The sequence below is a fragment of the Enterobacter sp. WP_7_1 genome, from assembly GCF_003688535.1.
GTDB lineage: Bacteria > Pseudomonadota > Gammaproteobacteria > Enterobacterales > Enterobacteriaceae > Enterobacter > Enterobacter asburiae.
The window spans coordinates 113,668-170,912 of sequence record NZ_REFK01000002.1 but is presented as its reverse complement, the minus strand read 5'-3'; the positions used below and the strand labels follow the sequence as shown (position 1 = coordinate 170,912).

Here is a 57,245-nt window from a genome sequence, read left to right as displayed (position 1 = left end):
AGCGTGCTGTTTAGCTCATCCAGCAATCGTTCAAGACGCAGGGCCAGCTGCTGACCTGCTTCGGTCAACACCACTTCGCGCGTGGTGCGGTCAAGCAACTTCACCCCGGTCTGATTCTCCAGCTCTTTTACGCTGTGGCTGACCGCCGACTGGCTCAGGCCGATCGTCTCCCCTGCCCGGCTAAAGCTGCGGGCGTGAGCGACGGTAACGAAAATACGAAGCTGGCGTAAGGAATAATTCATCTGTTTCATTCATGAATGGATGCAATAAATCAATTTTATTTCTCAAATAGAAAAAAGCACAATAGCGACATCTGATTTCAGGAGTCATTATGAAACTATTTCGTATTCTTGATCCGTTCACGCTTACCCTGGTGGTTACCGTTTTACTGGCCTCGTTTTTCCCAGCTCGTGGCGCTTTCGTCCCGTTCTTTGAAGGGCTGACGACGGCCGCCATCGCATTGCTGTTCTTTATGCACGGTGCAAAACTCTCCCGCGAAGCCATTATTGCCGGCGGTAGCCACTGGCGGCTGCATCTCTGGGTGATGTGCAGCACGTTCATTCTGTTCCCAATCCTCGGGGTGCTGTTTGCATGGTGGGCGCCGGTTAACGTCGACCCGGCGCTCTACACCGGTTTCCTGTATCTCTGTATTCTGCCGGCTACCGTGCAGTCCGCCATTGCCTTTACCTCTCTCGCGGGAGGAAACGTTGCGGCCGCGGTTTGCTCGGCATCGGCATCCAGCCTGTTAGGGATTTTCGTTTCCCCACTGCTGGTGGGCCTGCTGATGAACATGCACGGTGCGGAAGGTAACCTTGAGCAGGTTGGAAAAATCTGCCTGCAGCTGCTGCTCCCGTTTGTCCTGGGGCATTTATCCCGTCCATGGACCGGGGCGTTCGTGGCAAAGCACAAGAAATGGATCTCAAAAACCGACCAGTCGTCGATTCTGCTGGTGGTCTATTCCGCCTTCAGCGAAGCGGTCGTGAACGGGATCTGGCATAAGGTAGGCGCAGGCTCGCTGCTGTTTATCGTGGTGGTCAGCATCGTCCTGCTGGCGATTGTGATTGCGGTAAACGTCTTTGTGGCACGCAGGTGCGGCTTCAGCAAAGCGGATGAAATCACCATTGTATTCTGCGGTTCGAAGAAGAGCCTGGCGAACGGTATCCCGATGGCCAACATTCTGTTCCCGACCTCGGTGATTGGGATGATGGTGCTTCCGCTGATGATTTTCCACCAGATCCAGCTGATGGTCTGCGCGGTGCTGGCGCGTCGCTACAAGCGCCAGGCCGAAAAGCTGGCGCAGGAAGAGACCCGCGCCGCGAAGGCTTAAGGACGTTTAAGGGGGTGAACCAGCTGGGTCAGCCCCTCGGTTTTGATCAGTAACGTGATAGCCATCAGCTCGCCCAGCCGCCCTGCCGGGAATTCATCCTTGCGGGCAAACCACAGCAGATACTCCTCCGGCAAATCAATCAGCCTGCGGCCCTTGTATTTACCGAACGGCATCTCCGTATTGGCTATTTCAACGAGCTGTTCTTTCTCCACGTTACTCTCCTAACAGACGCATCATTTCCGCTTCGTCGATAACCTCAATGCCGAGCTCCTGTGCTTTCGCCAGCTTCGAGCCCGCCGCTTCCCCGGCGATCACCAGGTCGGTTTTCTTCGACACGCTGCCCGCCACTTTGGCCCCCAGCGCCACCAGGCGCGCTTTCGCATCGTCGCGTGAAAGCTGGCTCAGGCTGCCGGTCAGGACTACCGTTTTACCGGCGAACGGGCTGTCGATCTCTTCGGCGTTAACCACCACCGGCGCGGGCCACCTGATACCCTCCTCCAGCAGCTTGCCGATGACTTCACGGTTGCTCTCTTCGGCAAAGAAGTTAAAGACATGCGTGGCGACCACAATGCCAACGTCAGGGACTTTCTGCAGCTCGTCGATGCTAGCCTTTTCCAGCGCCTCCAGCGTACCAAAGTACGCCGCCAGGCCCGCCGCCGTCGCCTCACCCACTTCACGGATGCCCAGCGCGTACAGGAAGCGGGCAAAGGTCGTCTCTTTTGCGGCTTCCAGCGCGTTAACCACATTCTGGGCTGACTTTGGCCCCATGCGATCCAGACCGGTCAGTTTACCTGCCGTCAGCCTGAAGAGATCCGCTGGCGTATGGACATACTCTTTCTCAACCAGCTGATCGATAATCTTGTCGCCCATGCCGTCGACGTCCATCGCCCGACGGGAGACGAAGTGCTTCAGCGACTCTTTACGCTGCGCGCCACAGATTAAGCCACCCGTACAGCGCGCCACCGCTTCACCTTCCACACGCTCAACGTCGGAGCCGCACACCGGGCAATGGGTCGGGAAGATGATCTCGCGCGTATCGGCAGGTCGCTCTGACTCCACGACGTTAACCACCTGCGGAATAACGTCGCCCGCGCGGCGAATCACCACTTTGTCACCAATACGCAGGCCCAGACGTTCGATTTCATCGGCGTTATGCAGCGTGGCATTACTTACCAGCACGCCCGCCACCTGCACGGGCTCGAGACGGGCAACCGGGGTAATCGCCCCCGTACGACCGACCTGGAACTCCACGTCGCGAACGAAGGTCATCTGCTCCTGAGCAGGGAATTTAAACGCCACCGCCCAGCGCGGCGCGCGCGCCACAAAGCCCAGCTGCTCCTGGAGCGCCAGTGAATTCACCTTGATGACGACGCCATCAATATCAAACCCGAGCGTCGGACGGTCCTCTTCCACCTTGTGATAGAACGCCAGCACCGCTTCCGGCGAGTCGCAGAGCTGAACGCGGTTGCTCACCGGCAGGCCCCACGCTTTAAACTGCAGCAGACGCCCGAGGTGCGTGTCCGGCAGCTCGCCGCCCTCAAGAATACCGACGCCGTAGCAGAAGAAAGTAAGCGGTCGCTTCGCGGTAATACGCGGGTCAAGCTGGCGCAGAGAGCCCGCCGCCGCGTTACGCGGGTTAGCAAACACCTTCCCGCCGGTGCGACGCGCCTCTTCGTTAATTTTCTCGAAGCCCGCCTGGGGCAGGAACACCTCGCCGCGCACTTCCAGACGCGCGGGAATGTTGTCACCCTGCAGCTTCAGCGGGATCGCGCGGATGGTACGCACGTTGGTGGTGATGTCTTCGCCCGTCGTGCCGTCGCCACGCGTCGCGGCGCGCACCAGCACGCCGTTTTCGTAGAGAAGACTGACCGCCAGGCCATCCAGCTTGAGCTCGCAGCACCAGGTGAGGGAGTCGCTGCTTTTCAGGCGATCCTGCACGCGCTTGTTAAACGCCAGAAAGCTCTCTTCATCGAAGACGTTATCCAGCGACAGCATCGGCACCTCATGGCGCACCTGGCTGAAAGCGCCCAGCGGCTCAGCGCCGACGCGCTGGGTGGGGGAATCCGGCGTGATAAGCTCCGGATGCTGCGCCTCTAATTCGCGCAGCTCGCGCATCAGGCGGTCATATTCGGCATCCGGTACTTCCGGCGCGTCCATAACATGATAGAGGTATTCATGATGGCGAAGCGTGGTTCGCAGTTCAGTGAGTTGTTGTTCGATTGAGTCCATATCGCACCATCAATGAGAAAAAACCCCCGACAGGCGGGGGTTGAGGAGGAGTCGAAGTAAACGCGACGATTACGCGTTAGCTTCCTTAACTTCGCGGATGCGGTCCTGATACTCGCGCAGCTTCTGCGGGGTCATCATTCGACGCTGATCGTCGAGCACCACGCCGCCGACTTCGTCAGCGATGTGCTGAGCGGACTGCAGCATCAGCTTAAAGTTTTGCAGTTCGTCGCCGTAAGAAGGCACCTGCATAAAGATAGTGACGCCCGGGGTCACGAAATCACCGGTCATTTCCGGATCAAAGGTGCCAGGGTTAACCATGTTGGCCAGGCTGAACAGCGCCGGACCGCTACCGTCAGGGCTCAGATGACGATGGAAAATGTTCATATCGCCAAACTTGAATCCTGCCTGTTGAATACTGTTGAGCAGCACGTCACCGTTGAGATGGCTGCCGTGATGCGCGGCCACGTTCATGATGATCACCGCTTCTTTACGCTGCGGTTTTTCAACAACCGGCTCTGGCTCTACAACGGGCTCAGGCTCAACGTGCGGGGCCGGAGCAGGCTGAGGCGCAGGCTGTACGTGAACAGGCTGCTGCGGTTGCTGTACCGGCTGAGCAGGCTGTTGCTGTACGGGCTGCTGCACCGGCTGCTGTTGAACCGGCTGTGGCGCAGCAGGCTGCTGATAGACAGGCTGTTGCGGCGGCTGGCGCACCGGCTCTTCCACAGGCTGCGGCGCTGGCTGGCGCGGCTGTGCAGAAGCATACGGCGGTTGATACTGGTGCTGCGAAGGACGAGGCGCTTCATGCTCCCCATGGCCTGCGCCGGGCGCAGTATTGACCCGATGAACACGAACTTCACCCACGCCGTCGTCATCGCTGCCGTCGATGTCATCTTCACTGTCATCGTCGTCACGACTGGACTTCATGCGCTTCAGTGGGCGATCGCGAAACATCGAGGAACGCTCTTTACGGCTGGTCCAGAAACCATGTACCAGTAAAGCGATTATGGCGATCGCGCCAACAATGATTAATATCAGACGCAAATCCTGCATCATTATATTCTCTGTTGTTCTAACACCTTGCCACCACGGCAAACATTTACTCACTAAGAGTATTTGCCGTTTACGTCAAGTGCAAGTGTGTGCGGAGCATTCACAGCATAAAGATGAAGGAAATCGTGCTTTTTGCTGGTTTTTCGAACATTTCCGAACTGGTCATTGCTCCGTAAGTGGATAATATAGGCGGGCAATTCCACTGGTTGTGTAAAAAGGAGTACAGCCTGGCTATGGTTTCAACATCTTCTTCTCCCCCGCGCAGCGGCGTCTGGTATTTTTCTCAGGGCTGGAAACTGGTCTCCCTGCCGGGGATTCGACGCTTCGTGATCCTGCCGCTATTGATCAACATTATTCTGATGGGCGGCGCGTTCTGGTGGCTATTCACAAAGCTGGAGAGCTGGATCCCGTCGCTGATGAGCCATGTGCCGAACTGGCTACAGTGGCTTAACTACCTGCTCTGGCCGGTAGCGGTGATCTCCGTGCTGCTGGTGTTTGGGTATTTTTTCTCGACGATTGCGAACTGGATCGCCGCACCGTTTAACGGTCTGCTGGCGGAACAGCTTGAAGCGCGGCTTACCGGCGCGACGCCGCCGGACACGGGCGTGCTGGGGATCATGAAAGACCTGCCACGCATCATGAAGCGCGAGTGGCAGAAGTTTGCCTGGTACCTGCCCCGCGCGATTGTGCTGCTTATCCTCTACTTTGTGCCAGGCATTGGCCAGACGGTGGCACCGGTGCTGTGGTTCCTGTTCAGCGCCTGGATGCTGGCCATCCAGTACTGCGACTATCCGTTCGATAACCACAAGGTGCCGTTTAAAGCGATGCGCACTGCCCTGCGCAGCCAGAAGGTCGCCAATATGCAGTTTGGCGCGCTGACCAGCCTGTTCACCATGATTCCCTTCCTGAATCTGTTCATCATGCCCGTCGCCGTCTGCGGCGCGACGGCGATGTGGGTCGACTGCTACCGTGCTAAGCACGCGTTATGGAAATAATGCAAAAATGTGTAAAGCAGGGGTGGCTTATGCCGCCCCTTATTCCATACTGATCCCCATTATTTCCTTGCAGTATATAGATATGCGAATTCCTTACTTCCCCCTACCTGCTCAACAGGTATGCTGGGTCGGTATCCCAATTTCATACAGTTAAGGACAGGCCATGAGTAAGATTTATGAAGACAACTCGCTGACTATCGGTCATACGCCCCTGGTTCGACTGAACCGTATCGGTAATGGACGCATTCTGGCGAAGGTCGAATCACGTAACCCGAGCTTCAGCGTAAAATGCCGTATCGGTGCAAACATGATTTGGGATGCTGAAAAACGTGGCGTGCTGAAGCCTGGCGTTGAGCTGGTGGAACCGACCAGCGGGAACACCGGTATCGCTCTGGCCTATGTGGCTGCCGCGCGTGGCTACAAGCTGACGCTGACCATGCCAGAAACCATGAGCATCGAGCGTCGTAAGCTGCTCAAAGCGCTGGGCGCGAACCTGGTGCTGACCGAAGGCGCGAAGGGCATGAAGGGCGCCATTCAGAAAGCTGAAGAGATTGTGGCCAGCGATCCGGCGAAATATCTGCTGCTGCAGCAGTTCAGCAACCCGGCTAACCCGGAAATTCACGAGAAGACCACCGGTCCGGAAATCTGGGAAGATACAGACGGCCAGGTTGACGTCTTTATCTCCGGGGTCGGTACCGGCGGTACGCTGACCGGTGTGTCACGCTATATTAAAGGCACAAAGGGTAAAAAAGACCTGATCACCGTTGCCGTTGAGCCAACTGACTCACCGGTTATCACCCAGGCACTGGCGGGCGAAGAGCTTAAACCAGGCCCGCATAAAATTCAGGGTATTGGCGCAGGCTTCATTCCGGGCAACCTGGATCTGAAGCTGATCGATAAAGTGGTGACCATCACTAACGAAGAAGCCATTTCTACCGCGCGTCGCCTGATGGATGAAGAAGGCATTCTGGCGGGTATCTCTTCCGGAGCAGCCGTTGCGGCAGCACTCAAGCTTCAGGAAGATGAAGCCTTTACCAACAAGAATATTGTGGTTATCCTTCCTTCTTCGGGCGAGCGTTACTTGAGCACCGCACTGTTTGCCGATCTGTTTACCGAAAAAGAACTGCAACAGTAGTGCCAGCATGTTAATAACGCGTAAAAAAGCACCTTTTCAGGTGCTTTTTTGTGGCCTGCTTCAAACTTTTGCCCCTCCTGGCATTGCTTCACCCCGTTGGGTCTGGTATTTAAACCAGCAATTATTTTGATGCGTGAAATTAATCGGTGAATGAAATAGCCTTGCTGAATCGATTTTATGATTTGGTTCAAGTCTTGCTTTCGCTGCATAATGTTTAATGACGATCGAAACGTCAGCGCTAACAATACAGGCTAAAGTTCAGTCGCCAGGCTAGACTTTAGTTCCACAACACTAAACCTATAAGTTGGGGAAATACAATGTTCCAGCAAGAAGTTACCATTACCGCTCCGAACGGTCTGCACACCCGCCCTGCTGCTCAGTTTGTTAAAGAAGCAAAAGGCTTCACTTCTGAAATCACTGTGACTTCCAACGGCAAAAGCGCGAGCGCAAAAAGCCTGTTCAAACTGCAGACTCTGGGCCTGACTCAGGGCACCGTTGTCACCATCTCTGCAGAAGGTGAAGACGAGCAGAAAGCAGTTGAGCATCTGGTAAAACTGATGGCTGAGCTCGAGTAAGTTTCCGGGTTCTTTTAAATATCAGTCACAAGTAAGGTAGGGTTATGATTTCAGGCATTTTAGCATCCCCGGGTATCGCTTTCGGCAAAGCACTGCTGCTGAAAGAAGACGAGATCGTCATCGACCGGAAAAAAATTTCTGCCGACAAGGTTGATCAGGAAGTTGAACGTTTTCTGAGCGGTCGTGCCAAGGCATCTGCGCAACTGGAAGCAATCAAAACTAAAGCTGGCGAAACTTTCGGTGAAGAAAAAGAAGCCATCTTCGAAGGGCACATCATGCTGCTCGAAGATGAGGAGCTGGAGCAGGAAATCATAGCCCTGATTAAAGATAAAGGCATGACGGCCGACGCGGCTGCGCATGAAGTTATCGAAGGTCAGGCAACTGCCCTGGAAGAACTGGATGATGAATACCTGAAAGAGCGTGCGGCTGACGTACGTGACATCGGTAAGCGCCTGCTGCGCAACATCCTGGGTCTGGCCATCATCGACCTGAGCGCGATTCAGGATGAAGTTATCCTGGTTGCCGCTGACCTCACCCCGTCTGAAACCGCACAGCTGAACCTGAAAAAGGTCCTCGGTTTCATCACCGACGCGGGTGGCCGTACTTCCCACACCTCTATCATGGCACGCTCTCTGGAACTCCCTGCCATCGTGGGTACCGGTAGCGTCACCTCTCAGGTGAAAAACGGCGACTATCTGATTCTGGATGCCGTAAACAATCTGGTTTACGTCAACCCAACCAATGAAGAGATCGATAAACTGCGCGCGGTTCAGGAGCAGGTTGCGACTGAAAAAGCGGAACTCGCTAAGCTGAAAGACCTGCCAGCCATCACCCTGGACGGTCATCAGGTAGAAGTGTGCGCAAACATCGGTACCGTCCGCGACGTTGATGGCGCAGAGCGCAACGGTGCGGAAGGCGTCGGTCTCTATCGTACAGAATTCCTGTTCATGGACCGCGACGCGCTGCCAACGGAAGAAGAGCAGTTTGCTGCTTATAAAGCCGTGGCTGAAGCGTGTGGCTCTCAGGCGGTTATCGTCCGTACCATGGATATCGGCGGCGACAAAGAGCTGCCGTACATGAACTTCCCGAAAGAAGAGAACCCGTTCCTGGGCTGGCGTGCAATCCGTATCGCGATGGATCGTAAAGAGATCCTGCGTGACCAGGTTCGCGCGATCCTGCGTGCCTCTGCTTTCGGTAAACTGCGCATCATGTTCCCGATGATCATCTCTGTTGAAGAAGTGCGTGCACTGAAGAAAGAGATCGAAATCTACAAACAGGAACTGCGCGACGAAGGTAAAGCGTTTGACGAGTCAATCGAGATCGGCGTGATGGTGGAAACACCTGCGGCGGCGACCATTGCGCGTCATTTAGCCAAAGAAGTTGATTTCTTTAGTATCGGCACCAATGATTTAACGCAGTACACCCTGGCAGTTGACCGTGGTAATGATATGATTTCACATCTCTACCAGCCAATGTCACCGTCCGTACTGAACTTGATCAAGCAAGTTATTGATGCTTCTCATGCAGAAGGTAAATGGACTGGCATGTGTGGTGAGCTTGCAGGCGACGAACGTGCTACACTTCTGTTGCTGGGTATGGGTCTGGACGAATTCTCTATGAGCGCCATTTCCATCCCGCGCATTAAGAAGATTATCCGTAACACGAACTTCGAAGATGCGAAGGTATTAGCAGAGCAGGCTCTTGCTCAACCGACAACGGACGAGTTAATGACGCTGGTTAACAAGTTCATTGAAGAAAAAACAATCTGCTAATCCACGAGATGCGGCCCAATTTACTGCTTAGGAGAAGATCATGGGTTTGTTCGATAAACTGAAATCTCTGGTTTCTGATGATAAAAAAGACTCCGGAACTATTGAGATTGTTGCTCCGCTCTCCGGCGAGATCGTCAACATCGAAGACGTGCCGGATGTAGTGTTTGCTGAGAAAATCGTTGGTGATGGCATTGCTATCAAACCAACTGGCAACAAAATGGTTGCTCCAGTTGACGGCACCATCGGTAAAATTTTTGAAACCAACCATGCGTTCTCTATCGAATCTGATAGCGGTATCGAACTGTTCGTTCACTTCGGTATCGACACCGTTGAACTGAAAGGCGAAGGCTTCAAACGTATCGCGGAAGAAGGCCAGCGTGTTAAAGTTGGCGACCCGGTAATTGAATTCGATCTGCCACTGCTGGAAGAAAAAGCCAAGTCTACCCTGACGCCGGTTGTTATCTCCAACATGGACGAAATCAAAGAACTGATCAAACTGTCTGGCAGCGTCACCGTGGGTGAAACCCCGGTTATCCGCATCAAGAAGTAATTCTTGCCGCACAGAAAAATGGCGCCTTCGGGCGCCATTTTTGTTTATGCGGGGAGGATAAGTTCGTCGTAGCCTTTCGACTGGGTATAAAGCATCACATCAGTCACCCGATCGCCGGCCATGCGAATAGCATCGGCAACGGTTTTCCCCTCAACAATTCCGCTCACCAGCTCTGAACAGAACAGGTCGCCCGTCCCTTTCAGATCGGTTTCTACGCGCGGATGCGCGCTGACGGTCACGCCCTCATTCGTCACCAGCACCACGTGGATGTTTTCCGGGTCATCGGCCACCGGCGCGCTGGTGATCGCCACCCATTTCAGGCTGTCGGAGAGCAGTCCCTGCGCCGCCGCGATGGCGCTTTCCGGCGTACGGCACGGTTTGCCGCTTAACACTTCCAGCTCATAGACGTTCGGCGTAATCCCCTGCGCCAGCGGCAGCAGGTGTTCCCGATACGCCTGCGGGATCTCAGGCTTAACGTACATACCGCTGTCGATATCGCCGATAACCGGGTCGACCAACACCAGCAGGTCAGGATGCTGCGCTTTGACCGCCTTCAGCCATTGAGCCAGCAGGACGATCTGGCTGGCGCTGCCCATATAGCCGGTGGTGACCGCTTTAAGCTCGCGCAGGATCTCGCGCTCTTCCAGCGCCTTAAGATAGCCGCTGAACCACTCGTCGGGGATCACTCCACCATAAAACGTGTCGTAGTGCGGCGTGTTGCTAAACAGTACCGTCGGCACGGCGGTAACGTTCAACCTGTGGGTACGAATATTCGGTACCGCAATGCTGTTCCCCACGCTGCCGTAAACTACCTGCGACTGCACGGCGACAATATCGGTTTGCTGCGCCCGGGTGTTATCCCGGAATAGAATCATCTCCATGACGCTTAAATCCCCGCCCCCTGCGAATAACTCTCTTCACCAAAGACGCCGGTAGACAGATAGCGATCGCCGCGATCGCAAATAATCGCCACCACTACGGCACCCGGGTTTGCCTGCGCTACCCGAATCGCACCCGCTACCGCGCCGCCCGAGCTGACGCCGCAGAAGATACCTTCGCGCACGGCCAGCTCACGCATGGTATTTTCCGCCTCGCGCTGGTGAAGATCCAGCACCTGGTCCACCAGCTGCGCATTAAAGATGCCGGGCATATACTCCGCCGGCCAGCGGCGAATGCCCGGAATGCTGCTCCCCTCTTCCGGCTGGAGGCCAACGATGGTGACGGCTTTTTCCTGCTCGCGCAGAAAACGCGATACCCCGGTAATGGTGCCGGTGGTGCCCATGCTGGAGACAAAATGGGTGATACGCCCGTCGGTTTGCTGCCAGATTTCCGGGCCGGTGGTGGTGTAGTGCGCGTACGGGTTGTCCGGGTTGTTGAACTGATCCAGCAGTTTACCCTCACCGCGCTCGGCCATTTCTAACGCCAGGTCGCGCGCGCCTTCCATTCCCTGCTCTTTGGTCACCAGAATCAGCTCGGCCCCGTAGGCACGCATCGCGGCGCGGCGCTCCTGGCTCATGTTGTCCGGCATCAGCAGCTTCATGCGGTAGCCTTTCAGCGCGGCGATCATCGCCAGGGCGATACCGGTATTGCCGCTGGTGGCCTCAATCAGCACGTCGCCAGGCTTAATTTCTCCGCGTTTTTCGGCCTGGACAATCATCGACAGCGCCGCGCGGTCTTTCACCGACCCCGCCGGGTTATTGCCTTCGAGTTTGACCCAGATTTCGCTGCCGTTGTTCGGCCCCATGCGCTGAAGCTTGACCAGAGGAGTGTTGCCGATGGTGTGTTCGAGTGTATTCACGATTTTTACTCAATAAAAAAGCCGGGGCGCGCGCAGCGATCCCGGCCTACAAGACGCAGTGATAACTGTAGGCCCGGTCAGCGCAGCGCCACCGGGCGATAAACATCCTAATAACCTATCAGGCTGACTCCGCCAGAGCAATATCCTCGCGCGTCTCGATGCGCTCCTTCCCGTGATAAATACGGGCGTGCTGCAGCCCAACAAACAGGCGCTCGCCCCGGTGCGGCGGCACGTCGTCGCGCATGACAACGGTCAGCGGCTCGGTATACCAGCCCAGCGGCTGTACCACCAATTGGGTGTAGTGACCTTTAGGGCTAGCTTCCAGCACCTGTACCGGCAGCGGTGAATCCAGGCTGGTTCGGCGGCTCACGTCCACTTCCCACGGACGCAGGAACAGATCGACCGGCCCCTGATGCGCGGAGGTATAGCCCAGCGGCCAGCGGTGCGCGCCGACGTGGAACTGACCGCCGCGAATGGTACCCTGCAGACGGTTTACCTCGCCCATAAACTCCAGCACGAAGCGGGTCGCGGGTTCACGCCAGAGCTGCTCCGGCTCGTCAACCTGCTCAATGTTGCCCTGGCTCATGACCACCACGCGATCCGCAACTTCCATCGCCTCTTCCTGATCGTGGGTCACGAAGACGCTGGTGAATTTCAGCTCTTCATGCAGCTGGCGCAGCCAGCGGCGCAGCTCTTTACGCACCTGCGCGTCCAGCGCGCCGAAGGGTTCATCCAGCAGCAGAATTTGCGGCTCAACGGCCAGCGCGCGCGCCAGCGCCACGCGCTGCTTCTGACCGCCGGAAAGCTGGGCCGGGAAACGGTCCGCCAGATGCGCAAGCTGCACCATCTCCAGCAGTTTGGTCACTTTGGCTTTGATAGCCGCTGCATTTGGACGCTCGCGACGCGGCAGCACGGTCAGGCCAAACGCAATGTTGTCGAACACGGTCATGTGGCGGAACAGCGCGTAATGCTGGAATACAAATCCTACTTTACGATCGCGGGCATGCAGGCGGCTCACGTCGGTGCCGTGAAAGCGGATATGTCCGCTGGTCTGATGCTCAAGCCCGGCGATGATACGCAGCAGCGTGGTTTTACCCGAGCCAGACGGCCCCAGCAGCGCCACCATTTGTCCGGAAGGGATATCCAGCGAGATATCATTCAGCACCTGGGTGCGACCAAAAGACTTCTTAATATTGGCAATCTCAATGCTCATGATTTCCCTCCTGATGCTGACGTTTTTCCTGATTTTCTAAACGCCACTGCACCACACTCTTCAAAAACAGGGTCAAAATGGCCATCAGCGTCAGCAACGCTGCGGCAGTAAACGAGCCGATGGTGTTGTAGTCCTGCTGCAGCAGTTCAATCTGTAGCGGCAGCGACAGGGTTTCACCCCGGATGGAGCCGGAGACGACGGAAACGGCACCGAACTCACCGATCGCGCGGGCGTTGGTCAGTACCACGCCGTAAAGCAGCGCCCAGCGGATATTCGGCAGCGTCACGCGACGGAACATCTGCCAGCCTGACGCGCCCAGCAGCACCGCCGCTTCGTCTTCGTTGCTCCCCTGGCTTAACATCACCGGCACCAGCTCACGCACCACAAACGGACAGGTCACGAAGATGGTGACCAGCACCATGCCCGGCCAGGCGAACATGATCTGCAGGTTATGCTCGTCCAGCCAGCCGCCCAACGGACCGTTCGAGCCGTAAAATAGAAGGTACACCAGACCCGCCACCACCGGCGATACGGCGAAAGGAATGTCCAGAAGGGTCAGCAGCAGCTGACGTCCCGGGAAGTTAAAGCGCGTCACCAGCCAGGCCAACAGGGTCCCGAACACGAGGTTCACCGGCACGGTGATCAACGCAATCAGCACGGTCAGCCAGATGGCATGCAGCATATCCGGGTTCGCCAGGTTTTCCAGCGCGGGCATCAGGCCCTTGCTGAACGCCTGAACGAAGATATAAACCGTCGGCACGACGAGAATGAGGGCGGAAACCAGCACGCCCGCCCCAATCAGAAACCATTTACCCCAGTTGATGCGGGGTGCATCGTATCGCTTCAATTGCGTAACTTCCGCCATCAGTGACCTACCACACGTCGACCAAAGCGACTTTGCAGAGTGTTAATCGAGTACAGCAGCAGCAGCGAGGCCGCCAGGATCACCGAGGCAATTGCGCTCGCCGCCGGATAATCAAACTCCTGCAAACGGATGAAAATCATCAGCGAGGTGACTTCTGTTTTCCAGGCGATGTTCCCGGCGATAAAAATCACCGCGCCGAACTCACCGAGGCTGCGGGTAAACGACAGCGCAACACCCGCCATCAGCGCCGGAGACAGCTCCGGCAGAACCACCTTGCGGAAGCTCTGCCAGCGAGTGGCGCCCAGCGTTTCCGCCGCTTCTTCGTATTCCGGGCCCAACTCTTCCAGCACCGGCTGCACGGTACGGACCACAAACGGGATACTGGTAAAGGCCATCGCCACCGCGATACCGAGCCAGGTGTAGGTCACTTTAATGTCAAATTTCGCCAGCCACTCGCCGTACAGCCCGTTCACGGAGAAGAGCGACGCGAGGGTTAAGCCCGCCACCGCCGTCGGCAGCGCAAACGGCAGATCCATCAGGGCGTCAAGCAGCGTGCGGCCCGGGAAGCGATAGCGGGTTAAGATCCACGCCATCAGCAGGCCAAACACGCCGTTAAAAATGGAGGCGACAAACGCCGACAGCAGCGTCACCTTATAGGCCGCCACCACCTGCGGGTTGGTGACCACGTCCCAGTACTGCGCCCAGCTCATCTGAGCAAGCTGCATCACCAGCGCGCTGAGCGGCAACAGCAGGATCAGGCAGACGAACAGCAGGCTGGTCCCGAGGCTTAAGGTAAAGCCCGGCAGCACGCGTTTTGTCGAAACTGCAAACATTACTTATGCCCCGCCGCCAGCAGTTTGTCTAACTCACCGCCGCTGGCAAAATGCGTTTTCATCACATCAGGCCAGGAGCCGAAATGATCTTCCACGCGGAACAAATCGGTCTGCGGGAACTTATCTTTCAGCTTGTTCATTACGTCCGGGTTGTTCACGCGGTAGTAGTAATCGGTAATGATGGTCTGCGCCTGCGGGCTGTACAGGTAGTTGAGATAGGCTTTTGCCGCTTTCTCGGTACCGTTTGCCTGCACGTTTTTATCCACCCACGCCACCGGGAATTCGGCCAGGATGTTGGTTTTCGGGATAACGACCTCGAAGCCCTGCGCTTCGTACTGTTTACGGATGTTATTCACTTCCGATTCGAAGCTGATGAGCACATCGCCGAGACCGCGTTCTGCGAAGGTCGTGGTCGCCCCGCGGCCGCCGGTATCAAACACTTCGACGTTTTTCAGGAACTGGGTCATGAACTGCTCGGTTTTGGCTTTATCGTTACCGTCAGCCTTGTCCGCCGCGCCCCACGCCGCTAAATAGGTATAACGCGCGTTACCGGAAGTTTTTGGGTTCGGGAAAATCAGCTTCACGTCGGAACGCACCAGGTCGCTCCAGTCATGGATATTCTTCGGGTTGCCCTTACGCACCAGGAAGCCCATGGTGGAATAGAACGGCGAGCTGTTGTTCGGCAGTCGGCTCTGCCAGTCCGCCGGGATCAGCTTGCCTTTGTCGTGCAGGATCTGGACGTCAGTCACCTGGTTGTAGGTCACCACATCCGCCTTCAGGCCCTGCAAAATCGCCAGCGCCTGCTTGGACGACCCGGCGTGGGACTGCTTGATGGTCAGCTTGTCGCCGTTATTGTCTTTTGCCCACTGCTGTTCGAACGGTGGATTAAGGGCGGCAAACAGCTCGCGGGAGACGTCATACGAACTGTTTAACAGTTCAGTCGCCTGCGCCTGTGCCACCAGCAGTAAACCTGCCAGCGCCAGAGTTCCTTTTTTCAGTACAGTAACGGCCATTGCGCACCCTTATAAATGTGATGACTATCTTATAGTCATAATATTTATAACGGGGATGAAAGGAGTAACGGTTTTATATACCGTTTGGTGATTTAGAAGCAGAAAAGGGAATAAGGATGAGGCCTGATGCCCTCACCCCAGCCCTCTCCCGCAGGGAGAGGGAGAAAGGACATTACAGCGCCAGCAGACGCTCAACGGACGGCGCAAAGTAGTAGCCGCCGGTCACCGGTTTGGTGAAGCGCAGCATGGCGTCGCGCTTGCCGTCGGTATCGCCGAACATGCTCAGCAGCTGCTGCTCAATGTTATGCAGGCGCGCGCAGTAGGCGCAGAAGTAAAGGCCGTGCGTGCCGCTTGCCGTGCCGTACGGCAGGCTCTGGCGAACAATCTTCAGCCCTTTACCGTCTTCCTTCAGGTCAACGCGGGTCAGGTGAGAGGTAACGGGACGGTCGTCGCCGTCGATCTCTTCGTTGGCTTCTTTAGTACGACCAATCATCATCTCCTGGTCGTGCACGCTCATGCGGTTAAGCTGCTTGAGGTTGTGCTCCCAGCGCTGCACGAACACGTAGCTGCCGCCCGCGTCCACGCCGTCTTTGATCACCGCCACGTCGCGACGCGTCTCTTCACCCGCCGGGTTTTCGGTGCCGTCGACGAAGCCGCTCAGATCGCGCTCTTCCACCCAGCGGAAGCCGTGAACCTCTTCCTGTACCTCAATGCTGTCGCCAAAGGCCGCTACTGCCGCCTGGGCAACGGAGAAATTTACGTCGTGACGCAGGGAGAGAATGTGGACCAGCACGTCGTACTGGGTTGCCGGAGCCAGACCTTTGCCGTAAGGGATGAAGTCTTTCAGCTCTTCCGCCCCTTCGCCACCGCTCAGATGACGCCAGACGTTATTGCCAAAGGCAACAACGGCGCCGAGGTGGGCTTCCGGGAATTTGGCCTGGAAGGTCGCCAGCTTATCAACAAACGCTTTACTGGCCGCACGCAGGGCATCCACGTCCCCTTTAACATTGGCTTCAATCCAAATCGCCGCGCGGCAATGTTCTGGCAAAATGCCACTCTGAACCTGAGACATCGCTCCTCCTGAAATAAAGATGCCACGTCAGCGTGGCATTGATGGCGGCTATTATACCCGGATTTCAGCGAGGCGGTTTGTTCAGGCGCAAATTACTGCTTCCAGAGTATTTTGCTCACTTTCCAGCTCTTAAGCGTATCGTCGGACGGCATCAGTCCTTCCGGGCCGCTCCAGGTTCCGGTGAAGACATAGCTGATGTGCTGGCTGCCTTCAGCCTTACATTCCACCGCGACCTTGTCGTCAGACGGCACGCTGGTGCAGTTGCCAAAGGCCTGCTTATAAAGCTCGCTAAACGGCGTTCCCACCTTTACACCGCTCGCCGTCGGGATATCTTCATCCATCACGGCAATTCGGTTTACCGTGCCTTTGTCACCGTTGATCACCAGCGCCAGCTTGTCGCCCTTCAGCGCTTCGTAATAGCGAACAATATTGCCATTCTCCGTTTTCATGCCGCTGCGCAGGCGGTAATCGCCGCTGAGCGCATCCTGAATAGCATTCTGATCCAGCGCCGTCGCGGCGGTAATTTTCCCCACGCCCTGCTCGGTCACTTCCGTTGATGAGCCAAACCAGTTCCACGGATACGCGGCGGACCAGTTAATGGAGGAGAGCGTCGAACAGCCGGTCAACGCCAGCGGGAGAGCGCATAAAAGTAAACGCAGCGATTTCATTGAAACGTCCTTTCTTGTTAAATCAACGCTTGTTGGAGTGCGACATCGGCAAAAAGTGCCGGATTAATCATCCTGATGCGCAAAACAGGCGCGAAGACGCGGGTTGGTCAGCAGCCACAGCAGGGCCACAATATCGGCAACCACCAGCGCAACGCCGGTGCCCGTCAGCGGTTCACCGTACCACCAGAGTACCGGCTGCCAGAAGAGCAGCGCAACCTGGGCGAGGATCAGCAGCCAGCGAAGCGCGCGCCAAAAGCGTGGTATCAAATGCCGCCGTCCGCTGACCAAAAAAGCCAGTACGGCCGGAATGCCCGGCAGTAATCCGATCCAGAATGCATCGTGATCGGGATAGAAGAGATTCAGCAGCGTATCGCCCTGCCCGCGCGACGCTCCGGCCATTACAAAAAGCACCCAGGTGCGGGCCTGGAGCAGCAGAACGCACCAGAATAAAAAGGGCAGCCTGACGCGGCCCTGCGCGTCATAGTCTGCCGGGTGGATCTCAGTACTCTTCATCTTCGATCAGACGCTTTCCTAAACTCAGCACGTCGGAATGCTCGTAGCCCAGACGCTCATACATGCCCAGCACCACGTCGTTATCTTCCCGCACCATGATCTGGATTTTCGGGCAGCCGCGGGCGATCAGCTTCTTCTCGAGCCGGTTCAGCAGCGCATTGGCGATGCCGCGGCCACGGTATTCCGGGTGGACGCCCAGATAATAGGCCGAGCCGCGGTGGCCGTCGTAACCGCCCATTACCGTCCCCACAACCTCACCGTTGACTTCCGCGACCAGAAACAGACTGACGTCGTGATTCACCTTACGTTCGATATCCATTTCCGGATCGTTCCACGGACGCAGCAGATCGCAGCGCTCCCAAAGGGTGATCACCTCTTCGAAATCTTCCTGGCGAAAAACGCGTATCTCCATGGTATTAACCGCCTTTTCGGGTTTAAAAACAGTGATTATGGCGCGAAGCTCGCCTTTCGCCAATAACCGGGGAAAATCTCGCCAAAATTTGGCATAATGTCACTTTGTCACGTATTGAAATGAAAAGTAAAACAATTCTCAATATGGACTGTCGTAACGGGAAACACGATACGATATAACACCAAGACCCCATTTTTTAGTATTCAGGCCGCATGAGCACATTCAAACCATTAAAAGCACTCACATCGCGTCGTCAGGTTCTCAAAGCGGGGCTGGCGGCCTTAACGTTAACGGGCATCGCAAAGCAGGCTCAGGCGAAAGACGAGAGCACGCTCAAAACCAGTAACGGACACAGCAAACCGAAAACCAAAAAGCCGGGCGCGAAGCGTCTGGTGATGCTCGATCCGGGCCACGGCGGTATTGATACCGGCGCTATCGGCAAAAACGGGTCGAAAGAAAAACACGTCGTGCTGGCAATTGCAAAAAACGTGCGCGCAATTTTACGCAGCAACGGCATTGACGCCCGTCTGACGCGCTCTGGCGACACCTTTATTCCGCTGTATGACCGCGTTGAGATCGCCCACCAGCACGGTGCGGATCTGTTTATGTCGATTCACGCCGACGGCTTTACCAACCCTTCTGCGGCCGGCGCCTCGGTGTTTGCGCTTTCCAACCGTGGCGCCAGTAGCGCCATGGCAAAATACCTCTCCGACCGCGAAAACCGGGCGGATGAAGTCGCCGGGAAGAAAGCCACTGACAAAGACCACCTGTTACAGCAGGTGCTGTTCGACCTCGTGCAGACGGATACGATCAAAAACAGCCTGACGCTCGGCTCGCATATTCTGAAGAAGATTAAGCCGGTGCATCGTCTGCACAGCAAAGGCACCGAGCAGGCGGCGTTCGTGGTGCTGAAGTCACCGTCCATCCCGTCCGTGCTGGTGGAAACGTCCTTCATTACCAACCCGGAAGAAGAGCGGCTCCTCGGCACCACGGCGTTTCGCCAGAAGATCGCCAACGCCATCGCCTCCGGCATTATCAGTTACTTCAACTGGTTCGATAACCAAAAAGCGCACTCCAGGAAACGTTGATGAAACCCGATGCTCAACTGGTCAAAACCTTCCTGCTGCAGCTGCAGGATGAAATCTGCCAGAAACTGGCTGCCGCAGACGGCGGTGAATTTCAGGAAGATAACTGGCAGCGCGAGGCCGGGGGCGGCGGGCGCAGCCGGGTGCTGCGAAACGGCGGCATCTTCGAACAGGCGGGCGTGAATTTTTCCCACGTTCACGGCGACGCCATGCCCGCGTCTGCGACGGCACATCGTCCTGAACTCGCGGGCCGCAGCTTCGAGGCGATGGGCGTTTCGCTGGTAGTGCACCCGCATAACCCGTTTGTGCCCACCAGCCACGCCAACGTGCGCTTTTTCATTGCGGAAAAACCGGGCGCCGACCCGGTCTGGTGGTTCGGCGGCGGTTTCGATTTAACGCCCTACTACGGCTTCGAAGAGGATGCCGTGCACTGGCACACCACCGCACGGGACCTTTGTCTGCCGTTTGGCGAAGACGTCTACCCGAAATTCAAAAAGTGGTGCGATGACTACTTTTACCTGAAGCACCGCGACGAGCAGCGCGGCATCGGCGGACTGTTCTTTGACGATCTCAACACGCCTGATTTTGATACCGCGTTCAGCTTTATGCGCGCGGTAGGCGAAGGCTATACCGACGCCTATGTGCCGATTGTCGAGCGTCGTAAAAATACCTACTACGGCGTGCGCGAGCGTGAGTTCCAGCTCTACCGCCGCGGGCGCTACGTGGAGTTCAACCTGGTGTGGGATCGCGGGACGCTGTTCGGCCTGCAGACCGGCGGGCGCACGGAGTCGATTCTGATGTCGATGCCGCCGCTGGTGCGCTGGGAGTACTGCTACGAGCCAAAAGAAGGCAGCCCGGAGGCTGCCTTGCGTGAGTTTATTCAGGTTCGGGACTGGGTGTAGCCCTCCCCTCACCCCGGCCCTCTCCCTTTGGGAGAGGGTTAGGGTGAGGGTAAAAATTACAGCGGCTGCGTCTGCGCCTCAACCACCGCCAGCGCCACCATGTTCACGATACGACGCACGGAGGCAATCGGCGTTAACACATGCACCGGTTTCGCCACGCCCATCAGTACCGGTCCTACGGTCACCCCTTCAGAGCTGGAGACGCGCAGCAGGTTATAGCTGATACGCGCCGCTTCCACGTTCGGCATAATCAGTATATTCGCCGATCCCTTCAGCGGGCTGTCCGGCATACGTTCGTTACGAATGCTCTCCACCAGCGCGGCATCGCCGTGCATTTCCCCGTCAATCATCAGCTCCGGCGCACGCTCGCGCACCAGCTCCAGCGTCTGGCGCATTTTGCAGGCCGCCGCGGATTTAGACGAACCAAAGTTAGAGTGCGACAGCAGCGCCACCTTCGGCTCAATACCAAAGCGACGCACGGTCTCGGCGGCCATCACGGTGATCTCCGCCAGCTCGTCCGGGGTCGGATCGTCGTTAACGTAGGTATCCGCAATAAAGGTGTTGCCGCTTGGCAGCAGCAGCGCGTTCATCGCCCCGGCGGTATGGACGCCGTCGCGATAGCCGAAGATCTCCTGCACCACGCTAAAGTGCTCGTGGTAATCGCCGATGGTGCCGCAGATCAGCGCATCCGCCTCGCCGCGATGAACCATGATCGCGCCGATCACCGTCGTGTTGCTGATGACGGCTTTCTGCGCCTGCTCCTGGGTGATCCCCCGGCGCTTCATGATCGCGTAGTATTCGCTCCAGTACTCTTTGAAGCGCGGATCGGATTCGTTGTTAACGATCTCGAAGTCGACGCCCGGCTTAATCTGCAGGCCCAGCTTCTGGATACGCATTTCAATCACGCTCGGACGACCAATCAGGATCGGTTTCGCCAGGCCTAAGGTGATCAGCTCCTGGGTGGCGTGCAGCACGCGCGCCTCTTCCCCTTCCGCCAGCACCACGCGCTTCGCATCGGCGCGCGCCTGGGAGAAGATCGGCTTCATGAACAGGTTCGTTTTGTAGACGAACTCGGTGAGCTTATCGACGTACGCGTCGAAATCATGAATCGGACGCGTCGCCACGCCGGAGTCCATCGCCGCTTTGGCAACGGCTGGCGCAATTTTGACAATCAGGCGCGGGTCGAACGGTTTGGGAATGATGTAGTCCGGTCCGAAGCTCAGATCCTGATCGCCGTACGCAGACGCGACCACTTCACTCTGCTCGGCGTGCGCCAGCTCCGCGATAGCGTGAACGGCGGCAAGCTTCATCTCTTCGTTGATCGCCGTTGCGCCGACGTCCAGCGCGCCGCGGAAGATGAACGGGAAGCAGAGCACGTTGTTGACCTGGTTCGGGTAGTCCGAACGGCCGGTACAGATGATGGCGTCTTCACGCACCGCTTTCGCCAGCGGCGGCAGGATTTCGGGCTCAGGGTTCGCCAGGGCCAGGATCATTGGCGCACGCGCCATCTTCTTCACCATCTCCTGGGTCAGCACTTTCGGACCCGAGCAGCCGAGGAAGATATCCGCGCCGTCAATCACGTCGTCCAGGGTGCGTTTACCGTCGTCGTCGACCGCGTACGCCGCTTTGGTTTCCGCCATGTTCGGCTCGCGGTCTTTATAGATAACGCCTTTGGAGTCGCAGACCACAATGTTGTGTTTCTGCATACCCAGCGCCACCAGCAGGTTCATACAGGCGATGGCCGCGGCGCCTGCGCCAGAGACCACCATGCGCACGTCGGAGAGATTTTTCTCGACCACGCGCAGGCCGTTGAGAATCGCGGCGGTGCTGATAATCGCGGTGCCGTGCTGGTCATCGTGGAACACGGGAATGTTCATACGCTCGCGCAGCTTCTGCTCGATATAGAAACATTCCGGCGCTTTGATGTCTTCCAGGTTGATCCCGCCGAAGGTCGGCTCCAGCGCGGCCACCACGTTGATGAATTTGTCAGGATCGAGTTCATCCACCTCGATGTCGAACACGTCGATACCGGCGAATTTCTTGAACAGTACCCCCTTCCCTTCCATCACCGGCTTACCGGCCAGCGCGCCGATGTTGCCCAGCCCCAGCACCGCCGTGCCGTTAGAGATCACGGCGACAAGGTTGCCGCGCGCGGTGTATTTGTAGGCCGCCAGCGGGTCTTTTTCGATTTCCAGACACGGTGCAGCCACGCCCGGCGAATAGGCCAGCGCCAGATCGCGCTGGGTTGCCAGCGGCTTGGTTGGGGAGACCTGGATTTTCCCCGGGACAGGAAACTCGTGAAAATCGAGGGCACTCTGTTTCAACTGCTCATCCATCTTATTTTTCCTTTCACGTATCGGTCAAAAGGGTGACGTAAGCGATCCTGATGCACACCCTGGTGTGCCGCCTAGTATCGCCTCAGGCCGCCTCCTAAACTTTGAAGGCAGCCAAACTCTCACCATCACACATTAAAAATTGTTATCAATTTATAACAGCCATGTTACCCGTCTCAAAAGCAATGCCTCCCCCGTCTGCTATGCTTTTTTGTTAAGTCCATCATGATTTTTCCAGAAGTGTGAACTAACGCACTCATCTAACTCTTTTATTTCCAAGGAGTAATCATTTATGAACCAGCTAGACGGCATCAAAAAATTCACCACCGTGGTTGCAGACAGCGGCGATATCGAGTCGATTCGCCACTATCAGCCGGAGGACGCGACCACTAACCCTTCGCTACTGCTCAAAGCCGCAGGGCTTGCCCATTTTAGCCATCTGATTGATGACGCCATTGCCTACGGTAAACAGCGCGGAAAAACGCAGGAGCAGCAGGTCGCCGAAGCCAGCGACAAGCTGGCGGTTAATTTTGGTGCGGAAATTCTTAAAAGCATCCCGGGCCGCGTCTCGACCGAAGTCGACGCCCGCCTCTCGTTCGATAAAGAAAAGAGCATTAATAAGGCGCGTCGCCTGGTGGAACTGTACGAGGAACAGGGGATCGATAAATCACGCATTCTGATCAAGCTGGCGTCCACCTGGGAAGGCATCCGCGCGGCAGAGGTGCTGGAGAAAGAGGGCATCCACTGCAACCTGACCCTACTGTTCTCGTTTGCCCAGGCGCGCGCCTGCGCTGAAGCGGGCGTGTTCCTCGTCTCGCCGTTTGTCGGGCGCATCTACGACTGGTATCAGGCGAAACAGCCGATGGATCCATACGTGGTGGATGAGGATCCGGGCGTGAAATCGGTCCGTAATATCTACGACTACTACAAACAGCACCGCTACGAAACCATCGTGATGGGGGCCAGCTTCCGCCGTACCGAGCAGATCCTCGCCCTGGCAGGCTGCGACCGTCTGACCATCTCCCCTAACCTGCTCCAGGAGCTACAGGACAAAGAAGAAACGGTGATCCGCAAGCTGGTGCCGACCTCCACCGTTCTGCCAAAACCGAAAGCCATGACCGAAGCGGAGTTCCGCTGGGAGCACAATCAGGACGCCATGGCCGTGGAAAAACTGGCGGACGGCATCCGCCAGTTCGCCGTCGACCAGCGCAAACTTGAAGATCTTCTCGCCGCCAAACTTTAACCTTGCCACGGAGTGAACTATGTCCCGTAAAGAGCTAGCCAATGCCATTCGCGCCCTCAGCATGGACGCCGTGCAAAAAGCCAATTCCGGCCACCCCGGCGCGCCGATGGGCATGGCTGATATTGCCGAAGTGCTGTGGAACGACTTTCTGAAGCACAACCCCAATGACCCCACCTGGTACGATCGCGACCGCTTTATTCTCTCCAACGGTCACGCCTCAATGCTGCTCTACAGCCTGCTGCACCTTTCCGGCTACGATCTGCCGCTTGAGGAGCTGAAAAACTTCCGCCAGCTGCACTCCAAAACGCCGGGGCACCCTGAGATTGGCTATACGCCGGGCGTGGAAACGACGACCGGGCCGCTCGGTCAGGGGCTGGCCAATGCGGTTGGGCTGGCAATTGCCGAACGCACGCTGGCGGCGCAGTTTAATCAGCCGGACCACGAGATTGTCGACCACTATACCTACGTGTTTATGGGTGACGGCTGCCTGATGGAGGGGATTTCCCATGAGGTCTGCTCCCTGGCGGGCACGCTGGGGCTCGGCAAGCTGATTGGCTTCTACGATCACAACGGCATCTCCATCGACGGGGAGACCGAAGGCTGGTTTACCGACGACACGGCAAAACGCTTTGAAGCCTATCACTGGCACGTGGTGCACGAGATCGACGGCCACGACCCTGAAGCGGTGAAAAAAGCGATTCAGGAAGCGCAGAGCGTGAAGGATAAACCGTCCCTGATTATCTGCCGCACGGTCATCGGCTTCGGCTCACCGAACAAGGCGGGCAAAGAGGAGGCGCACGGCGCGGCGCTGGGCGAGGAGGAAGTCGCGCTGACCCGGCAAAAGCTGGGGTGGAAACATCCACCGTTTGAGATCCCGAAAGAGATCTACAGAGCCTGGGATGCCCGTGAGGCGGGTGAAAAGGCCCAGCAGTCCTGGAACGAGAAGTTTGCTGCCTACAAAAAAGCGCACCCGGATCTCGCCGCCGAGTTTTCCCGCCGCATGAGCGGCGGCCTGCCGGAGGACTGGGACGATAGAACCCAGGCGCTGATTGAAAACCTGCAGTCCAACCCGGCGAAGATCGCCACCCGTAAGGCGTCGCAAAATACCCTGAACGCAATCGGCCCTCTCCTGCCCGAACTGCTCGGCGGCTCGGCGGATCTCGCACCGAGTAACCTGACCATCTGGTCGGGCTCCAAATCGCTCAAAGAGGACATTGCCGGGAACTACATCCACTACGGCGTGCGCGAGTTCGGCATGACCGCTATTGCCAACGGCATCGCCCATCACGGCGGGTTTGTGCCGTACACCGCCACCTTCCTGATGTTCGTCGAGTATGCCCGCAACGCGGCGCGCATGGCGGCCTTAATGAAGGCGCGGCAGATTATGGTCTACACCCATGACTCCATCGGACTTGGGGAAGACGGGCCTACGCACCAGGCGGTTGAACAGCTGGCGAGCCTGCGCCTGACGCCGAACTTCAGCACCTGGCGTCCGTGCGATCAGGTCGAAGCGGCGGTGGGCTGGAAGCTGGCGGTGGAACGCCACAACGGACCAACGGCACTGATTCTGTCACGCCAGAACCTGGCGCAGATTGAGCGAACCCCGGAGCAGGTGAAAAACATCGCCCGCGGCGGCTACATCCTGAAGGACAGCGGCGGCAAGCCGGACGTGATCCTGATTGCGACCGGTTCCGAGGTGGAAATCACGGTGAAAGCGGCGGAGAAACTGACCGCCGAAGGCCACGCGGTGCGCGTGGTGTCCCTGCCCTCAACGGACATTTTCGACGCCCAGGACGAGGCGTACCGGGAATCGGTCCTGCCGTCCAGCGTCGCGGCTCGCGTGGCGGTGGAGGCCGGTATTGCCGACTACTGGTACAAATATGTCGGGCTCAAAGGGGCGATTGTCGGCATGCGGGGCTACGGTGAATCCGCCCCTGCCGATAAGCTGTTCCCGTACTTCGGCTTTACCGTTGAGAACGTGGTGGAGAAGGCGCTGAGCGTGATCTAGTGCGGTCTGCGTTGCCGGGTGGCGGCTACGCCTTACCCGGCCTACAAAACCGCCAAACCGTAGCCCGGGTAAGCAACAGCGCCACCCGGCTTAAAACTACCGCGTGATCCACAGCGTGGGCCAGGCATCTGGCCCGTTCCAGTTGTCGCAGCTGGGCTCCTCAGCGTAGCGCACCAGGCGGAAACGCTGGCCGTCAAAACGCCAGCGCGTCTGGATCCCGCAATCACCCAAACCGCGCCCCAGCGCGAGCGTTGTCAGCTCGCGCGTCTTTTCATCGAAGCTGGCGTTCATCAACTCCATTTCGCTCCCGTCGCCTGACGGCGTAAACGGCAGACGCAGCCTGACGCTGCGCGCGGTGAACGGTTTTTTACGCGATACCAGCCACGCCAGATCGACCGTGTTATAGGCCCCCGCCTCGCAGCTGACGATCAGCAGCGCTTTGTCATCGGTTAACGCGGTGACGCGCACTTCCCGGCGGTTAGGATCCAGCGAGCACTGGCTTGCGTTCATCCGCCCGGTACCATAGTCCAGCAGGTCGTTCAGTTCGGCGTGAGAGAGCGGCGTCGGGGTCGGATTGACGACCGCCACCTTTTTAAGGGCAGGAGCAGGCGGAACGCTTAACGGCGGATCGTCACCTTTCTTGATCCATGCGGTTTCGCTGCCGACGCGCTTTTGCTGCGCATCAATGAACAGCAGCGCGGCTTTCAGACCGCTCAGTGAAATAACCTGCTTACCGTCGCGCAGGGTCAGGGCCTTCCCTTCCTGGATGTTTTTCAGAAAGGCGGTGATGGTGGCCGCATCGTCCGTTTTAAGATGCCAGGGCGTGAGCTGCCAGCGCTGTTTGTCCAGCTTCAGGGGAACGTTATCCAGCAGCAGCCGGGGGGCAATCTCTGGCTCTTTGACCGAGGGCGCATCAAGACCGCCGAGATCGATACGCAGCGTGGCGTCCGTTTTCGCCCCGGCACTACGGGTGAGCGTCATGACCAGACCACGGTGTTCACCGGTATTGCGTGCGAGGCAAAAATTCTGGTTATTGCAGGTTACCTGCCAGTCGGAGAAGGCTTGCTGGGCAGGTGCTGCCCGCACCTGCGGCGCGAGGAGCACACAAAACAGGTAAAACAAAAAGACGCTGTAGCGCATGAATGACACAATCCCGGAACGAAAACGCTTAACTGGGCAGTATCTTCGTGTTCCCGCCGGGGTTGCTCAATCGGATTTATCAGATATACCCGAAAAACACGCTACTTCCGTTCGAAATCAGCGTTCATCAGCCCGGTTGTCTGTAAATACTGCAGTAATATCACCGCTTTACCATCCCTGATTTCGCCTGAACGCATCATCTCCAGCGCCCGGGCAAAAGGAAGCTCCAGCACTTCGATATCTTCATCCTCCACGCCACCGCCGCGGTGAGTGCGCTGCGCGTCGCTGTATTCCGCGATGAAGAAATGCACAATTTCCGTTACGCCGCCCGGCGACATAAACAGCTCGAAGACCTTTTTGACCTCGCCCACTTCGAAGCCGGTTTCTTCCACGGCCTCTTTGCGGATACAAACTTCCGGCTCATCATCATCGAGCAGGCCCGCGCAGGTTTCAATCAAACGTCCGTCAGGGTTGCCATTAACCCATGTCGCCACCCTGAACTGACGGATCAGCACCACGCTCTGCTTTTCACGGTTATAGAGCAGAATGGTTGCCCCGTTGCCGCGGTCGTAGACCTCGCGTTTGTGGCGGATAACCTCACCGTTGTTACGCGTAAGGTCATAGGTGATGTTACGCAGGACAAAGTAGTTTTCAGAGAGAATTTTGTCTTTGATAACGTCAATTTTCAGGGTCATACGGGCTCCACAACACAATGAGTCGTCCTATACTACGCCGTGAATCCCGCTTTGTCGCCCGCCGGTTTAATGATGATTTGGCGCGTTAACCCCAAGCCAGTCGAGTATCCCCTGCGCCGCATGACGCCCTTCCGCCATTGCGGTCACCACCAGATCCGCACCGCGTACCGCATCGCCCCCGGCGAAGATCTGTGGGTTAGTCGTCTGATAACGGTAGCGGCTCTCGACCGAAGCAACGATCCGCCCCCGGTCATCCGTTTCGACACCCTGCGCCTGCAGCCACGGCATCGCGTGCGGGTTAAAACCAAACGCCATGATGACCGCATCAGCGGCCATCACGAACTCGCTGCCCGCTACCGGAACGGGCCGACGCCGTCCCTGCGCGTCCGGTTCACCGAGCTCGGTACGCAGCATCCGGATACCGTTGACCTTTCCGTCAGGATCCAGCGTCAGCTCAACCGGCTGAACGTTAAATTCAAACGCCGCGCCCTCTTCTCGGGCGTTCTTCACCTCTTTCTTCGAGCCCGGCATATTAGCCTCATCCCGACGATAGGCGCAGGTTACCTTCGCCGCGCCGTGGCGTAACGCGGTGCGGACGCAGTCCATCGCGGTATCGCCCCCGCCAAGCACCACCACGTTTAAGCCATGGGTGTCGATGAACGGTTCGCTGGCCGTCGCCTCCAGCCCCATAACGTGCCGCGTGTTGCCCACCAGGAAAGGCAGCGCGTCATAGACTCCAGGCGCGTCCTCGTGCGGTATGCCCGCCTTCATCGAGCGATAGGTTCCCACGCCAATAAACAGGGCGTCGTAATCGTGCTTTAACTGCGACATCGACACGTCCTGGCCCACCTCGCAGTTCAGCTCGAAGCGGATCCCCATCGCGGTAAATATCTCTCTGCGGTGCGCGAGCAACGATTTGTCCAGCTTGAATGCCGGGATGCCAAAGGTCAGCAATCCGCCAATTTCCGGATGCCGGTCATAGACCGTCACACTCGCGCCGCTGCGCGCCAGCACGTCGGCACACGCCAGCCCGGCGGGCCCCGCGCCGACGATCGCAACACGTTTACCTGTCGGCGTGACGGCGGACATATCCGGCCGCCAGCCCATCGCCAGCGCCCGATCGGAGATATAGCGCTCGATGTTACCGATGGTTACGGATCCCGCCTCTTCACGTATTGTGCAGGCACCCTCGCATAATCGGTCCTGCGGACAGACGCGGCCGGTAATTTCAGGTAAACAGTTGGTCTGATGAGAAAGCTCGACCGCGCCGGCGATGTCCCCCGCGTTGAGGCGCTCGATCCACTGCGGGATGTGGTTATGCAGCGGGCAGGTCCATTCGCAAATGCTGTGCTCGCCGCATTTCAGGCAGCGCGACGCCTCGCGGGCGGCCTGCTCGGCCCGGAACGGCAGGTAAATTTCATTAAAATGGCCCACGCGTTCTGCGGCAGCGAGTTTATCGGGCTCGCCGCGCGGCGGGGTTGTTTGCATCTGCTGCAGTTTGGTGCGCGAAGCGTCTTCTCTGACGGCTTCCGCGTGCCAGGGCTGCGCCTCCAGGCAGGCCGTGCGCTGTCGGCGCGATTTCGCCAGAGTATCAAGGACAACAGGCGTCGCCAGTGACAGAACACCTGCCGGGCAATTTTCGATACAGGCCGGGCCGTGTGGTCGCGTCAGACAGAGATCGCATTTATTCGCCGAGGCCTTCACGCCGCCGCTGTCGAGCGGGGTGACGATAATCTCCATCGTGCCAAACGGGCAGGCCACCACGCAGGCCTTACAGCCGATGCATTTTTGTTGATTCACCTGTACGCTGTCATCGCATTTGCTGATGGCGCCGTTCGGGCAGCTTTGCGCGCAGGGCGCGTTTTCACAGTGATGGCAGGTGACGGGGCTACTCTTCTCGCCGGCTCGCAGGACCGTAATACGGGGATGAAAATGGCGCTCGCTCAGGACGTGCTGCTCATCGTTGTGCGCCATCACGCAGGCCACTTCGCAGGCGCGACACCCGATGCACTGCTGGCTGTTAGCCATAATAAAACGATTCATAACCACACCTGTTTTTGGTTCAATAACCTTATTCTTTGTATGAATATGGTATTTACGCATCACGGCGCGATCGGGCAATGTTCAAATGCCCGGAATGCCGAATTATTTACAGTGAACCTGTAGCAGATCAATTTTATTCAGAGAGCCGTTCTGTGACCGTCAAACGACCCGTTTCCGGAAGCCTTGCCTGGGCTTTCTTTTCGATAATTGTCTTATCGGTGCTGACCAGCACCGTCGCGCTGCTGACGCTTGCCAGCAGCCAGCGTGACGCCGAAGCTATTAATATCGCGGGTTCGCTGCGCATGCAGAGCTATCGTCTGGGCTACGAGATGCAGCGCAACAGCCCTTCCCTTGCCGCGCATCGCGACAGCTGGCAACAGACGCTGAACGCGCCTGCCCTGCAGAAGCTAAACCGCTGGTACGTCCCGGACGATGTAAAAGCGCGCTACCAGCAGCTCCACGTGGCCTGGCTGGAAATGGATGCGCACATCGCCCGTGGCGACAGCGCGTGGTATCAAACCCACATTGAGGATTTTGTCGGCCGCATTGATGCCTTTGTGCTCGCCCTTCAGCACTACACCGAACATAAAATTCAGACGGTGACCCTGCTCTCGCTGGCGGGTGCTCTCGGGATCCTGCTGCTGACGCTGTTTACCCTGCGACGCATCCGTCGCCAGGTGGTATTGCCGCTTAACAATCTGGTGGCGGCCAGCGAACGGGTTGAGCGTGGCGAATTTACAACCCCGGCGCCGGATACCGCCCTGCCGAACGAGCTGGGCCAACTCTCCCGCGCCTTCAACCACATGTCCGCCGAGCTGGCTACGCTCTACCGTTCGCTCGAAGCCTCGGTCGCGGAAAAGACGCGGCATTTGCATGAAGCCCACCAGCAGCTCGACATGCTGTTCAAATGCTCTCAGGCGCTGAATACCGGCCAGATAGACAGCCACTGCTTTCGGCATATCCTGCAGATTGTCCATGACTATACGCAGATGAATTATCTCGAACTGCGCACCAGCGACGACTGGCGGCTGTCTGAAGGGACGGAGTCACATGGCATTCCTCTGCAGCACCTGCCGGTACTGATGCAGGACACCCTTTATGGCGAGCTGCGCTGGCAAAGCGAGACGGACAGCGTTCCCCTTCCGCTGATGAGAAGCGTGGCAACCATGCTCGGGCGCGGGCTGTACTTTAACCAGGCGCAAAAACATTACCAGCAGCTGCTGCTGATGGAAGAGCGCGCCACCATTGCCCGCGAGCTGCACGATTCGCTGGCGCAGGTGCTGTCGTATCTGCGCATTCAGCTTGCGCTGCTTAAACGCGCCGTGCCCGAGGAAAATATCCCGGCGCAGACCATCATCACCGACTTCTCCCGCGAGCTGAACAATGCCTGGCAGCAGCTTCGCGAGCTGCTCACCACCTTCCGCCTGACGCTGAACCACGCGAACTTACCCGCAGCGCTGCAGGAGTCCCTCGACGTCCTGCAGAGCCAGACGCAGGCGAAGCTGCATCTCGACTGCCGTCTTTCCTCGCTGGCGCTGGACGCGCAAAAGCAGGTGCATTTGCTGCAGATCGTGCGTGAGGCCGTGCTGAACGCCATTAAGCATGCGCAGGCCAGCGAGATCACCGTAAGCTGCATGACCGCATCGGACGGTACGCACAGCGTCAGCATTCGTGACAACGGCATCGGGATTGGCGAAGCCAGCGAGCCGCCGGGACACTACGGGCTGAACATTATGCGCGAACGCGCGCAACGGCTCGGCGGGATACTGCACTTCTCGCAGCCGCAAAACGGCGGCACGCTGGTCAGCGTGACGTTCCCGGCGCCCGCGCCGTTAACGGGTAAATAACGGTAAATGAAGACGCGCAGGAAAAAGCGCATGATAATTTACATTATCTCCTTTATTTCTCCACGTTTGACCTGGGCCTTACCGCTAAAGTTATGCGGGCAATAAACAATAATGACGTGCAGCAAAACGAGGTCACTCTTTCATGGCGAATTTTTTCATCGATCGCCCCATTTTTGCCTGGGTGCTTGCCATCCTGTTGTGTCTGACAGGTGTCCTGGCGATTACTTCACTTCCTGTTGAGCAATACCCCGATCTGGCACCGCCTAACGTGCGCGTAACAGCAAACTACCCCGGCGCTTCCGCACAAACGCTGGAAAACACCGTGACGCAGGTTATCGAGCAGAACATGACGGGTCTGGATAACCTGATGTACATGTCCTCGCAAAGTAGCGCCACGGGTCAGGCGACGGTTACCCTGAGCTTTAAGGCGGGCACCGACCCGGACGAAGCGGTGCAGCAGGTGCAAAACCAGCTGCAGTCGGCCATGCGCAAGCTGCCCCAGGCGGTGCAGAATCAGGGCGTGACCGTGCGTAAAACCGGTGATACCAACATTTTGACCATCGCGTTTGTCTCGACAGATGGCTCGATGGATAAACAGGACATTGCGGACTACGTCGCCAGTAATATTCAGGATCCCATCAGCCGTATTAACGGCGTCGGCGATATCGACGCCTACGGCTCACAATACTCAATGCGCATCTGGCTCGACCCCAACAAGCTGAACAGCGTCCAGATGACGGCAACCGACGTGACGAATGCCATCAAGGCCCAGAACGCCCAGATTGCGGTGGGACAGCTGGGGGGAACGCCGTCCGTCGATAAGCAGGCCCTGAACGCCACCATCAATTCACAATCCCTGCTGCAGACGCCGGACCAGTTCCGCAACATCACCCTGCGCGTGAATCAGGATGGGTCGGAAGTGCGTCTGGGCGATGTCGCCACGGTGGAAATGGGGGCGGAAAAATACGACTACCTGAGCCGCTTTAACGGTAATCAGGCCTCCGGTCTGGGGATAAAGCTTGCCTCCGGCGCAAACGAAATGGCCACGGCGAAACTGGTGCTGGACCGTCTGGACGAGCTTTCCCAGTATTTCCCGCACGGGCTGGAGTACAAAGTCGCCTATGAAACGACCTCCTTCGTTAAAGCGTCGATCGAGGACGTGGTGAAAACCCTGCTGGAAGCCATCGCGCTGGTGTTCCTGGTGATGTACCTGTTCCTGCAAAACTTCCGCGCGACGCTGATCCCAACCATTGCCGTGCCGGTGGTGCTGCTGGGGACCTTTGCGGTGCTTTACGCGTTCGGGTACAGCATTAACACCCTGACGATGTTTGCGATGGTGCTGGCGATTGGCCTTCTGGTGGATGATGCCATCGTGGTGGTCGAAAACGTCGAGCGCATCATGAGCGAAGAAGGACTCTCCCCGCGCCAGGCGACGCGCAAATCCATGGGGCAAATTCAGGGGGCGCTAGTCGGTATTGCGATGGTGCTGTTGGCCGTCTTTATCCCGATGGCCTTCTTTGGCGGCACCACCGGCGCGATTTACCGTCAGTTCTCAATAACCATCGTCTCGGCGATGGTGCTCTCCGTGCTGGTGGCGCTGATCCTCACCCCTGCGCTGTGCGCCACCATTCTGAAACCGCTGCACAAAGGGGAGCAGCACGGGCAAAAAGGGTTCTTCGGCTGGTTTAACCGGATGTTCAACCGCAATGCCGCGCGATATGAATCTGCCGTCGGTGGCGTGCTCCATCGCAGCCTGCGCTGGATGATGATTTACGTTGTGCTGCTGGGCGGCATGGTCTGGCTGTTTATGCATCTCCCCACCTCGTTCCTGCCTATGGAAGACCGGGGAATGTTCACCACCTCGGTGCAGCTCCCGAGCGGCGCAACGCAGCAGCAGACGCTGAAAGTGGTCCAGAAAGTGGAGCAGTACTTCTTCACCAAAGAGAAAGATAACGTTGTGTCGGTCTTCTCCACCGTGGGCTCTGGCCCGGGCGGAAACGGGCAGAACGTCGCCCGCATGTTCGTCCGCCTGAAGGACTGGGACGAGCGCGATACCAAAACCGGAACGTCATTCGCCATCATTGAACGCGCGACCAAAGCCTTTGCGCATATTAAAGAGGCGCGCGTCTTCGCCAGCAGCCCGCCGGCGATAAGCGGCCTGGGCAGTTCCGCCGGGTTTGACATGGAGCTGCAGGATCACGCCGGGGCGGGCCACACGGCGCTGATGGCGGCACGCGATAAGCTGCTAGCGCTGGCGGGCAACGATCCAGGCCTGACCCGCGTTCGCCATAACGGTCTTGACGACAGCCCGCAGCTGCAGGTGGATATCGACCAGCGTAAGGCGCAGGCGCTGGGCGTCTCGATCAACGATATCAACGACACCCTGCAAACGGCGTGGGGCTCGAGCTATGTGAATGACTTTATGGATCGCGGCCGCGTGAAAAAAGTGTATGTCCAGTCCGCCGCGCCGTTCCGCATGCTGCCGGATGATATTAACCGCTGGTTTGTCAGGAATAACGCTGGCGGCATGGTGCCGTTCTCCGCGTTTGCCACCTCGCACTGGGAGAGCGGCTCGCCGCGTCTGGAGCGCTATAACGGCTACTCTGCGGTTGAAATCGTCGGGGAAGCCGCGCCGGGCGTCAGTACCGGTACCGCCATGGATACCATGGAAAAACTGGTGCAGCAGCTGCCCGCCGGTTTTGGTCTGGAGTGGACGGCCATGTCCTACCAGGAGCGTCTCTCCGGGGCACAGGCTCCCGCACTTTACGCGCTCTCTCTGCTGGTGGTCTTCCTCTGCCTTGCCGCACTGTATGAAAGCTGGTCAGTCCCGTTCTCCGTCATGCTGGTCGTGCCGCTTGGGGTTATCGGTGCGCTGCTCGCGACCTGGATGCGCGGCCTCGAGAACGATGTTTACTTCCAGGTGGGTCTGCTCACCGTAATTGGGCTATCGGCGAAAAACGCCATTCTGATCGTTGAATTTGCCAACGAGATGAATGCCAAAGGCCACGAGCTGATGGCCGCCACGCTGCACGCCTGCCGTCAGCGCTTACGTCCCATCCTGATGACGTCGCTGGCGTTTGTCTTTGGCGTACTGCCGATGGCAACCAGTACGGGCGCAGGCTCCAGCAGCCAGCATGCCGTCGGAACGGGGGTGATGGGCGGCATGATTTCGGCCACCGTTCTGGCCATTTACTTCGTGCCGCTGTTCTTTGTGCTGGTGCGTCGCCGCTTCCCGTTAAAGGAACGCGCTGAGTAAGTGATTGAAATAAAAAAAGGCGGCTTTATCGGCCGCCTTTTTATTGTGTGATTAATTCACACTATGGTTATTTTACTTATTTTAGTGCTCTTGCAATTCTTACTGAATGTCATTTACGAAGCATGCCTTCGATAAAATCTTTCCAGTTCCCCAGTTCACGTTCAATCATAACAACCTCTCTTATTATTATGCGCATTCTACAAAAACGGACCATCATTGTGAAGACTATTTAACCAATTGCTGTGATTGTACCCCACGTCCTACGGGGATTTATGATAAATATGAACGGAGAGGCCTCAATTTTTTGTGACGGCTAGCAATATTTTGAAATAACCCTCCAAGCGGGTGAATTTTATTTTACTCGCTGAGTTTATTCGAAATTTAAACTTTATGGACATCTATGCTTAAAGGGTGAAAGAATATTCAGCGTACAGATGTGAGTTGAATTAAGAAGAAGTGTAAATCCAGACGATTCCTGAATGTGTTATATTCCACTTAAGGATATATCTTCGAATTTACTGAACATTTAATCATCATTAGGTCAAAAGGATTCACCATGGTTGTGATGTACGGCATTAAAAATTGCGACACCATCAAAAAAGCCCGCCGCTGGCTGGAAGCAAACGGCGTGGAGTACCGCTTCCACGATTACCGTGCCGACGGGCTTGATGCAGAATTTCTGCATAGCGCGATCGGCGAACTGGGGTGGGAAGCCCTGCTGAACACCCGCGGCACCACCTGGCGTAAACTCGACGAATCTCTGCGCGCCAGCATCAACAACGCCGACAGCGCGGCAAAACTGATGCTCGATATGCCGGCAATTATCAAACGCCCATTGCTCTGCGCGCCAGGGCAGCCTATGCTGCTGGGTTTCAGTGAAACCCTTTATTCCGACTTTTTTCGTTGAGGTGTAGTTTATGTCATGCCCGGTCATTGAGCTGACTCAGCAGCTTATTCGCCGTCCTTCCCTTAGCCCGGACGACGCAGGTTGTCAGGCACTTATGATTGAGCGCCTGCGTGCCATCGGTTTCACCGTTGAACGCATGGATTTTGGCGATACCCAGAACTTCTGGGCGTGGCGCGGCCAGGGTGAAACGCTGGCCTTTGCCGGGCATACTGATGTCGTTCCCGCCGGTGACGCGGATCGCTGGATTAACCCGCCGTTTGAACCGACCATCCGCGACGGCATGCTGTTTGGTCGCGGCGCGGCAGACATGAAAGGCTCTCTGGCGGCGATGGTCGTGGCGGCAGAGCGCTTTGTGGCTCAGCATCCGAACCACAAAAACCGTCTGGCGTTTTTAATCACCTCCGACGAAGAAGCCAGCGCCCATAACGGCACCGTGAAGGTCGTTGAAGCGCTGATGGCGCGTAACGAGCGTCTCGACTACTGTCTGGTCGGTGAGCCGTCCAGTACTGAAGTGGTGGGTGATGTGGTCAAAAACGGGCGCCGTGGCTCGCTGACCTGTAACCTGACCATTCACGGCGTTCAGGGGCACGTTGCATACCCGCATCTGGCCGATAATCCGGTCCATCGCGCTGCGCCAATGCTGAGCGAGCTGGTGGGCATCGAGTGGGATAAAGGCAACGAATTCTTCCCGCCAACCAGCATGCAGATCGCGAACGTCAAGGCCGGGACCGGCAGCAACAACGTGATCCCGGGTGATTACTTCGTGCAGTTTAACTTCCGCTTCAGTACCGAACTGACCGATGAGATGATCAAGGCGCGCGTCGTCGCCCTGCTGGAAAAATATCAGCTGCGCTACACCGTGGAGTGGTGGCTTTCCGGCCAGCCGTTCCTGACGCAGCGCGGCAAACTGGTGGATGCGGTAGTGAACGCCATCGAGCACTATAATGAAATTAAGCCACAGCTGCTGACAACGGGTGGCACCTCAGACGGACGCTTTATCGCCCGTATGGGCGCCCAGGTTGTCGAACTGGGTCCAGTGAACGCAACCATTCATAAAATCAATGAGTGTGTCAATGCGGCAGATTTGCAACTGCTGGCCCGTATGTATCAACGTATTATGGAGCAACTCGTCGCCTGACGAACGCTCTGAGAGGAATAGCGAATGGATTGGCTTTCAAAGTACTGGTGGATTCTGGTATTAGTTTTTCTGGTTGGCGTATTGCTTAACGTGATTAAAGATCTTAAGCGCGTTGACCATAAAAAATTTCTCGCCAACAAACCGGATCTTCCCCCGCACCGTGATTTTAACGACAAGTGGGACGATGACGACGACTGGCCGAACAAGGACCAGAAGAAGTAATCGTTAAGTTTCCCCTCTCCCTGGGAGAGGGGGAAACCTCACATAAACTCAACAATATCATCATCATCCGGCTTACCGCCGCTGAGCGCTTCATCAAAGTAGTGCTTCGGTACGGTATAGCGCAAACGATCGAGCGCGAACTGCATGCTACGATCGTCAATCGCGTGGCCCAGATCGTCAACGATATCCAGCGTCACATCCCCACCTTCGCGAATCAGCGCTTCCTGGGCGGCAACCGCATGCGAGAGCTCAATCACGCGGTCTTCACCACCGTGGATCAGGTGGATCGTGGTCTGCGTGGTCGCACTGGTCGGTAACGTCGCAAAGCGGCCGTTAAACGCGATGACGCGTGAAACCAGACCCGGCTGCGCTTTAACGCTTTCCAGCGACATGATTGACCCCTGCGAGAAACCAATCAGCGCGGTCGCGTCTGCACCCACGCCGCTCTGCTGCTGCCAGTAGCGGACGATATCGATAAAGGTGGGCATGATGGCGTCGATGCGAGCCTGACGATTCTCTTCCGTCACGCCCTGAACAGAGAACCACTGGCGTCCGTTCGGACCACATGGCTCTACGCCACCGATGCTGACAATCAATGCTTCCGGAAAAACGGGCGCAAACCAGCTGCCAATCTGACCCATATTGACGGCATTATCGCCTACGCCATGAAACAGAAGCAGTAACTGCTTAGCCGGTTTGTCAGGACTTTGAACAACAAAATGGTCGTGTTTCATGGTGGTCTCCTTAATAGATGACCTGGATTCTACGCCTCCGGACGTGAATGACCATGCCACTTTACTGAAGAAGTCATTGAAAAAATTGCCATTGCAAAATATCTTCTTTCAGCTGCTGGCAGCGCGGATAGTCAAGACTTTCAATCGCTTGCGCGGTCTCACTCCGCAACGTTGTCAGCAACGCTTTTCGCCCGACGTCTTCCACTTTCCCTTCCATTTTCCCACGCAGGGCCGGAAGCGGCATGTCCACGGTTAACAACAGCCGCGTCAGTGCGGCAACCGAGGTTGAAAACGCCCGATGCGCAAAAGCAAACCCCGCCAGCTCCAGCCAGTCGTCATGATTAAGGGTAGCTTCCCAGCCGTCTTCCACGGGGATCTTTTCACCGTTCCAGGCTGATAACACCCGCGCATCGCGCTTCAGACGCCGCTGCGCCTGCTCGCACAGCTGACGCCCTGCCTGACTCTGCGGCAGCAAGGCCATCGCGGTGTAGCAGCCGCTGCTGGCTTCACGATGGCTGCCCATCCGCACCAGCACAAACCCACATTGCTGCCAGAAACGCCAAAGCTCATCGGTATAGCCAAAGCTCACCGACAGATAATCTTCGCCGCTGGCGCTGCGAACAAGCGCCTGGCCAATCCCTTCCCGCTGACGGTGAGGATGTACGGCAATGCGGGTCACCCGTCGTCCTCTGAGCGTCGCCGCCAGCGGAGAGCCGCCGTGCGCCGCCAGAGACTGCGCCACCAGGTTACCGCGCGGACGCCGGTACCCTGCCCATACGGCGCGGCTAAGCTCAGGGGAGAGCCCGCCCTCCTCCACCAGCCAGAGCGCCCCGGCGATATCCGGGTCCGTTTCGGCAACGGCAAACTGCTGCCCGGGCGCGTCCATCATGCGGCGTAAATCGAGCGGCGAGGTACGATAGTGCGCCGCGCAGAGGAGCTCGTATACGCTCGCTGCAAGCGCCGGACTGCGTTCCCAGGCCTCCGGGGTCAGGGAGGTTAAACGCACCTCTCCCTCCGGGCGGCGGTCAATCAGCGTATCGTCAAACAGCAGCGCGCTGGCAACAACCCGCTCAAGCGGGCAGCCCGCCGCCCAGCGCACCGGTGTAGATAGGCTGTAGCGCTGCAGCCCGGCAAACCGACCGCAGAATTTAAGCAAGAATCCCCGGCCCGTTCCTTCATATCCCTGCACAGTGGTGGTCAACAGCACGCGAGGGAAACGGGCAACTAGCTTTTCCAGCAGCGGACCAGGGATCGCAGCGGCTTCATCGACAATCAGCCAGTCAGCCCGGTGTGAAGACGCAAGCAGCGCGTCCGGGGCCATAAAATGAAAACGCTCTCCGGCGAAGCGGGCGATGATATCCGTCGCCCCCTTCGACGGCGCGGTAACCACGGCGCTGCCCGCAATGCGGTTCAGCAGCATGCCCGCCAGGGCTGATTTTCCGCGCCCGCGCGCGGCGGTGACGGCCGCGATGCCCTCCGCCATCCCCTGCAGCACATCCAGGATCTCAGCCTGCTCGCGCTGCGGTGCGCCGCTGGCAGGCTGCCAGTCAGGCGCGTCGGGTAAAGGCGGAAGGGATAACGCGCGGCCCTGATGCCAGACAATCGCGTCGGGATCGGCGTCAATCGTCCGGCAGAAATGGTGTACAAAATGCGGCGTGGCTATCGCTTCGGCGCCGTCGCTCCAGCGCAGTGAATCGCTGTCTGGCAACCCGGACCACGCGTCGAGCGGCGGAACCCGCAGCACCAGAAGGCTTCCGGCGCTCAGCGTTCCGCTCAGGGCGGCAAACGCGGCGACATCAAACCCGGCGCTGGCGTCAAAAACGGCATGCCGGAACTCGCGTCCCAGCAGGCCGCTGATGGCTTTTGAAGGATGTTCGTCAAGCCTTACCCAGTCTCCGGGCAAGGCGTCACGCAGGGCAAGCGCCTGGGTTAACGTCCACTGCGCCTCGCCGCTGAGCACCACCAGCCGACGATGGCCGGTGCGCTCAAGCTCGCCTATCAGCTGTTCAAACTCCAGCATTACATCGCTTTGCCGAAGGTATTACACTGCGCCGGATCGCCGCTGTCGAAGCCGCGTTTAAACCAGCTATAGCGCTGCTGTGAGGTACCGTGAGTGAAGCTGTCGGGCACGACGCGCCCCTGGCTCTGCTGCTGAAGACGGTCGTCACCGATAGCCTGAGCGGCATTTAACGCCTCCTCAAGATCGCCGGATTCCAGGACGCCCTGCTGCTGCATGCTGTGGCCCCAGACGCCCGCGAAGCAGTCCGCCTGCAGCTCCATTTTAACGGAAAGGCGGTTCACTTCCGCCTGAGAGGCATTTTGCTGAAGCTGGCGCACTTTTGGCTCAATCCCCAGCAGCTTTTGCACGTGATGGCCGACTTCATGCGCGATCACATAACCCTGGGCAAAATCACCATCAGCGCCAAGCTTGCGTTTCATGTCATCGTAAAAAGAAAGATCGATATAGACGGTGCCGTCTGCCGGGCAGTAGAACGGCCCCATCACAGATTGCCCGGTACCGCATCCGGTGCGGGTTGCCCCCCGATACATCACCAGCTTCGGCTGCTGGTAGGTACGCCCCATCTTCTCAAACAGCTGACTCCAGGTGTCTTCTGTTGTGGCGAGAATAACGGAGGTAAATTTGGCCGCTTCATCTTCATTCGGGCTGATGGAGCGCTGAGAATGCTCCTGCTGCTGCAGCGGCTGACCGGTCATCAACCCGGTGAGGTCAACGCCGTAGTAACCCGCGACTAAAACAACAATCAGCAGGATGATACCGCCCTTGCCGCTGGGTAACCGGAAGCCCGGCCCACCCATTGAAGGACCGCCGCCACCATCACTGCGTCTGTCTTCTACATTGTCACTTTCACGACGCCCTTGCCAGCGCATAACCACCTCGAACTATTCCATTTATAATAGCTATGATCGTAGGCGGTTAACGGCAAGATTACCATAGGAAACAAAGGTAAGACGCCAAAGGATGCAAACATCCTTTGGCAAGTGAGGGAGTTAGTCGAGCTTAACGCCTAAACGGTGAGCAACCGCTTCGTACGCTTCAATCAGGCCACCCAGGCTCTGACGGAAACGGTCTTTGTCCATTTTATCCAGGGTTTCTTTATCCCACAGGCGGCTACCGTCCGGTGAGAACTCATCGCCCAGCACCACTTCGCCTTTGAACAGACCAAACTCCAGCTTGAAATCTACGAGGATCAGGCCCGCGTCATCAAACAGCTTTTTCAGCACGTCGTTGGCTTTGTAGGTCAGCTCCTGCATACGCGCCAGGTTCTCTTTGCTCACCCAGCCGAAGGTTTCGCAGTAGGATTCGTTGACCATCGGGTCGTGCATGGCATCGTTTTTCAGGAACAGGTCGAACAGCGGTGGATTCAGTTCGATACCTTCTTCAATGCCGAGACGCTTCACCAGGGAGCCCGCCGCACGGTTACGAATAACGCACTCAACCGGAACCATATCCAGTTTTTTCACCAGACATTCCGTATCGGACAGCAACGCTTCCATCTGGGTCGGGATACCCGCTTCGGCCAGTTTGGTCATAATGAAGTGGTTGAACTTGTTGTTCACCATGCCTTTACGATCGAACTGCTCAATGCGTGCGCCATCCCCTGCTGACGTATCATTGCGGAACTCGAGCACCAACAGATCCGGGTTTTCCGTGCTGTATACGGTCTTCGCTTTGCCACGATACAACTCAGCTTGCTTCTGCATCTTCATTACTCCTGGTGTGATGATTTGTGTTCAAAACTGGGGATATTATGCCACGCACACGTTTGCGTAGCACTAAAATAAAAAGGGCTGGATTCACCAGCCCTCGTATTTATTTGCTGAATGCTGCCTGGAAGACAGCGACCAGCGCATCGTTCTGCGACTGGGTCAGCGTGTGACCTTTAGGATCGATAAACTGCAGACTGCTGCGGTTATCAAGGTCGCCTACCTGAATCTTGTAGTCACCGGAGGCAAGCTGAGGATCTTTCGCTCCCAGTTCCTGCCATGCGCTGTCGGAGAGCGGCTTATACGTTGCCGTCATGCTGCCGGTCGAACGCGTGCTGTCGGTCACTTTCATGCCCACTTTTTCCAGCGTCGCTGGCAGACGCTGCCAGGTCTGGTTAAACGGTGCACGCACCACCAGCATTGGCAGGCCGGTATCATCCGCACCGCTTTGTACATCGAAGGTCGCGCCGTTGCGGCTCTGCGCGGCGTTGGCAGCATCGGTAGCGGTCTTATCCAGACCCGCGGCAATCACGTTCAGCATTTCGGTGCTGTAACGCTGCAGGGACGCGGCATCCGCAACCGGTTTACCCGCCTGCTCCAGGTTCAACAGCTTAACGTTAACCGCCTGCTGATAACCCTGTGGTTTTACGGAGACTTGATAGCGACCGCGGTACTGCTGGTCTTCATCCAGACGGTTCCATTCGACCCAGTCGGTGGTTAACGTCTGGCTGGCGTCATCGCGTTTATCGATGGTGTAGTTCTTCGACTGAATGACGCTGACAACCTGCGGCCACAGCGTGCTACCGCGCGCGCTCTCAACCATCAGAGACGCCGTATCACCGGTGAACTGGGTACGCGCTCCGCTGACCAGCGCCAGAGGCTGTGCTGGCGGACGAATATCAAGCGCTTTACCGACCAGGCCGCTGCCGTTGGTCACGGGAATATTATAATCGCCGTTCTGAATCGGCAGGATCATGCCAGCCGGTGCGTGAAGTTCAGCAAGCGGGGTCGCATCCAGATAGGATTCATCACCGCTCACCTGGCGCTTGTAGCGCGAATCTGAACTACAGGCAGCGAGCAGCATAACAAGCGAAACACTCGCAACCTTCGCCAGGCGCGACTTCTGTACTGAATAAGCCATCAAATCTCCCTAAACTCTACAGCAAACCGGCATGCTTCAGCGCCGCCCTGACGATGTCACGACCGTGGTCGGTAATCGGTGTCATTGGCAGACGCAGCGTGTCGGATGCTACAAGTCCCAACTCCTTACATGCCCATTTCACTGGGATCGGATTGGGTTCGACAAATAATTTATTGTGCAGCGGCATCAGACGCTGATTAATGACACGCGCTTCATCAAAGTGACCGGCTGCGGCCAGTTTGCACATTTCTGCCATATCGCGCGCCGCAACGTTTGCCGTTACGGAGATCACGCCATGACCACCGAGCTGCATAAAGTCCAGCGCGGTCGCATCATCACCACTCAACAGGATAAAGTCGTCTGAAACCAGCTCTTTGATCTGATGAACGCGGCTTAAGTTCCCTGTCGCCTCTTTAATACCGATAATATTTTTTACTTCCGAGAGACGACCAACGGTTTCCGGCAGCATATCGCAACCGGTACGGGACGGCACATTATACAGAATTTGTGGCAAGTCAGTATGTTCAGCGATGGCTTTGAAGTGCTGGAACAAACCTTCCTGAGTAGGACGGTTGTAATAAGGGGTCACCGTCAGACAGCCAACGATGCCGCTGTCGTTAAAACGCTTGGTCAGGCTGATAGCTTCTGCGGTTGCATTAGCCCCTGTCCCCGCGATGACCGGAATACGTCCGTCAGCCAGTTCCAGGGTCAGCATTACCACATCGCCGTGCTCGTCGTGGCTCAGCGTTGCGGATTCACCGGTAGTCCCTACCGAAACGATCGCCGAGGTTCCGTTGGCGACATGGTAATCAATGAGCTTCTTCATGCTTGACCGGCAGACATTACCTTTTTCATCCATCGGTGTAACAAGCGCGACAATACTTCCCGTGAACATGAGCCATCCTCTGTGCGAACAAGAGCCTCAATGTTACGTTTGGAACTGTAATAAAAGCAAGCGACCTGAGGCTCTCAGGCGGTTGTATGCATGTTTTTTTTATGCTTTCCTTAGGAAGACTTAACCATGCAAAGGAAGAACAGGTTTGACAACCTCATCACAACATTACCTGGTTATCACTGCGCTGGGTGCCGACAGGCCGGGTATCGTGAACACCATCACCCGTCACGTAAGCAGCTGCGGCTGTAATATCGAAGACAGCCGTCTGGCGATGCTTGGCGAAGAGTTCACATTTATTATGTTGCTTTCCGGGACATGGAACGCCATTACGTTGATTGAATCGACCCTGCCGCTGAAAGGGGCCGAACTGGATTTGCTGATTGTCATGAAGCGCACCACCGCGCGTCCGCGTCCGGCACTGCCTTCTACCGTCTGGGTACAGGTTGAAGTGCCTGATTCTCCGCATCTGATTGAGCGTTTCACGGCGCTTTTTGACAGTCACCAGATGAATATTGCCGAACTGGTTTCCCGTACGCAGACAAGCGATGACCAGGGTCTTCCGGTGCTGTTTATTCAAATTACCGCGCACAGCCCTGCCTCACAGGATGCGTCAAATATCGAGCAAGCGTTCAAAGCCCTCTGTACAGAATTAAACGCGCAGGGCAGTATAAGCGTCGTCAATTATTCGCAGCACGAACAGGATGGAGTTGAGTAATGAACCCACTGAAAGCCGGTGACATCGCACCGAAATTTAGCTTACCGGATCAAGACGGCGAGCAAGTAAATTTGACCGACTTCCAGGGACAGCGTGTTCTGGTCTATTTCTACCCGAAAGCCATGACCCCCGGCTGCACCGTACAGGCCTGCGGCTTACGCGACAACATGGACGACTTGAAAAAAGTCGGCGTGGAAGTGCTGGGTATCAGCACGGATAAACCAGAAAAGCTGTCACGATTTGCTGAAAAAGAGCTGCTGAACTTCACGCTGCTTTCTGATGAAGATCATCAGGTATGCGAGCAGTTCGGCGTCTGGGGCGAGAAGACGTTTATGGGTAAAACCTACGACGGTATTCACCGCATCAGCTTCCTGATTGACGCTGACGGTAAAGTTGAACATGTGTTTGACGACTTCAAAACCAGCAACCACCACGACGTGGTGTTGAACTGGCTGAAAGCAAGCGCCTGATAAACAGCAAAACGGCAACCCAGGTTGCCGTTTTTAATGTTTTCCCCCTCTCCCGCAGGAGAGGGTCGGAGTGAGGGCATCAGGCTGCACAAAAACTACTTCTCTTCCACCGCCGGCACATCCGGCCACGCGTGGACCACGGCTTTAATCAGCGTCGCCAGCGGAATCGCAAAGAACACGCCCCAGAATCCCCACAGCCCGCCGAAAATCACCACGGATAAGATAATCACCAGCGGATGCAGGTTCACCGCTTCAGAGAACAGCACAGGTACCAGCAGGTTACCGTCCAGGCCCTGAATAATCAGGTACACCGCAAAGCAGCTCCAGAACTCTGTCCCCAGCCCAAACTGGAACAGCGCGACCCCAACAACCGGAATGGTCACCACAAACGCGCCGATGTACGGAATCAGGACCGACAGCCCCACCAGCACCGCCAGCAGCAGCGAGTAGTTCAGGCCGAAAATCAGGAAGCCAATCCAGGTGGCTACCCCCACGACAATCATCTCCAGCACCTTGCCGCGAATGTAGTTGGTGATCTGCTGGTTCATCTCTTCCCAGACCTGGCCTGCCAGCCCGCGGTTGCGCGGCAGAATACGGCGCACGGCGTTGAGCATCTGATCTTTATCTTTCACCAGGAAGAAGACCATCAGCGGCACGAGCACAAGGTAAACCGCCAGCGTCAGCAGCCCTACCAGCGAGGCCAGAGAGTACTTCACCACCGAATCGCCCATCGTCATGATGCGGGCGCGCATATTTTCGGCCATCGCGTCGATAATCCCGGCATCCATCAGGGCCGGGTAACGGCGCGGCAGCGTGGCGGCGAAATCAGACAGCTTGTTCAGCATACCGGGCATGTCGCGGATCAGGTTAATTCCCTGCTGCCAGGCGACCGGCATCACCACAAAAGCCATCAACAGCAGGATGCCGACAAACAGCACCAGTACGATGCTGGTCGCCCAGCGACGGGAACAGCCGATGTGCTCCAGGCGCACCGTCGGCCACTCCAGCAGGTACGCCAGCACAATCGCCACCAGTAGGGGAGCGAGCAGACCGCTGAAGAAGAACAGAATACCGAACCCGGCAACCAGAATAACCAACAAAGCAATGGCTTCCGGGTCGCTGAACCGACGCCGGTACCACTGCATTAACATTTCGAGCATACAACCCTTCCCTGAATCGAATGGCGGGAGTGAGACGGTGAATTGTATCTAACTGTCACAAAAAAGACTTTCGCTTTTTGTATCCCGATCGCAATCCGCAAAAGCCTGATGAATGGGATTTTCTTCATGCTGTAACACGGCTACACTCGCAGAGCAGCAGAGATGAACGTTATGCCGGTTCATCGGTCAAATTAGCACATCCAACATACAGGACAGTGGTTATGTTCAGGCAGTTGAGAAAAACACTGGTTGCAACACTGATTGCCGCGGTGACGGTCGGTCAGGTGTTGCCCGCTTTTGCTGACTCGTCCGATTCATTGCCGGACATGGGCACCACAGCAGGAAGCACGCTCTCTATTGGGCAAGAGATGCAAATGGGGGATTACTATGTTCGCCAGCTGCGCGGCAGCGCCCCGCTGATTAACGACCCTTTGCTGGTACAGTACATTAACGGGCTGGGGATGCGCCTGGTTTCGCACGCCGACTCGGTAAAAACGCCCTTCCACTTCTATTTAATTAATAACGACGAAATCAACGCCTTCGCCTTCTTTGGCGGTAACGTGGTGCTGCATTCGGCATTATTCCGTTACTCTGACAACGAAAGCCAGCTGGCCTCGGTAATGGCGCACGAAATTTCGCACGTCACCCAGCGCCACCTGGCGCGCGCCATGGAAGATCAGAAACGTAACGCCCCCCTCACCTGGGTGGGCGCGCTGGGCTCTATTCTGCTGGCGATGGCCAGCCCGCAGGCCGGGATGGCGGCCCTGACCGGTACGCTGGCGGGAACGCGCCAGGGAATGATCAGCTTTACCCAGCAAAACGAACAGGAAGCGGACCGCATCGGGATTCAGGTGCTGCAGCGCTCGGGCTTTGACCCGCAGGCCATGCCTAGCTTCCTGGAAAAACTGCTCGATCAGGCGCGTTACTCTTCCCGTCCGCCGGAAATTCTGCTGACGCACCCATTACCTGAAAGCCGACTGTCGGACGCGCGTAACCGCGCCAACCAGATGCGTCCGGTCGTGGTCCAGTCATCACAGGATTTCTACATGGCGAAAGTGAGAACGCTTGGGATGTACAACTCCGGGCGTAACCAGCTCACCAGCGACCTGCTGGATTCCCTGGCGAAAGGCAACGTGCGTGAGAAAAACGCCGCGCAGTATGGTCAGGCGCTCCAGGCGATGGAAGCCAGCAAATACGACGAGGCGCGTAAAGCGCTGCAGCCGCTTCTGGCAGCCGACCCGAACAACCCGTGGTACCTCGATCTGTCGACGGATATCGATCTGGGGCAGAAGAAAACGGCCGATGCGATCAACCGTCTGAAAGGGGCGAAAGACGTCCGTACCAACCCGGTGCTGCAGCTTAACCTGGCGAACGCTTACTTACAGGGCGGTCAGCCTGGCGAAGCGGCAACCATTCTGAACCGCTACACCTTTAATAATAAAGACGATCAAAACGGCTGGGATCTGCTCGCTCAGGCGGAAGCCCAGCTCGGCAACCGCGATCAGGAACTGGCGGCGCGTGCCGAAGGTTTTGCCCTGGTGGGCCGCCTCGATCAGGCGATTTCCACGCTCAGCAGCGCCAGCTCGCAGGTCAAGCTCGGCAGCCTCCAGCAGGCCCGTTACGACGCGCGTATCGATCAGCTGCGCGCCCTGCAGCAGCGCTTTAAGCCGTACGAGAAGATGTAATAAAGGAGAATTCACGTCATGACAGACGCTGTAAAAATTTATCACAACCCTCGCTGCTCCAAGAGCCGCGATACCCTGAGCCTGCTGAAGTCTAACGGCGTGGAGCCGGAAGTGGTGCTGTACCTCGACACCCCACCTGACGCGCAAACCCTCCGCCAGCTGCTGCACATGCTGGGAATGGGCAGTGCAAGAGAGCTGATGCGCCAGAAAGAAGATCTGTATAAGTCGCTTAACCTGGGTGACAGCCGTCTCACCGAGGCTGAGCTGATCCAGGCGATGGTTGAAAATCCAAAGCTGATTGAGCGCCCGATTGTGGTGGCGAACGGCCAGGCGCGCATTGGACGCCCGCCGGAAGACGTGCTCGAGATCCTCTAGTCCTTATGCCGCAGCGCTTCCAGAAAGGCCTGCGGCGTACTCTCTCCCAGCTTTTTCTGCGTTTTTCCCCGGTTGTAAAATTCGCACAGCTGGATCAACAGCACGCCTGCCGGTTCACTGTTCAGACGTGGGATGATTTCACATAGCGGTAGATCAACCTGAACGGCGCGGTATTGCCGTGGATGCACCGTTACGGTGGCATTGCGCTCCTTTAGCTTCACCTCGAAACCAAAAGTCTCAACAGATTGAACATCAGCCGGACAGGCTTCCAGCGCGTCGTTCGCCCAGTGGGCCAGCAGCTGCGGAGAAATGCCCGCGTACAGCCGGGCGTAGCACCAGCCGCTCACGGGTTCACGCGCCCAGAGCAGATGCTGTTCCCCGCCATCGTCCATTTGCAGCGACAGAGGCTGATGATGTAACAGGAGTTTTTGCGGCATGATGCCTGCCTTCAGCGCCTTTTTCCCCTGCAACGTCGCGCCCTTCTGCTTAACCGAAGCCGGTTTGAGGTAGCGGTTGAGGGTCGCGCGGGAGACGGCGATCCCGAGTCCGCTATTGACCATCTGCAGCAGTTCGTCCAGCGGGGCACCCGTGATATCCCGCAGGGCATTGACCAGCGCAACCTGCTCCTGTCTCAATGCTTTGTGTATCACTTTTGGCGTCGTGTAGTTATCCGAAACCTGCTCGCGGTTGCGCCAGCGCCTGACGGTAGTGACCGAAATGCCCAGCTCAGCGGCCAGCTCCCTGTCGCTTTTGTCTGACTTCTGAAGATAGCGACGGATGCGAGGCGTCGTGGTGGCATTAGCATGCAGTTTAATTTCCATCGCAGGATCCTCAGAACCAATCTTATGAGATTTATATTACAACAGCGATTGCTTTGTGACCGATTTCACCTTTCGCTCGCCGCGCTTCACTGATAATCCCCAGACATAACACAAACAACACCCCTCAATCTTGTACGGAGTTCACAATGAACAATGTTCTGGGATTTCTCGAAGCAAAACTGATGCCGCTGGCGGCCAAAACGGCCCAGCAGCGTCATCTTGGGGCCATTCGCGGCGCCTACGTGTCATTCATGCCGTTTATCATCGTCGGCTCTATTCTGCTGGTGATCTCGTCGTTCCCGAATCAAGCCTATCAGCAGTTTATGTCTCAGGCCTTTGGCGAGAGCTGGAGCGCCATTATCGAAATCCCGTTCAACGCGGTGTTCTCCACCATGTCGCTATTCATCAGCTTCCTGGTCGCCTTCCGCCTGGCGGAACACTACGGTGAAGACCGCATCTCCTGCGGCATCCTGGCGCTGGTTGCCTTTCTCATCCTGACGCCCTTTATCAAAGTGGCGGAAAACGGCGGTATCACCGTCATTCCGGTGGAGTGGATTGGCAGCAAAGGGCTGTTCGTGGCGATGATTAGTTCCCTGCTGTGGACGGAGCTGTTCTGCTGGCTCAAGCGCAAAAAACTGGTGATCAAAATGCCGGACGGCGTGCCTCCGGCGGTGCAGGAGTCGTTCGCCGCGCTGATCCCGGCCCTGCTGGTGATGATTCTGGTGCTGGGTATCCGCATCGTTTTTGAAAACACCCACTACAACACCATCCACCAGTTTATTTACGAAGTGGTTGCCACGCCGGTGCGCCACTACGGCACCTCTTACTTTGGCGCGCTGATGACGGTGTTCAGCATCACCATTCTGTGGTCAGTGGGCATTAACTCCGGCTCGATGATCAACGGCATCATTCGCCCGCTGTGGATGGAGAACCAGACCGACAACATCGCCGCGATTCAGGCAGGCACGACGCCGCCGCACATTATTACTGAACAGTTTTTTGACATGATCTGGATGGGCGGCGCGGGGGCCACGCTGTCGCTGGTGATTGCGATGCTGATTTTCGCCCGCAGCAAAAACATGCGTGAAGTGGCGCGCCTCGGTGCCGGGGCGTCGGTGTTTAACATCAACGAACCGATCCTGTTTGGCCTGCCGGTGATCATGAACCCGATAATGCTCATCCCGTTCAACCTGGTACCGCTGGTGCTGGTCACCGTGCAGTATTCGGCGATGAAGATTGGCGCGGTTGCCGTCACCACCGGGGTGTTTATTCCCTGGACGCTGCCGCCGGTGATTAGCGGCTTTATCGTCACCGGGCACCTGAGCGGCAGCGTGATGCAGCTTATCAACCTGCTGATTGGCGCCATGCTGTACCTGCCTTTTATGCGTATCGTGGACAAACAGTACCGCGCGGCGGAAATGGCCACCGTTACGCAAACCGACACCACCCTTGCAAAACAGGAGTAAAGCATGTGGGGAATTATCGCGACCTGGAGAATGGCGCTTGAAGGCGTTACGGAGTCTGCGTCTGCGCTGGCTGCGGGTAAACCGGTCTCTGCAGCGGTGGTGGATGCCGTCGCCGCCGTCGAAGACTTTCCGTTTTATAAATCCGTCGGCTACGGCGGGCTGCCCACCGAAAATGGCGAGGTGGAGCTGGACGCCGCCTACATGGACGGCGATACGCTAGCGTTTGGCGCCGTGGGCAACCTGGTGGATATCGCCAACCCGGTGCGCGTGGCGCATGCGTTAAGCCGCCAGCGCTACAACAGCCTGCTGGTCGGCCAGGGCGCGCGGGAATGGGCGCTGAGCCAGGGCTTTGCCGACAAAACCATGCTCACCGACCGCGCCATGCAGCACTACCGCAAACGCTGCCGCGAAACGCTGGATAAGGGCTTAAGCCCTTACGACGGGCATGACACCGTCGGCATTATTGGCCTTGATAAACAAGGGTCAATGAGCGTCGCAACCTCCACCAGCGGCCTGTTCATGAAAAAGCGTGGTCGACTCGGGGATTCGCCCATTATCGGCTCCGGCTTTTACTGCGACAGCGAAACCGGTGCCGCCACCGCAACGGGCGTCGGAGAAGATCTGATGAAAGGCTGCACCAGCTACGAAATCGTCCGCCGCATGGCGCAGGGTATGACCCCGCAGCAGGCGGCGGATTCGGTGGTATTCGAACTGGAGGACAAGCTGATGTCGCGCTTTGGCCGCGTGGGCGATCTCTCCGTGGTGTGCATGAACAACAGGGGCGAATTTGGTGCCGCCACCAACATCAAAACCTTCTCGTTCGTGGTGGCGACGGCTCGCCAGCCCCTCACCGTTTTTCGTACCGAACGCCTGCGGGAGAAAACGCATTATTACGCCGTAGACGATGAGTGGATGCAGGCCTATGCCGCGCGGATCCGCGCGCCGATTGAGGAGTCATGATGATTACGTATCAGTTTATCACCGCGCTTTCTGACGCGGCTCCGCAGAGCCATTTGATTGCCTCCGCCTCCTGTACGCATTTGCCCGAAACGGCGCTGGTCGCGGAAATGCGCGAGTCTGCCAGCATCGCTGACACCCGCTTTGGCTGCGCCCCGTTTGCCCGGATCACCCTGCTGCCGGATGCCCTGTGGCAGGATAGCCTGACCGAAGGATTACTGACGGCGCTGCGCCCGCTGCTGGCCTCGCCCGTCAGCCCCGAGCTGATACTGGACGTGACTGATATCGACGATGTGGTCCTGGCGCAGGTGCTGCGCTTTCTCTTTAATCAGGCGCACAGGCTGAGCGACCTGAAGCTGAAGAAAACGGATGAATCCACGGTGCGCCTTACGCACATTACCGCCCTCTGCCTGCCGGAACAGCCGGCAAAACTGGAGGGTGTCTTCCGCCAGCAGCAGGCCATCGCCCGCGGCATGGTCGCGGCGCGACGTCTGGCGGATACCCCGTCCGACCGCTGCACGCCGGAGTTTGTAGTGGAAGAGGCGCAAAGGCTCTGTGCCGCCTTCCCTGCCCTGCGGTGTGAAGCACTGGATGAAAAGCAGATCGTTGAGCACGGTCTGGGGCTGCTGCACGCCGTCGGCAAAGGGGCGACCTGTCCGCCGCGCCTGCTGGCGATCCATTATGACGGCGTCAACGACGGCCCGGTGCGCTGCTATGTGGGTAAAGGCATTACCTTTGATACCGGCGGCCTGTGGCTGAAGGAAGGCGCGGGCATGTACACCATGAAGTACGACATGTGCGGCGCGGCTAACGTGCTGGGCCTGATGCTGACCGTCGCAGAACTGGCGCTGCCCGTGCGCATCATGGGCGTGCTGGCGCTGGCGGAAAACGCCATTGGCCCGGACGCCATGCAGCCCGGCACGGTGGCGACGGCCTGCAACGGGACCACCGTTGAAATCAACAACACCGATGCCGAAGGCCGACTGGTGCTGGCGGACGCCATCGCCTGGGCCAGCCAGCGCCATCCGCAGGCGCGCTATATTATTGATATGGCGACCTTAACCGGCGCGGTCGTGAAGGCGCTGGGGTATGAGCTGAGCGGGCTGATGACGCAGGATGAACCGCTGCGCGCGGCGCTAACGCTGGCGGGTAAGCAGAGCGGCGATGAAGTGTGGTCCCTGCCGCTGGACGCCCGGCTGAAAAAGCAGACCGATAGCGCGATTGCCGATCTGTGCAACACGCCGACCAACAATGCGGCGATCAGCGCCTCGGCGGCGTGGCTGCTGCACCACTTCTGCCCGCCAGCTATTCCGTGGGCGCATCTGGACATTAGCGGTACGGCGCTGTGGCGAGAAAACGGACGTAGCATGGCGTCGGGAAGACCGATTCCGATGCTGGTGGAGCACCTGATGGGAGATCTTTAGCCGCCACCGGGCGAACAAACTCAAAGCTTGAGAATATCTTTCACAAACGGAATGGTCAGCTTGCGCTGGGCGGTAATGGAGGCGCGATCGAGCTGATCGAGCGTGTCAAACAGCGTGCGCATTTCCCTGTCCAGGCGCTTGAGCAGGAAGCGCCCCACGTCCTCCGGCAGCTCAAACCCACGCTGCTTTGCGCGCAGCTGTAACGCCTGAAGCTTATCTTCATCCGACAGCGGCTGGAGCTTATAGATTTGTCCCCAGTCCAGACGAGACGCCAGGTCCGGCAGCCCCAGATTGAGCTGGCGAGGCGGACGATCGCCGGTGATCAGCAGCCGGGTTTTACCCGATTCCAGAATGCGATTGTAGAGGTTAAAGATCGCCATTTCCCACGGCTCATCACCCGCCACGCATTCGATATTATCGATGCAGACCAGCGAGAGATGTTCCATTCCCTCCAGCACCTCAGGCACGAACCAGGTGCGTTTATCCAGCGGCACGTAGCCTACCGCATCACCGCGCGCCGAAAGCTCCGCGCAGGCGGCATGCAGCAGGTGGCTGCGCCCCGCGCCTTCGCGTGACCAGATATAGATGTATCCGCTGTGATCCTGGCGCAGCACGTTTTGCAGTGCAGCCAGTAAAGAGGGGTTATCACCCGGCCAGAAACTCGCGAAAGTTTCGTCGTCAGGGAGATAGAGTGGCAGAGAGAGCTGTGCCGGTCCGTTCAGAAATACCTCAACCAGAGATCCTACGTAAAATCGGAATGGAGTTTAACACGGAACCTGCAAGGAGAGAACCGGGCGATCCCTCGCCCGACTTTTCGATCAATGTGGTGCTTTTTCGCTGTCGTCCGCGTCGAGAATTTCTTCTTCCGGGCGGATGACCGAGATCAGCTTGAAGATCAGACTCAGGCCCACGCCGACGATGGTCGCCAGCGCCATGCCCTTCAGCTCGGCCGCACCGATGTGCACCTTCGCGCCGCTCACGCCGATGATCAGGATAACGGAGGTCAGGATCAGGTTTTGCGCTTTGCTGTAATCCACTTTGGATTCAATCAGCACGCGAATACCGGAGGCACCGATCACGCCGTACAGCAGCAGAGAAACGCCGCCCATTACCGGCACCGGAATGATCTGAATCGCTGCCGCCAGCTTGCCGACGCAGGAGAGCAGAATGGCGATGATCGCCGCGCCGCCGATAACCCAGGTACTGTAGACGCGGGTAATTGCCATCACGCCGATGTTCTCACCGTAGGTGGTGTTTGGCGTGGAGCCAAAGAAACCGGAGATGATGGTGGAGAAACCGTTCGCAAACATGGAGCGGTGCAGGCCCGGGTCGCGGATTAAATCGCGCTTAACGATGTTCGCCGTCACCACCAGGTGGCCGACGTGCTCCGCAATCACCACCAGCGCCGCAGGCAGAATGGTGAAAATAGCAAACCATTCAAAGCGTGGCGTATAGAAGGTTGGCAGGGCGAACCAGTGGGCCTGTGCAATCGGGGTGGTGTCCACCACGCCCATCGCGAAGGAGAGCGCATAGCCCGCCAGCACGCCGATCAGGATCGGAATAATCGCCATGAAGCCGCGGAACAGCACGGAGCCAAACACCGTTACGCCCAGCGTCACCAGCGAGATGATAATGGTTTTGGAATCCGGTGACTGGCCGTCAGCAGGCAGCAGGCCGGCCATATTCGCCGCGACGCCCGCCAGTTCCAGACCGATGACCGCAACGATTGCCCCCATCGCCGCAGGCGGGAACATCACGTCCAGCCAGCCGGTACCGGCTTTCTTCACAATGAAGGACACCACGCAGAACAGGACGCCACACATGATAAAGCCGCCCAGCGCGACTTCATAACCCAGCGGCAGCAGCAGTAACACCGGCGAAATAAAGGCGAAGCTCGACCCGAGATACGCCGGGATTTTGCCTTTACAGATAAAGAGGTACAGCAGCGTACCGATGCCGTTGAACAGCAGCACGGTGGCCGGGTTAATGTGGAACAGGATTGGCACCAGCACGGTTGCGCCAAACATGGCGAACAGGTGCTGCAAACTAAGCGGGATAGTCTGTAAAAGCGGCGGTCTTTCACTCACCCCGATAGCACGGCGCGTCATAGTGTTTTCCTCTGTGTAGTATTGTTGGTGTTTTATTCAAAAAAAAGCCGACTATCAAAGTCGGCTTATTTATCGTTATTCGATTATTTCGTACCAAAGATCTTATCGCCGGCATCGCCGAGCCCTGGGATGATGTACCCGTGCTCGTTCAGGCCCTGGTCGATAGAGGCGGTATACAGCTCAACGTCCGGGTGCGCTTTTTCCAGCGCCGCGATCCCTTCCGGAGCGGCAACCAGTACCAGCACCTTAATGCTGTTACAGCCCGCGTTTTTCAGCAGGTCGATGGTAGCGATCATAGAGCCACCGGTTGCGAGCATTGGGTCAACCACCAGCGCCATGCGCTCGTCGATGTTAGACACCAGCTTCTGGAAGTAAGGAACCGGCTCAAGGGTTTCTTCGTTACGGTAGATCCCGACCACGCTGATACGCGCGCTTGGCACGTGCTCCAGCACGCCTTCCATCATGCCGAGACCAGCACGCAGAATTGGCACCACGGTAATTTTCTTACCTTTGATCTGCTCAACCTGCACAGGGCCGTTCCAGCCTTCGATGGTGACTTTTTCTGTTTCCAGATCAGAGGTCGCTTCGTAGGTCAGCAGGCTGCCGACTTCAGATGCCAGTTCGCGAAAACGCTTCGTGCTGATGTCATGCTCACGCATCAGGCCCAACTTGTGTTTAACGAGTGGGTGTTTCACTTCCACAATCTTCATTCTCTTTCTCCTCTGAGGTGGCGTCCGCAAAAAAATCGCGGGATTATACCGCTTTTTTCGGATTAGGCCATACCCATGTTGCTTGACGTATATCAAGCAAAGTGATTTAGAGACAAAAAAACCGGAGGCGAGGCTCCGGCTTGGGGGCGGGGTTCTGCCCGGTGGCGCTGCGCTTACGCTGGCCTACGTGTATTGTAGGACGGGTAAGCGTTAGCGCCACCCGACAATTACAGGTTATCGCCGTTGCTCGCAATCACCTGCTTATACCAGCCGAACGATTTCTTCTTACTGCGGTTCAGCGTACCGTTCCCTTCATTGTCTTTATCCACAAAGATAAAGCCGTAGCGTTTTTTCATTTCGCCCGTTCCGGCAGACACCAGGTCGATACAGCCCCACGGGGTGTAGCCCATCAGGTCTACGCCATCCTCCACTACCGCTTTTTTCATCTCGCGAATGTGGGCGGCCAGGTAGTCAATTCGGTACTGGTCGTTCACCGTGCCGTCGCTCTCCTGCACGTCGATCGCGCCAAAGCCGTTCTCAACGATAAACAGCGGCAGCTGGTAGTGATCCCAGAACCAGTTGAGGGAGTAGCGAAGCCCCACCGGGTCAATCTGCCAGCCCCAGTCGGATTTCTGCACGTACGGGTTAGAGACCAGGCTCTTGCTTTCGTCGTAATCCAGCTGCGGGTTGTCCGCCGTCGCCTTGGTGGCGAAGGACATGTAGTAGCTGAAGCCGATGTAATCGACGCAGCCCTGTTTCAGCGCGGCTTTATCCTCTTCGGTTATATCCAACGCGAAGCCGCGACGTTCGAAGTAGTTGAGCAGGTGCTGCGGGTACCTGCCGCGCACGTGCACGTCGGTGAACCAGTAGCGGCGATGCATGGCGTTCATCGCCATCATCATATCGTCCGGCGCGCAGGTCAGCGGGTAGATAGGACACATGGCAATCATGCAGCCAATCTGCAGCGACGGGTTAATCTCGCGCCCCGCCTTCACCGCCAGGGCGCTGGCCACCAGCTCATAGTGCGCCGCCTGGAACATCACCGGCTCGCGGTCTTCACCCGGCGCGTACTTCAGCCCGGAGTTCGTGAACGGCGCAAAGTCTTCGTGGAAGTTAGCCTGGTTATTGATCTCGTTGAAGGTCATCCAGTACTTCACTTTATGCTGGTAGCGCTGGAACACCACTTTTGCAAAACGAACGAAGAAGTCGATCAGCTTACGGTTGCGCCAGCCGCCGTATTCGGTGACCAGATGGAAAGGCATCTCGAAGTGAGAAAGAGTGATAACCGGTTCGATGCCGTACTTCAGGCACTCGTCGAACAGATCGTCATAGAATTTCAGGCCAGCCTCGTTAGGCTCAAGCTCGTCGCCTTTCGGGAAGATCCGCGTCCAGGCAATAGAGGTGCGGAAGCATTTGAAGCCCATCTCGGCAAAGAGTTTGATGTCTTCTTTATAGCGGTGGTAGAAATCAATGGCTTCATGGTTAGGGTAATTTTTCCCCTCCAGCACGCCGTTGGTGATTTCACGCGGCACGCCGTGCGCCCCCGCGGTCATCACATCGGCCACGCTCACGCCCTTGCCGCCCTCTTTCCAGCCGCCTTCCAGCTGGTGCGCCGCAACGGCCCCGCCCCACAGAAAATCTGCTTTAAATCCTGACATTCGCTTTCCCTCATTCTGCGTTATTTTCTGCAAAAACAATTACAGAAACCGGTTTCAGTTCGATGATGTGCAAAGGGCATAGCTGTTGCAAGCAGTTCTCAGAAACCGGTTTCATTTTCGTGAACAGAGTCAAGTTTGGCTGCATTCACGAGGCACACAGAAAAAAAGATCCCCACGCCCAGAATAGGCTCGCAAACGTTTGCCTGGACTGTTAGAATTGCGCCGATTTTTCTTACTAGCTATGCAATCGCGTGGGGATTTAAGCCGTGACCAACAAAACTTCTCTCAGCTACAAAGATGCCGGTGTTGATATTGACGCAGGTAATGCGCTGGTTGACCGAATCAAAGGTGTGGTGAAAAA

General features: G+C 57.2%; 54 protein-coding genes (2 of these 54 only partly in view). 23 read left to right on the top strand and 31 right to left on the bottom strand.

Features of this window, described 5'->3' with window-relative positions; translation table 11 throughout:
* On the bottom strand, positions 1-242 hold the 5' portion of the coding sequence (locus tag BJ885_RS10185) for a LysR family transcriptional regulator (protein WP_047647133.1). It extends 694 nt beyond the left edge of the window; 242 of the gene's 936 nt are visible here — the first part of the coding sequence; its start codon is at positions 240-242; the stop codon falls past the left edge of the window.
* A gap of 89 nt (positions 243-331) precedes the next feature.
* Here BJ885_RS10185 and BJ885_RS10180 point away from each other — a divergent pair, with 89 nt between their 5' ends.
* Positions 332-1,327, top strand: a complete 996-nt coding sequence (locus tag BJ885_RS10180; protein WP_121931861.1) for a bile acid:sodium symporter family protein — start codon at positions 332-334, stop codon at positions 1,325-1,327.
* Here BJ885_RS10180 and BJ885_RS10175 read toward each other — a convergent pair.
* From BJ885_RS10175 to zipA, 3 genes are all read right to left on the bottom strand, one after another.
* On the bottom strand, positions 1,324-1,539 hold the full coding sequence (locus BJ885_RS10175) for a DUF3820 family protein (RefSeq protein ID WP_121931860.1): 216 nt from the start codon (positions 1,537-1,539) through the stop codon (positions 1,324-1,326). The two genes, BJ885_RS10180 and BJ885_RS10175, sit on opposite strands and share 4 nt — an antisense overlap.
* A gap of 1 nt (position 1,540) precedes the next feature.
* Positions 1,541-3,556: an NAD-dependent DNA ligase LigA gene (gene ligA / locus BJ885_RS10170; RefSeq protein WP_121931859.1), complete on the bottom strand. Its 2,016-nt coding sequence runs from the start codon at positions 3,554-3,556 to the stop codon at positions 1,541-1,543.
* Between the two features lie 69 nt (positions 3,557-3,625).
* Positions 3,626-4,609 carry a cell division protein ZipA gene (gene zipA / locus BJ885_RS10165; protein WP_023308727.1) on the bottom strand — a complete coding sequence of 328 codons (984 nt, stop codon included), beginning with the start codon at positions 4,607-4,609 and terminating at the stop codon, positions 3,626-3,628.
* A gap of 230 nt (positions 4,610-4,839) precedes the next feature.
* On the opposite strand from zipA, the gene cysZ reads away from it, so the two are divergent.
* The 5 genes from cysZ to crr all read left to right on the top strand — a co-directional run bounded on the left by cysZ (position 4,840) and on the right by crr (position 9,633).
* Entirely contained in the window at positions 4,840-5,601 is a 762-nt protein-coding gene (cysZ, locus tag BJ885_RS10160) for a sulfate transporter CysZ (protein ID WP_063143485.1), read from the top strand.
* A gap of 163 nt (positions 5,602-5,764) precedes the next feature.
* A complete protein-coding gene (cysK, locus tag BJ885_RS10155; RefSeq protein WP_014884739.1) occupies positions 5,765-6,736 on the top strand; it encodes a cysteine synthase A in 972 nt (323 codons plus the stop codon).
* A gap of 317 nt (positions 6,737-7,053) precedes the next feature.
* A complete protein-coding gene (ptsH, locus tag BJ885_RS10140) occupies positions 7,054-7,311 on the top strand; it encodes a phosphocarrier protein Hpr (protein ID WP_000487600.1) in 258 nt (85 codons plus the stop codon).
* Positions 7,312-7,355: 44 nt separating this feature from the next.
* On the top strand, positions 7,356-9,083 hold the full coding sequence (gene ptsI, locus BJ885_RS10135; RefSeq protein WP_023332954.1) for a phosphoenolpyruvate-protein phosphotransferase PtsI: 1,728 nt from the start codon (positions 7,356-7,358) through the stop codon (positions 9,081-9,083).
* 40 nt (positions 9,084-9,123) lie between these two features.
* On the top strand, positions 9,124-9,633 hold the full coding sequence (crr, locus tag BJ885_RS10130; protein WP_003861316.1) for a PTS glucose transporter subunit IIA: 510 nt from the start codon (positions 9,124-9,126) through the stop codon (positions 9,631-9,633).
* A gap of 44 nt (positions 9,634-9,677) precedes the next feature.
* Here the strand turns inward: crr and pdxK are convergent, their stop codons facing one another.
* The 10 genes from pdxK to BJ885_RS10080 form a co-directional block, all read right to left on the bottom strand.
* The gene (pdxK, locus tag BJ885_RS10125) at positions 9,678-10,514 is read right to left on the bottom strand and encodes a pyridoxine/pyridoxal/pyridoxamine kinase (RefSeq protein WP_023332955.1); all 837 of its coding nucleotides are present in this window, start codon (positions 10,512-10,514) and stop codon (positions 9,678-9,680) included.
* Positions 10,515-10,519: 5 nt separating this feature from the next.
* A complete protein-coding gene (cysM, locus tag BJ885_RS10120) occupies positions 10,520-11,431 on the bottom strand; it encodes a cysteine synthase CysM (RefSeq protein WP_029739989.1) in 912 nt (303 codons plus the stop codon).
* Between the two features lie 118 nt (positions 11,432-11,549).
* Positions 11,550-12,644, bottom strand: coding sequence for a sulfate/thiosulfate ABC transporter ATP-binding protein CysA (gene cysA, locus BJ885_RS10115; protein ID WP_004853015.1), 1,095 nt, complete (start codon positions 12,642-12,644; stop codon positions 11,550-11,552).
* Complete coding sequence (gene cysW / locus BJ885_RS10110; protein ID WP_023308733.1) at positions 12,634-13,509, bottom strand: sulfate/thiosulfate ABC transporter permease CysW; 876 nt, start codon at positions 13,507-13,509, stop codon at positions 12,634-12,636. The genes cysA and cysW overlap by 11 nt, the downstream gene beginning before the upstream one ends.
* Positions 13,509-14,342 carry a sulfate/thiosulfate ABC transporter permease CysT gene (cysT, locus tag BJ885_RS10105; RefSeq protein ID WP_004123378.1) on the bottom strand — a complete coding sequence of 278 codons (834 nt, stop codon included), beginning with the start codon at positions 14,340-14,342 and terminating at the stop codon, positions 13,509-13,511. Before cysT ends, cysW begins: the two co-directional genes overlap by 1 nt.
* Entirely contained in the window at positions 14,342-15,355 is a 1,014-nt protein-coding gene (locus BJ885_RS10100) for a sulfate ABC transporter substrate-binding protein (RefSeq protein WP_023308734.1), read from the bottom strand. Before BJ885_RS10100 ends, cysT begins: the two co-directional genes overlap by 1 nt.
* A 172-nt stretch (positions 15,356-15,527) precedes the next feature.
* On the bottom strand, positions 15,528-16,427 hold the full coding sequence (locus tag BJ885_RS10095) for a Dyp-type peroxidase (RefSeq protein ID WP_121931858.1): 900 nt from the start codon (positions 16,425-16,427) through the stop codon (positions 15,528-15,530).
* 92 nt (positions 16,428-16,519) lie between these two features.
* Positions 16,520-17,095 (bottom strand): RpoE-regulated lipoprotein, encoded by a 576-nt coding sequence (locus BJ885_RS10090; RefSeq protein ID WP_029739986.1) that lies wholly within the window; start codon positions 17,093-17,095, stop codon positions 16,520-16,522.
* A 63-nt stretch (positions 17,096-17,158) separates the two neighbouring features.
* Positions 17,159-17,608, bottom strand: a complete 450-nt coding sequence (locus BJ885_RS10085) for a DUF2919 domain-containing protein (protein ID WP_029739985.1) — start codon at positions 17,606-17,608, stop codon at positions 17,159-17,161.
* Positions 17,595-18,020 (bottom strand): GNAT family acetyltransferase, encoded by a 426-nt coding sequence (locus BJ885_RS10080; RefSeq protein ID WP_023308738.1) that lies wholly within the window; start codon positions 18,018-18,020, stop codon positions 17,595-17,597. The genes BJ885_RS10085 and BJ885_RS10080 overlap by 14 nt, the downstream gene beginning before the upstream one ends.
* 212 nt (positions 18,021-18,232) lie before the next feature.
* Between BJ885_RS10080 and amiA the strand changes: the two genes are divergently transcribed.
* Together amiA and hemF are read left to right on the top strand one after the other, a co-directional pair.
* The gene (gene amiA, locus BJ885_RS10070) at positions 18,233-19,108 is read left to right on the top strand and encodes an N-acetylmuramoyl-L-alanine amidase AmiA (RefSeq protein ID WP_023308739.1); all 876 of its coding nucleotides are present in this window, start codon (positions 18,233-18,235) and stop codon (positions 19,106-19,108) included.
* On the top strand, positions 19,108-20,007 hold the full coding sequence (gene hemF, locus BJ885_RS10065) for an oxygen-dependent coproporphyrinogen oxidase (protein WP_121931857.1): 900 nt from the start codon (positions 19,108-19,110) through the stop codon (positions 20,005-20,007). The genes amiA and hemF overlap by 1 nt, the downstream gene beginning before the upstream one ends.
* Before the next feature lie 56 nt (positions 20,008-20,063).
* On the opposite strand, the gene maeB is transcribed toward hemF, so the two are convergent.
* A complete protein-coding gene (maeB, locus tag BJ885_RS10060) occupies positions 20,064-22,343 on the bottom strand; it encodes an NADP-dependent oxaloacetate-decarboxylating malate dehydrogenase (protein ID WP_023308741.1) in 2,280 nt (759 codons plus the stop codon).
* 289 nt (positions 22,344-22,632) lie between these two features.
* Here maeB and tal point away from each other — a divergent pair, with 289 nt between their 5' ends.
* Positions 22,633-23,583 (top strand): transaldolase, encoded by a 951-nt coding sequence (gene tal, locus BJ885_RS10055; RefSeq protein ID WP_033146157.1) that lies wholly within the window; start codon positions 22,633-22,635, stop codon positions 23,581-23,583.
* Between the two features lie 19 nt (positions 23,584-23,602).
* On the top strand, positions 23,603-25,591 hold the full coding sequence (gene tkt / locus BJ885_RS10050; protein WP_029739981.1) for a transketolase: 1,989 nt from the start codon (positions 23,603-23,605) through the stop codon (positions 25,589-25,591).
* A gap of 96 nt (positions 25,592-25,687) precedes the next feature.
* Here the strand turns inward: tkt and BJ885_RS10045 are convergent, their stop codons facing one another.
* The 3 genes from BJ885_RS10045 to aegA form a co-directional block, all read right to left on the bottom strand.
* Positions 25,688-26,731, bottom strand: coding sequence for a DUF1176 domain-containing protein (locus BJ885_RS10045; RefSeq protein ID WP_023308744.1), 1,044 nt, complete (start codon positions 26,729-26,731; stop codon positions 25,688-25,690).
* Between the two features lie 101 nt (positions 26,732-26,832).
* On the bottom strand, positions 26,833-27,426 hold the full coding sequence (nudK, locus tag BJ885_RS10040) for a GDP-mannose pyrophosphatase NudK (protein WP_029739979.1): 594 nt from the start codon (positions 27,424-27,426) through the stop codon (positions 26,833-26,835).
* A gap of 66 nt (positions 27,427-27,492) precedes the next feature.
* Entirely contained in the window at positions 27,493-29,469 is a 1,977-nt protein-coding gene (aegA, locus tag BJ885_RS10035; protein ID WP_121931856.1) for a formate-dependent uric acid utilization protein AegA, read from the bottom strand.
* 152 nt (positions 29,470-29,621) lie between these two features.
* Here aegA and narQ point away from each other — a divergent pair, with 152 nt between their 5' ends.
* Together narQ and acrD are read left to right on the top strand one after the other, a co-directional pair.
* Entirely contained in the window at positions 29,622-31,316 is a 1,695-nt protein-coding gene (narQ, locus tag BJ885_RS10025) for a nitrate/nitrite two-component system sensor histidine kinase NarQ (RefSeq protein WP_121931855.1), read from the top strand.
* A gap of 142 nt (positions 31,317-31,458) precedes the next feature.
* Entirely contained in the window at positions 31,459-34,572 is a 3,114-nt protein-coding gene (gene acrD, locus BJ885_RS10020) for a multidrug efflux RND transporter permease AcrD (protein ID WP_121931854.1), read from the top strand.
* A gap of 109 nt (positions 34,573-34,681) precedes the next feature.
* Here the strand turns inward: acrD and ypfM are convergent, their stop codons facing one another.
* Positions 34,682-34,741 carry a protein YpfM gene (gene ypfM / locus BJ885_RS10015; RefSeq protein WP_015572204.1) on the bottom strand — a complete coding sequence of 20 codons (60 nt, stop codon included), beginning with the start codon at positions 34,739-34,741 and terminating at the stop codon, positions 34,682-34,684.
* Positions 34,742-35,128: 387 nt separating this feature from the next.
* On the opposite strand from ypfM, the gene BJ885_RS10010 reads away from it, so the two are divergent.
* Genes BJ885_RS10010 through BJ885_RS10000 form a run of 3 tightly spaced genes read left to right on the top strand, consistent with a single transcriptional unit; the run spans position 35,129 to position 36,839 of the window.
* Positions 35,129-35,479, top strand: coding sequence for an ArsC family reductase (locus tag BJ885_RS10010; protein WP_033146164.1), 351 nt, complete (start codon positions 35,129-35,131; stop codon positions 35,477-35,479).
* A gap of 10 nt (positions 35,480-35,489) precedes the next feature.
* Positions 35,490-36,617, top strand: a complete 1,128-nt coding sequence (gene dapE, locus BJ885_RS10005) for a succinyl-diaminopimelate desuccinylase (protein WP_029739974.1) — start codon at positions 35,490-35,492, stop codon at positions 36,615-36,617.
* A 24-nt stretch (positions 36,618-36,641) separates the two neighbouring features.
* Positions 36,642-36,839 (top strand): hypothetical protein, encoded by a 198-nt coding sequence (locus BJ885_RS10000; protein WP_023308751.1) that lies wholly within the window; start codon positions 36,642-36,644, stop codon positions 36,837-36,839.
* A 38-nt stretch (positions 36,840-36,877) separates the two neighbouring features.
* On the opposite strand, the gene ypfH is transcribed toward BJ885_RS10000, so the two are convergent.
* The 6 genes from ypfH to dapA form a co-directional block, all read right to left on the bottom strand.
* Positions 36,878-37,573, bottom strand: coding sequence for an esterase (ypfH, locus tag BJ885_RS09995; RefSeq protein WP_029739973.1), 696 nt, complete (start codon positions 37,571-37,573; stop codon positions 36,878-36,880).
* Positions 37,574-37,646: 73 nt separating this feature from the next.
* Positions 37,647-39,593, bottom strand: a complete 1,947-nt coding sequence (locus tag BJ885_RS09990) for a tRNA(Met) cytidine acetyltransferase TmcA (RefSeq protein WP_121931853.1) — start codon at positions 39,591-39,593, stop codon at positions 37,647-37,649.
* A complete protein-coding gene (locus BJ885_RS09985) occupies positions 39,593-40,462 on the bottom strand; it encodes a neutral zinc metallopeptidase (RefSeq protein WP_029739971.1) in 870 nt (289 codons plus the stop codon). Before BJ885_RS09985 ends, BJ885_RS09990 begins: the two co-directional genes overlap by 1 nt.
* A gap of 120 nt (positions 40,463-40,582) precedes the next feature.
* Positions 40,583-41,296, bottom strand: a complete 714-nt coding sequence (gene purC, locus BJ885_RS09980; protein ID WP_023332985.1) for a phosphoribosylaminoimidazolesuccinocarboxamide synthase — start codon at positions 41,294-41,296, stop codon at positions 40,583-40,585.
* Between the two features lie 109 nt (positions 41,297-41,405).
* Complete coding sequence (gene bamC, locus BJ885_RS09975) at positions 41,406-42,440, bottom strand: outer membrane protein assembly factor BamC (RefSeq protein WP_032659353.1); 1,035 nt, start codon at positions 42,438-42,440, stop codon at positions 41,406-41,408.
* A 16-nt stretch (positions 42,441-42,456) separates the two neighbouring features.
* A complete protein-coding gene (dapA, locus tag BJ885_RS09970; protein ID WP_023308757.1) occupies positions 42,457-43,335 on the bottom strand; it encodes a 4-hydroxy-tetrahydrodipicolinate synthase in 879 nt (292 codons plus the stop codon).
* A gap of 145 nt (positions 43,336-43,480) precedes the next feature.
* On the opposite strand from dapA, the gene BJ885_RS09965 reads away from it, so the two are divergent.
* On the top strand, positions 43,481-44,050 hold the full coding sequence (locus BJ885_RS09965; protein WP_029739969.1) for a glycine cleavage system transcriptional repressor: 570 nt from the start codon (positions 43,481-43,483) through the stop codon (positions 44,048-44,050).
* Positions 44,050-44,520 carry a thioredoxin-dependent thiol peroxidase gene (gene bcp, locus BJ885_RS09960; RefSeq protein WP_029739968.1) on the top strand — a complete coding sequence of 157 codons (471 nt, stop codon included), beginning with the start codon at positions 44,050-44,052 and terminating at the stop codon, positions 44,518-44,520. The genes BJ885_RS09965 and bcp overlap by 1 nt, the downstream gene beginning before the upstream one ends.
* A 95-nt stretch (positions 44,521-44,615) precedes the next feature.
* On the opposite strand, the gene BJ885_RS09955 is transcribed toward bcp, so the two are convergent.
* Positions 44,616-45,680, bottom strand: a complete 1,065-nt coding sequence (locus BJ885_RS09955; RefSeq protein WP_023308760.1) for an AI-2E family transporter — start codon at positions 45,678-45,680, stop codon at positions 44,616-44,618.
* Between the two features lie 221 nt (positions 45,681-45,901).
* Here BJ885_RS09955 and bepA point away from each other — a divergent pair, with 221 nt between their 5' ends.
* Positions 45,902-47,365 (top strand): beta-barrel assembly-enhancing protease, encoded by a 1,464-nt coding sequence (gene bepA, locus BJ885_RS09950; RefSeq protein ID WP_029739967.1) that lies wholly within the window; start codon positions 45,902-45,904, stop codon positions 47,363-47,365.
* Between the two features lie 18 nt (positions 47,366-47,383).
* On the top strand, positions 47,384-47,740 hold the full coding sequence (arsC, locus tag BJ885_RS09945) for an arsenate reductase (glutaredoxin) (RefSeq protein ID WP_029739966.1): 357 nt from the start codon (positions 47,384-47,386) through the stop codon (positions 47,738-47,740).
* Here the strand turns inward: arsC and BJ885_RS09940 are convergent.
* Complete coding sequence (locus BJ885_RS09940) at positions 47,737-48,561, bottom strand: helix-turn-helix domain-containing protein (protein ID WP_121931852.1); 825 nt, start codon at positions 48,559-48,561, stop codon at positions 47,737-47,739. The two genes, arsC and BJ885_RS09940, sit on opposite strands and share 4 nt — an antisense overlap.
* A 146-nt stretch (positions 48,562-48,707) precedes the next feature.
* Between BJ885_RS09940 and celB the strand changes: the two genes are divergently transcribed.
* Genes celB through BJ885_RS09925 form a run of 3 tightly spaced genes read left to right on the top strand, consistent with a single transcriptional unit; the run spans position 48,708 to position 52,408 of the window.
* Positions 48,708-50,027: a PTS cellobiose transporter subunit IIC gene (gene celB, locus BJ885_RS09935; RefSeq protein ID WP_121931851.1), complete on the top strand. Its 1,320-nt coding sequence runs from the start codon at positions 48,708-48,710 to the stop codon at positions 50,025-50,027.
* Positions 50,028-50,030: 3 nt separating this feature from the next.
* Positions 50,031-50,987, top strand: a complete 957-nt coding sequence (locus BJ885_RS09930; protein ID WP_121931850.1) for a N(4)-(beta-N-acetylglucosaminyl)-L-asparaginase — start codon at positions 50,031-50,033, stop codon at positions 50,985-50,987.
* Positions 50,987-52,408, top strand: coding sequence for a M17 family metallopeptidase (locus BJ885_RS09925; protein ID WP_121931849.1), 1,422 nt, complete (start codon positions 50,987-50,989; stop codon positions 52,406-52,408). The genes BJ885_RS09930 and BJ885_RS09925 overlap by 1 nt, the downstream gene beginning before the upstream one ends.
* Positions 52,409-52,428: 20 nt before the next feature.
* On the opposite strand, the gene BJ885_RS09920 is transcribed toward BJ885_RS09925, so the two are convergent.
* The 4 genes from BJ885_RS09920 to BJ885_RS09905 form a co-directional block, all read right to left on the bottom strand.
* Complete coding sequence (locus tag BJ885_RS09920; RefSeq protein WP_211438414.1) at positions 52,429-53,130, bottom strand: DnaA inactivator Hda; 702 nt, start codon at positions 53,128-53,130, stop codon at positions 52,429-52,431.
* A 96-nt stretch (positions 53,131-53,226) separates the two neighbouring features.
* Entirely contained in the window at positions 53,227-54,516 is a 1,290-nt protein-coding gene (gene uraA / locus BJ885_RS09915; RefSeq protein ID WP_029739962.1) for a uracil permease, read from the bottom strand.
* Positions 54,517-54,599: 83 nt separating this feature from the next.
* Positions 54,600-55,226: a uracil phosphoribosyltransferase gene (gene upp / locus BJ885_RS09910; RefSeq protein ID WP_023308769.1), complete on the bottom strand. Its 627-nt coding sequence runs from the start codon at positions 55,224-55,226 to the stop codon at positions 54,600-54,602.
* Between the two features lie 227 nt (positions 55,227-55,453).
* Positions 55,454-56,884: a 6-phospho-beta-glucosidase gene (locus BJ885_RS09905; RefSeq protein WP_121931848.1), complete on the bottom strand. Its 1,431-nt coding sequence runs from the start codon at positions 56,882-56,884 to the stop codon at positions 55,454-55,456.
* Between the two features lie 266 nt (positions 56,885-57,150).
* Here BJ885_RS09905 and purM point away from each other — a divergent pair, with 266 nt between their 5' ends.
* A protein-coding gene (purM, locus tag BJ885_RS09900) for a phosphoribosylformylglycinamidine cyclo-ligase (protein ID WP_008501643.1) crosses the window boundary here: on the top strand, positions 57,151-57,245 show its beginning. It continues 943 nt past the right edge of the window; 95 of the gene's 1,038 nt are visible here — the first part of the coding sequence; the start codon lies at positions 57,151-57,153; its stop codon lies off the right edge, out of view.

Coding starts and splice junctions, on each gene's coding strand:
- uraA (WP_029739962.1), bottom strand. CDS start 54,516: ATGACGCGCCGTGCTATCGGGGTGAGTGAAAGACCGCCGCTTTTACAG.
- arsC (WP_029739966.1), top strand. CDS start 47,384: ATGACAGACGCTGTAAAAATTTATCACAACCCTCGCTGCTCCAAGAGC.
- nudK (WP_029739979.1), bottom strand. CDS start 27,426: ATGACCCTGAAAATTGACGTTATCAAAGACAAAATTCTCTCTGAAAAC.
- dapA (WP_023308757.1), bottom strand. CDS start 43,335: ATGTTCACGGGAAGTATTGTCGCGCTTGTTACACCGATGGATGAAAAA.
- bcp (WP_029739968.1), top strand. CDS start 44,050: ATGAACCCACTGAAAGCCGGTGACATCGCACCGAAATTTAGCTTACCG.
- BJ885_RS10180 (WP_121931861.1), top strand. CDS start 332: ATGAAACTATTTCGTATTCTTGATCCGTTCACGCTTACCCTGGTGGTT.
- BJ885_RS09985 (WP_029739971.1), bottom strand. CDS start 40,462: ATGCGCTGGCAAGGGCGTCGTGAAAGTGACAATGTAGAAGACAGACGC.
- acrD (WP_121931854.1), top strand. CDS start 31,459: ATGGCGAATTTTTTCATCGATCGCCCCATTTTTGCCTGGGTGCTTGCC.
- BJ885_RS09955 (WP_023308760.1), bottom strand. CDS start 45,680: ATGCTCGAAATGTTAATGCAGTGGTACCGGCGTCGGTTCAGCGACCCG.
- cysZ (WP_063143485.1), top strand. CDS start 4,840: ATGGTTTCAACATCTTCTTCTCCCCCGCGCAGCGGCGTCTGGTATTTT.
- BJ885_RS10010 (WP_033146164.1), top strand. CDS start 35,129: ATGGTTGTGATGTACGGCATTAAAAATTGCGACACCATCAAAAAAGCC.
- cysT (WP_004123378.1), bottom strand. CDS start 14,342: ATGTTTGCAGTTTCGACAAAACGCGTGCTGCCGGGCTTTACCTTAAGC.
- hemF (WP_121931857.1), top strand. CDS start 19,108: ATGAAACCCGATGCTCAACTGGTCAAAACCTTCCTGCTGCAGCTGCAG.
- BJ885_RS10045 (WP_023308744.1), bottom strand. CDS start 26,731: ATGCGCTACAGCGTCTTTTTGTTTTACCTGTTTTGTGTGCTCCTCGCG.
- maeB (WP_023308741.1), bottom strand. CDS start 22,343: ATGGATGAGCAGTTGAAACAGAGTGCCCTCGATTTTCACGAGTTTCCT.
- BJ885_RS10080 (WP_023308738.1), bottom strand. CDS start 18,020: ATGGAGATACGCGTTTTTCGCCAGGAAGATTTCGAAGAGGTGATCACC.
- pdxK (WP_023332955.1), bottom strand. CDS start 10,514: ATGGAGATGATTCTATTCCGGGATAACACCCGGGCGCAGCAAACCGAT.
- aegA (WP_121931856.1), bottom strand. CDS start 29,469: ATGAATCGTTTTATTATGGCTAACAGCCAGCAGTGCATCGGGTGTCGC.
- cysA (WP_004853015.1), bottom strand. CDS start 12,644: ATGAGCATTGAGATTGCCAATATTAAGAAGTCTTTTGGTCGCACCCAG.
- BJ885_RS09905 (WP_121931848.1), bottom strand. CDS start 56,884: ATGTCAGGATTTAAAGCAGATTTTCTGTGGGGCGGGGCCGTTGCGGCG.
- BJ885_RS10090 (WP_029739986.1), bottom strand. CDS start 17,095: ATGAAATCGCTGCGTTTACTTTTATGCGCTCTCCCGCTGGCGTTGACC.
- BJ885_RS09940 (WP_121931852.1), bottom strand. CDS start 48,561: ATGGAAATTAAACTGCATGCTAATGCCACCACGACGCCTCGCATCCGT.
- ptsH (WP_000487600.1), top strand. CDS start 7,054: ATGTTCCAGCAAGAAGTTACCATTACCGCTCCGAACGGTCTGCACACC.
- BJ885_RS09930 (WP_121931850.1), top strand. CDS start 50,031: ATGTGGGGAATTATCGCGACCTGGAGAATGGCGCTTGAAGGCGTTACG.
- ypfH (WP_029739973.1), bottom strand. CDS start 37,573: ATGAAACACGACCATTTTGTTGTTCAAAGTCCTGACAAACCGGCTAAG.
- zipA (WP_023308727.1), bottom strand. CDS start 4,609: ATGATGCAGGATTTGCGTCTGATATTAATCATTGTTGGCGCGATCGCC.
- purC (WP_023332985.1), bottom strand. CDS start 41,296: ATGCAGAAGCAAGCTGAGTTGTATCGTGGCAAAGCGAAGACCGTATAC.
- crr (WP_003861316.1), top strand. CDS start 9,124: ATGGGTTTGTTCGATAAACTGAAATCTCTGGTTTCTGATGATAAAAAA.
- dapE (WP_029739974.1), top strand. CDS start 35,490: ATGTCATGCCCGGTCATTGAGCTGACTCAGCAGCTTATTCGCCGTCCT.
- celB (WP_121931851.1), top strand. CDS start 48,708: ATGAACAATGTTCTGGGATTTCTCGAAGCAAAACTGATGCCGCTGGCG.
- BJ885_RS10000 (WP_023308751.1), top strand. CDS start 36,642: ATGGATTGGCTTTCAAAGTACTGGTGGATTCTGGTATTAGTTTTTCTG.
- BJ885_RS10085 (WP_029739985.1), bottom strand. CDS start 17,608: ATGAAGAGTACTGAGATCCACCCGGCAGACTATGACGCGCAGGGCCGC.
- cysK (WP_014884739.1), top strand. CDS start 5,765: ATGAGTAAGATTTATGAAGACAACTCGCTGACTATCGGTCATACGCCC.
- BJ885_RS09990 (WP_121931853.1), bottom strand. CDS start 39,593: ATGCTGGAGTTTGAACAGCTGATAGGCGAGCTTGAGCGCACCGGCCAT.
- ptsI (WP_023332954.1), top strand. CDS start 7,356: ATGATTTCAGGCATTTTAGCATCCCCGGGTATCGCTTTCGGCAAAGCA.
- upp (WP_023308769.1), bottom strand. CDS start 55,226: ATGAAGATTGTGGAAGTGAAACACCCACTCGTTAAACACAAGTTGGGC.
- BJ885_RS09925 (WP_121931849.1), top strand. CDS start 50,987: ATGATTACGTATCAGTTTATCACCGCGCTTTCTGACGCGGCTCCGCAG.
- bamC (WP_032659353.1), bottom strand. CDS start 42,440: ATGGCTTATTCAGTACAGAAGTCGCGCCTGGCGAAGGTTGCGAGTGTT.
- amiA (WP_023308739.1), top strand. CDS start 18,233: ATGAGCACATTCAAACCATTAAAAGCACTCACATCGCGTCGTCAGGTT.
- bepA (WP_029739967.1), top strand. CDS start 45,902: ATGTTCAGGCAGTTGAGAAAAACACTGGTTGCAACACTGATTGCCGCG.
- cysW (WP_023308733.1), bottom strand. CDS start 13,509: ATGGCGGAAGTTACGCAATTGAAGCGATACGATGCACCCCGCATCAAC.
- BJ885_RS10095 (WP_121931858.1), bottom strand. CDS start 16,427: ATGTCTCAGGTTCAGAGTGGCATTTTGCCAGAACATTGCCGCGCGGCG.
- ligA (WP_121931859.1), bottom strand. CDS start 3,556: ATGGACTCAATCGAACAACAACTCACTGAACTGCGAACCACGCTTCGC.
- BJ885_RS10100 (WP_023308734.1), bottom strand. CDS start 15,355: ATGGCCGTTACTGTACTGAAAAAAGGAACTCTGGCGCTGGCAGGTTTA.
- tkt (WP_029739981.1), top strand. CDS start 23,603: ATGTCCCGTAAAGAGCTAGCCAATGCCATTCGCGCCCTCAGCATGGAC.
- tal (WP_033146157.1), top strand. CDS start 22,633: ATGAACCAGCTAGACGGCATCAAAAAATTCACCACCGTGGTTGCAGAC.